The following is a 40,908-nucleotide window of genomic DNA, read 5'->3' as shown; positions in this document are numbered from 1 at the left end:
GGCCTGGACAGGGGTGGGGGCGGGGGCGGCCGTGGTGGCGGCCCAGATCGAGATGCCCGGAGGCGCGCTGGAGCGGGTCGTGGTGCCGTACCTGGTGCTCGGGGCCGGGGCGGTGGTGCTGTGGCGGCGCGGTGCCGTCCTGGCGGTGGTCGCGTTGCTCGCGGGGTACGCGGTTCCGGCCTCCGTCCGTGAGGTGGTCGCGCATGTCACGCCCGGGGAGAAGGAGCGCGAGCGGCTGATGCCCGATGGGGCGCTGGAGGCCGCGAGGTGGTTGCGGGATCACTCGTCGCCGGACGACGTGGTGGCCACCGACCTGCACTGCCGGCCTGTCGCGCGGCGCCGGTGCGACAGCAGACACTACTGGGTGTCGGGGTTCAGCGAGCGGCGGGTGCTCGTGGAGGGATGGGCCTACGCCGAGAGCACGCTGTCGCGGACCGAGCTGTTCGTGAGGTCGTACCTCAGGGTGCCGTTCGCGGATCCCGCCCGGCTGGCGGCGAACGACGCGGTGTTCGCGGCGCCGACGGCGCAGAACGTCCGGCATCTCGCCAGAAAATACGGCGTCAAGTGGCTTTTCACCGGAATTAATCCGGAGCTGGAGAAATTCGCCCGGCCACGATTCCGCAACGCGACCTCATCGGTTTACCAGCTCACCGCGAGGTAAAAGTATCGCCCGCTCCCGGAATGGCGAGGAGAAAGCCGCACGCGCCGCGCTGGACGTCCCCAGCAACATTTCCCTGGACGTACGGCCACAGGCAAAGGATCAGGGAATTCTATGGAAACGCGTGCCGCCATGGAGCCGACCCCCCGCGTCCTCGACACCGCGGCCCGGCTGGCGAGCCTCGACATCGTCATCCCTGTGCTCAACGAGGAACGCGCCCTGCCCGGCTGCGTACGCACGCTCGCCGGTTTCCTCGACGGCTTCCCGCTGCCGTGGCGCATCACGATCGTCGACAACGGCAGCACGGACGCCACGTGGCTGGTCGCGACCGCGCTGGCCAGGGAGTTCGACCGCGTGCTTGCCCGCAGGATCGACGTTCGCGGCCGGGGCGCGGCGCTGCGCGCGGCCTGGCGGGACAGCCCGGCCGACATCGTCGCGTACATGGACGTCGACCTGTCGACCGACCTCGACGCCCTGTTCCCGCTGGTCGCGGCGGTGGCCAGCGGTCATTCGGAGATCGCCGTCGGCACCCGTCTGGCACACAGCGCGCGCACCCGCCGCTCGCTGCGCCGCGAGGTGGTGTCGCGCGCCTACAACGCCCTGCTCAGGTATGGTTTCGGCGCCGGATTCAGCGACGCCCAGTGCGGCTTCAAAGCGGCCAGGACCGACGTGGTCAGGCCGCTCATGGACAAGATCGAGGATAACTCCTGGTTCTTCGACACCGAGTTGCTGCTGCTGGCCGAGCACAACGGGCTGCGCGTGCACGAGGTGCCGGTCGACTGGATCGAGGACGTGGACTCGCGCGTCCGCGTGGTCAGGACGGCCATCGACGATCTGAAGGGCCTGGCCAGGGTCGCCTGGTCGATGTCGACGGGCCGGGCCCGGGTCGAGGTGGCGAGGCCGGAGCCCACGCCGCGGCACCCGGACGCGGTCGTGGCCCGGCCGCGGGCGGTGACGCTGGCGAAATTCATCTCGTTCGCCGCGATAGGCGCGCTTTCCGTAATCCTTTACGCGCTCTTCTACCTCCCGCTCCGCGAATTCTGGTCACCGGCGACGGCGAATCTGGGCGCGCTGGTCCTCGCCGGAATCATCAACACCGAGGCGAATCGGCGATGGACGTTCGGCCGGGTACGGCGAACCACCATGCATTTCCGCGCGGCGGCCCTCTTCACGGCGAACTACGCGGTCACCACCATGGCCGTGCTCGCCGTGCCGCCGGCCGCCGGGCGGCTGGCCGAGGTGGGCGCGGTCGTCGCCACGTACTGCCTGCTCATCACGATCCGCTTCTCCGCACTGGACCGCTGGGTCTTCTCCCGCGCAAGGAACTGAGCTCATGGACACCACGGAAATCCGCCGCCTGATCGCGCTCGAGGACACCCATTGGTGGTACCGCGAGCGCCGGGCCATCCTGCGTGAAGAGCTGCGCGGCCTCGGCCGTCCCGGGCGGGCGCTGGACGTCGGCGCCGCCGGCGGCGGGAACACCAGGGTTCTGGTCGAGGAAGGCTGGGACGCGACGGCGACCGACGCCAGCGAGACGGCCGTCGAGCTGGCCAGGCAGCGCGGCCTCAAGGCCGTCCAGGCGGACGCACGGGCGCTGCCGTTCGAGCGGGACAGCGTCGATCTGGTGACCGCGTTCGACGTGCTGGAGCACATCCACGAGGACTACCTGGTCACCGAGGAGATCGCCAGGGTGCTGGCGCCGGGCGGGCACGCGTTGATCGCGGTGCCGTGCGACATGGAGCTGTGGTCGGCTCACGACGACGCCGTCGGCCACGTACGCAGATACGACCGCGACTCGCTGACCGCCGTCGTCGAGAAGGCGGGGCTGCGGGTCGAGCACATCTGGAGTTGGAACGTTCTCCTGCGGCCCCTCGTGGTCCGGCACCGCCGCCGCTCCAAGGGCAGCGACCTGGGCAAGATGCCTATCCTGGTCAACGCGGGCCTGTCGGCGGTGGTTCGCGCGGAGAGGTATCTGCCGGTCAAATCACGCAGGGGCGTGACCCTGTTCCTGCGGGCACGGCTACGGAAGTGAGCTCGGAACGTGACAGCGGGCCTGCTCACGGGCGGTCGGCGTTGGCCCTAGGCTGTCTTTTGTGGTGATTCATGCCTTACTCGCGGCCTCACTGGCGATGACCTCCTTGCCCGCGACCACCGTCGAAGCGAAGATCAACTGCGCCCGCGTGAAATGCCTGGCGCTGACCTTCGACGACGGCCCGGGCGCAACCACGCCCACCCTGCTGAAGACGCTGAAGAAGGCAGGGGCGAAGGCCACCTTCTTCGTGGTGGGCAAACGGGTGGAAGAGCGTCCCAAGATCGTCGCGCAGGCGATGGCTCAGGGGCACGCGATCGGCAACCACACCTACTCGCATGCCTCGCTCCCGACGCTTCTCGACGACGAGATCCTCGAGGAGCTCAAGACCACCCAGGACGCGATCCAGACCGCCACGGGGCAGCAGCCGAAGATATTCCGCCCGCCCTACGGTCACACCGATGACCGCGTGCTGGGACTGGCCGGCGAGACGGAACTCGCGCAGGTGCTGTGGACGGGCACGACGCTCGACTGGCAGCTGCGCGACGCCAAGAAGATCAAGGCGGCCGTGCTCAGGCTGGCCCAGCGCGACGGCGTGATCCTCATGCACGACACGGTCCCGGCGACCGTGCAGGCCATGCCCGGGATCGTCAAGGAGCTCAAGAAGCGCGGCTACCACCTCGTCACCGTGGCGACGCTGCTCAACGGCAAGGGGCCGAAGTCCGGAGTGAGCTACTTCTAGCGATCTCCGGCAGCTCGGAATTGGAACCATGAGGAGCGACACCTCAGCTGCGACCGTGACAAGGACCAGGCCGTGGGTCGCGCTCGCGACCTTCCTCATCGTCCAGGCAGTGCTCGGATGCTGGTGGGCGGCCTTCTACCCCGGCCTGTTCAGCCGCGATTCGGTCCTCTACCTCAGCCACACCGTCGTCGGCCCCTGGGTGAGCGATCACTCGGTGGTCTACGACGCGCTGGTGTGGCTGAGCTTCACCAAGACCGGCGACCTGGGCGCGGTCACGTTCGCGCAGACCACGGCCATGGCGGGGGCGCTGACGTACCTGGCGCAGTCGCTCAAGGCGCTCGGCGCCCCGCGCAAGCTCACCACCGCGGTGGTGGTGCTGATGCCGCTGGCACCGTCCGTGGGGGCGTTCTCGGTCACGTTGTGGAAGGACGTGCCGTTCACGATCTGCGCGGTGGCGATCGCGGGGGTGTGCGCGCGGTTCGCGGCCAGGCGCCGGGTCACCGGGCCCGGCCTGGTCGGGCTCGGGACTCTGATGCTGGCGCTCGGGCTGTTCCGTGCGAACGGCTTCCTCGTCGTCGGCGTGGCTGTCGTCGTGCTCGTGCTGATCGTCAAGACCATGCGGGTACGGCTGCTGCTCGTCGGCACGTTCGCGGCGGCGCTCCCACTCGTGCTGTCGAACCTGGTGTTCCCGCAGTTCGGCATCGCCGCCCCGTCGAAGACGTACGTGTACCACACGGCCTTCGGGGACATCGCGGTGGCGTTCAGGGACCGTCCTGAGCTGTTCAGCGAGCAGGACAGGGCGCTGATGGCGTCGGTGGCGCCGCTGACGCGATGGTGGTGGGGCGGCACCTGCTACACGATCAACCCGCTGATCTGGCGGAACGACTTCAGCTGGCAGCAGGCCGACGCGCACGCCACCGAGCTGCTGGACCTGTGGAAACGGCTGCTGGTCGCCGAGCCGCGCATGATCGTCGATGCCCGGCTCTGCCGGGGGGCGATCGCCTGGAAGCCGGTACAGGACGAGCTGATGACAGGCGGGGCGACGTACCGCTTCTCGCGCCGGCCCACCGCCGACACGTACGTCGGCCCCCGCAAGGTGCCCGACTTTCCCGGGCGGTGGGTGTATTCGCTGCGGCCACTGTCGCACGAGCTCAACCAGGTGGCCGATCCGTGGCTCACCTCGGCGCTGGCTCCCGAGTACGACTGGGTGTTGTGGCGAGGGGCGTCGTGGGCGTATCTGTCGTATCTGGCCGTCGGGCTGGCGGCGGTGGCGTTGCGAAACCGGTACGTGGTGGGGGTGGCGGCCGTGGTGGCCGGGCAGCAGCTCGCGGTGCTGGCCAACATCTCGGCGCAGGACTTCCGGTACATGGCCTCGCCCATCCTCATCGGGGCGCTGCTGGTGCCGCTGCTCTTGGGGGGCGTTGGGGTGCTCGTGCTGCGGCTGGTACGGCGGGCCCGGCGCCTGGTACGGCCGCCGCGCCCCGAGCCCGTACCTCCGCCTGCGCCTTTGCCGGAACCGGAACCGGAACCGGAACCGGAAGCCGAGCCGGAACTTGAGCCCGAAGCCGCGACCGAACCGATCAAGCGCGACACGCCGTAGCGCCGAGGCTTCCCGCACCATGCTCCCCCGGCACCGGAAGCTCGCCGGCGACACGGAACCGGTCGCGATCTCCGCGTGAAAGCAATGCGGCGCTCCGGGCAAGAAGGGGCGTTCGCCGTTCACTTGACCCAGCGGAGATGCCTGCATGACCGTTCCACCTGACGTGGTCGATCCGCCCGATCTCCGGGCCGGTTTCGAGCAGATCTTCAACGCGCACTTCGCCGAGATCCACCGGTACATCGCCAGGCGGCTGTCCGATGACGTCGCCGACGACCTGGCCGCCGAGGTGTTCCTGGCCGCGTACCGGGGCGGCTACGACGCCTCGCGCGGAGGGGTGCGGCCATGGCTGTACGGCATCGCCACGCACCTCGTCGCGCGCCACCGCCGTACCGAGATCCGCAGGTGGAAGGCGCTCGGCCGGGCGGCGGAGCGCCCGGAGCACAGCCACGAGGAGGCCGCGCTGACGCGGGTGGCCGCGGGCGAGCTGACCGGCAGGCTGGCGGGGGCGCTGGCCGGGCTCAACCGCGGGGACCGCGACGTCGTCCTGCTGAGCGCGCTGGGCGGCCTCAGCCACGCCGAGGTCGCCGCCGCGCTGAAGATCCCGGCGGGTACGGTCGCGTCCCGCCTCAACCGCGCCCGCAAGCAGCTCCGCAAGGCACTCGGCGACGTCAACCCCCTGGAGGAGAACCATGGATGAGCTGAGCCTCCTGGCGAGGTCGCTGCCAGACGCGCCGCGGCCCTCGGACGAGGTGGTCGAGAAGGCCCGCGCCCGGCTGTCGGCGGCCATGGACCAGCCGCCCGGACGGCGCCACGCCCGCCGAGGGTGGACGCGGGGCTATCGGGGGTGGACGCTGAGTGCCGCCGTGGCCACGGTCGTCGTCGTCACAGCCGTCGTCACGCTGGTGTCGAACCTGGCCGCCGTGCCGGTCCCGGTCGTCGTCCCCGCCGGCGGCAACGACGCCCTGCTCCGGCTCGCGGACGACGTCGCGCGACTGCCGGACGAAACCGGCGCATACTGGCGCAGGCCGCTGCTCAACAACGGGCTCATCCGGGTGCGGGCGGGGGACGAAACGTTCAACGTGCTGTACTCGGATCGGGTCGACCTCTGGCAGCCGCGCGATCCGCGGGAACCCGTGCAGGTGCGGCAGCGGCGGGAGTACACCCGCCCCGCCACTCCCGCCGACGAGCGCGCCTGGCGGGCCGCCGGCTCCCCGTCCGTCGTGCAGCGGGTGTGCACGCCGGGCACCCGTGCGAAGGACTGCAACCCGGTACGGCTGCGCGCCAAGCCGTCGGAGTGCGTGTACACGCGTGGGGCCGAGCCGGGCGGCGTGATCGGCGATCGGCGGCTGGGCAAGCTCACCCTCGCCGATCTCGCGGCTCTGCCCGGCGACGCCGCCCGGTTGCGGGAGCGGCTACGCACGCACTGGAAGTCCGATCGGGGTGGCCAGAGCTTCGAGCAGTTCCTGTCCAACTCGTCGGCCCTGCTGCAGATGCCCGTCAGGCCCGCGGTCAGAGCGGCCGCCCTGCGCCTCCTGGCCGGGCTGCCGACGACCAAGGTCGGTGGCTCGATCATCGACCCTCTGGGGCGAGCGGGCCTCGCGGTCACCTTCGTGAAGAGCGAGGGATTCTCCGCCCAGTTCGGTGCCGACGACGAGGTGGCCGAGCGGTTCACCGTCATTCTCGACCCGCGGACCGGTACCTTTCTGGCCGAGGTCTCGATCGCGGCCGAGAGCATCGAGGGGCTCGGCAAGGGCGCGTTCATGCATTACCAGGCATGGGCGCCCGAGGCCGGCTGGACCGGCGACCGGCCGGAGCGGCCACGCGGCTGCAAGCTCAGCGACCGCCCGATTCCCTGACACCGGCGTCGCCTCTCGCGCGGCGCGACATCCGCCCTGCTCAACGGGGCGCGGGCGTCGTTCATCAGGACGGCGTGGCCGTGATGGTGAGCGGGCGTCCACCAAATCGGGCCGTCTCCGCACGGCAAATCGGCTTGCACGTTTTGCGGTAGACGGCCGAACCCTTCCGCTTGTGGCCCCGTACCTCTCGAAGACCGGACTTTCCCGCACAGGTCACAAGACCGGAAGGAGCAACGGATGCGGAATCCGCTCGGGGGAATTCAATTCAGACCGAGGCGAGCAGCCATTTTTGCAGGCGGCAGCATCGCGCTCGTTCTGGCGGGCTCCCCATTGTCCGCGCAGGCCGGCACGACACCGGCGGCGGCCATCGTCTGCCCGGGCGTGGCCGACCAGCTCCCCGAGGTTCCGGCGAGCGCGCAGGCCGAAGTCGACCGCAACCTCGCACTCCTCGACACGCAGCTCAAGGAGGCCAACAACCGCCTGGCCACCTCAGCCGGACAAGGCGGCCCCAACTTCGTCCAGAACGCCATCCTCGGCCCCCTCGCCTCCAAACGAGGCGCCACCATCGACCGCATCGCCATAGCCATCGGCCGAACCGCCGAACGCCCCACCGGACTCGACTCGCTGTCCACCTGCACACTCGGCAGCGACACGGCGGCCGCCGAACTGTCGGCCGACGACTTCGTCGACATCCGGCAGGTCCCACGTACAGAGCAGCCGGAAGCCACGGCGAACGCCTCAACAGGCACGTTCGTCTCCCAATGCGGCACGAACAGTGAAGGCCGCGTCAACACCGACAACGTCATCATGGCGCCCGGCGTGTCCGATGGGGCCCAGCCCATGCTCGACTACGTGGGCAACATGTCCACCGACGCCTTCTCCACCAATGAGAGCCTCGCCGCAGCCGACACCAGCTGCCGCAACCAGGCTGACCAGTCGGCCTACTTCTGGCCTGTCCTGCGGGAACTCGGGGAGAAGGACGAGTCCGGTGCGGCTGAGGCCGCCGGCACACCTGTGCAGCCGTCGGCGGTGCGGATGGAGTACCGCGGCAACCCCACATCTCAGGTCACGGCGGCGCCGCGATACCTGAGGCTGTTCTCCGGCGACGCCAGGGCGGCGACCAACGGCGGAGCCAACGCCCAGGAGACATGGACCTGCACGGGCTTCACCGACCGGCTCACCGACAAGTATCCGATCTGTCCTTCGGGCAGCGAGCTGGTCCGCGTCCTCGACATGCCCAGCTGCTGGGACGGCGAGAACCTCGACAGCGCCGACCACCGTACGCACCTCGTCTTCCCCGATGAGGACGGCGCCTGCCCGAGCGGCACCCAGGCCGTGCCGCAACTGCGCATGACGCTGGTCTACAACGACGTGGCCAACACCCCGCCCGACGGTACGGACGTCCCCTTCGCGGTGGACGGATTCACCAGCGAGGGCAACGACCCGAGCACCGACCACGCCGGCTCCATCAACGTGATGTCGAAGCAGCTCATGAACAACGTCGTCAAGTGCATCAACAGCGGCAGGAGGTGCTGACGAGGAAACCACCCGACGGCCGGACCTCACCCTCATGGGGTGAGGTCCGGCCGTCGGGACGTAGCCTCGGGCAGGCCACAGGCGGGATAGTGATCTTCAGCGGCGGCGGCAGATCATCAACTCGGTCGTAGGGCTCTCCCGCAGCCAGCGGACAAGTCGCCGTTCGAGCGGAAACAGCAATGCTCCGGCCACGCCACCGGTCTGCTCGGTCAGGGTCACGGCCCGGAGGAGGCCGCCCCAGAGCTTGCGCCAGGCGGGGTTCGCGTCGACCTGGGCGTTCATCAGCACGAGCATCGGCACTCGTCGCATCACCTCGAACCCGGCCTCATCCAGCGCTCTGGTGATCCAGGTGAGCGTGTGGTTGGTCTGGTAGTCACCACGCTGTTCGCGCCCGTGCAGGAAGTTCTCCGACAATACGAAGAAGCCGCCCGGTCTCAACGTCCGATGGATCGACTGCAAGGCCGCTTTGTATTGAGCGTCGTCAGTGATGTGGAAGAGCATGTCCATGGCCGAGACGGCGTCGAACGAGCCCGGCTCCAAGACGTCCCCGGGCTCGGCAATGTCCAGCTGGTGGAACGGCACGCCGGGAAAGCGTTCGCGTAGCCGATTCACGGCCGCCTGCGTGAGGTCGCAGCCGACGACGGACTTGACGCCCAGCAGCTGCCAATGGCGGATGTAGAACCCGGTGCCGGAGCCGACGTCGAGGATGCGTGCGGTGGCTGGATCCAGAGGCAGTGTGGCGGCCTCTCGGCAGAAGACCTCGGATCGCACCCGATACATCCAGAGGTTGAAGGCCCGCCCCAGCGCTTTGTACCCGACGCCGCTCTCGGTCCAGTCGTCGCGCAGGCGGTTTTCCCAGAAACCTCTGAGTTCAGCTCTGGTCTTCATCGCCTAAGGGTGACAATTTACGGTCGGTCTGACAAGCCCACAGACCCATCTGACAGCCGCCGTGGGCTCGTGACAGCGCCCCATCCCACCATGATCACGTTCGTTGCTCGTCGCCCTGGCCTTCCTGAGCATCCCCCTGGTACGCCACCGCTACGGCTCCAGCGCGAAGGCGGCCGCGGAGGCGGAACTGCAGCCCTGGTCATCGCCTGATGGGCGTCACTCCCACTCGATGGTGCCCGGGGGCTTGCTCGTCACGTCCACGACGACGCGGTTGATCTCGCGGACCTCGTTCGTGATCCGGGTCGAGATGCGCGACAGCACGTCGTAGGGCACCCGCGCCCAGTCCGCCGTCATCGCGTCCTCCGAGGTCACCGGCCGCAGCACCACCGGATGGCCGTACGTGCGCCCATCCCCCTGCACCCCCACCGACCGCACGTCCGCCAGCAGCACCACCGGGCACTGCCAGATCTGGCGGTCGAGGCCGGCCCGCGACAGCTCCTCGCGGGCGATCGCGTCGGCCTCGCGGAGCAGGGCCAGGCGCTCTCGGGTCACCTCGCCGACGATGCGGATGCCGAGGCCGGGGCCGGGGAACGGCTGGCGCCAGACCATGGCGGCGGGCAGGCCGAGCTCCTCGCCCGCGCGCCGCACCTCGTCCTTGAAGAGCGCGCGGAGCGGCTCCACCAGCTTGAACTGGAGGTCCTCGGGCAGACCGCCGACGTTGTGGTGGGACTTGATGTTGGCGGTGCCGGTGCCGCCGCCCGACTCGACCACGTCGGGGTAGAGCGTGCCCTGGACCAGGAACTCCACCGGGCCGTCGGCCATGATGGCGCGCTGCTCGTCCTCGAAGACGCGGATGAACTCGCGGCCGATGATCTTGCGCTTCTCCTCCGGGTCGCTGACGCCGTCCAGCGCCTTCAGGAAGCGGTCGGAGGCGTCGACCACGCGGAGCTTCACGCCGGTGGCGGCCACGAAGTCGCGCTCGACCTGCTCGGCCTCGCCCTTGCGCAGCAGGCCGTGGTCGACGAAGACGCAGGTCAGCCGGTCGCCGATGGCGCGCTGGACGATGGCGGCGGCCACCGCGGAGTCGACGCCGCCGGACAGCGCGCAGATGGCCCGGCCCTCGCCGACCTGGCGGCGTACGGCCTCGACGGACTCTTCGACGATGTTGAGCATCGTCCACGTCGGGCGGCAGCCGGCCGCGTCGAGGAAGTGCTTGAGCACCGTCTGACCGTGCTCGGAGTGCAGGACCTCGGGGTGGAACTGCACCCCGTAGAGGCCACGCTCGACGTGCTCGAAAGCGGCGACCGGAGTCTCTCCCGTCGAGGCGGTCACCGTGAAGCCCTCGGGCGCGGCCGCGACGCTGTCGCCGTGCGACATCCAGACCTGCTGGGCGGCCGGCAGGCCGGCGAAGATGACGCCCTCGTCGAGCACCTCGAGCGCGGTGCCGCCGTATTCGGCCACGCCGGTGCGGGCCACCTCGCCGCCCAGCGCCTGGGCCATAGCCTGGAAGCCGTAGCAGATGCCGAACGTCGGTACGCCCGTCGCGAACAGCCCGGGCGGCACCGGCGGAGCGCCCTCGGCGTAGACCGAGGAAGGGCCGCCGGACAGGATGATCGCCTTCGGGTTCTTGGCCATCATCTCCTCGACGGGCATCGTCGAGGGGACGATTTCAGAGTAGACGTGGCACTCGCGCACCCGCCTGGCGATGAGCTGCGCGTACTGCGCGCCGAAGTCGACCACCAGAACCGTGTCGAATTCAGACACCGTGAGAACCCCCCCAAAGGCGAAATGCGGTGCTCTCAGTGTATCGGCCTTGGATATTACGCCTGGCCTGGCACGGGCACTCGTGCTAACACAGAACAATGGATCTTGTCTGGCCGGCGGCCGCGTGGGCTCTGTGGACCGCCGTGCTGGCCGCCGCCTTCAAGCTGTCCGGCCGGGAGAGGCCCACACGCACGCCTGAGTACGACGCGCCTCCGCCCGTGGTCGAGTTGCTGCGCGGCATGCGGGCGCAGGAGGTCTTCCATTCGGCGCTGTTCGAGCTGGCCGGGCGCGGATGGGTGACGATCGAGGGCGACCGCCTGTCGCCGGCACCGAGCGCAGGAGCTCGCGACGAGAGAGCGAGGGACGAGCCAACGAGGAGCGAAGCGGGCGCGACCATGAACAGGCATCGGCCGGAGCCGCTGCTGCCGTACGAGCGGTGGGTGCTGGAACGGGTGACCGCCCGCCTGGCGGGCGCCCCGTACGCGCCGGTCATCGCCCTCATGCCCGACGGCGCCGACCTCGAGAGCGAATTCGTCCCGCTCGTCCGGCAGTGTGCCATCGATCTCGGCCTGGCGCGGCGGCGCTGGCCCACCATGATCGTGCCGCTGCTCCTGGCCGCCGCGCTCGTCGTCCCCTGGTACGCCACCGTCTCCCGGGCCGGCGCGTCGTGGCCCGGGATCATCGCGACAGCGGTGTCATTCGTGGCGGGGGTGAGCCTGCTCATGGGCGGGCGTGGGTTCCTGCCGACCGCGCGCGGGCTGGAGGTCGCCGGGCCGGAGGCGGAGCCGCTGAACCCGCGGTACGAGTGGATCTTCACGGGCAGCGGCTGGCAGGGCGTGGAGATCGAGCCCGCCGGATCCTCAGTGCGAGGTCCCAAGCGCCAGGAGGTCGCCGGGCACGTCGTCAAGCGGTGGGTCGAGATCGAGTCGAGCGGCGAGGGCCGCTACCAGAAGTACTACATCGCGCTGCACGACGGCAGCTCGGAGAAGGCCACGGCGTTCCTCGTCGATCAGGGGCTCTACAAGGACGTGCTGCCGGGCGACCCCGTACGGCTGCTGGTCAAGCCGCGCAGCGGCAAGGTGGTCAGGGTCCTCGCCCACGAGCGTCACTGGTAAGACGGCAGGTTTCCGGTCAGCAGGGTCTCGGTCTGGAGGCGTAACCGGGCGGCGTACTTGGGATCGGTCAGCACCAGGAACCGCTCCTCGCGGATGGCCTCCACCACCAGGTCGGCGACCTCGGACGGCTCGATGCCGACCGCCGCCATCCTGCCGACGCGGTCGAGCGAGTCCACCTCGTCCTGGGTGGGGATGTTGACCAGCCCGGGAGGGCGTACGCGGGCCGAATCGGCGATCCGCGTCCTGACCGAGCCCGGGCAGAGCGCCGTCACGCGGAGCTTGGCACCGGCGGCGGCCAGGTCCTGGGCGAGCGCATGGGACGCGGCCAGGGCGGCGTGCTTGCTGACCGTGTACCCGCCCGATCCAGGCGCCGTGAACAGCCCCGCCACCGACACCGTGTTGACGATGTGTCCCTCGGTGTCCTGCTCGATCATGCGCGGCACGAACTCGTGAATGCCGTGCAGCACGCCCCACAGGTTCACGCCCAGCAGCCAGGCGAAGTCCTCGGGGTCGCGGGTCCACATGTGGCCGCCCTGGTAGACGCCGGCGTTGTTGCACAGCACATGCACGGCCCCGAACTCACCGAAGCAGCGGTTGGCCAGGTGCGCGACGGACGCCGCGTCCGACACGTCGGTGATCTGCGTGAGCACCTTGGCGTCCCTGGCCAGCGCGGCCGTCTCCGCGAGCCCTCCGTGGTCGACGTCGGCGAGCATCAACGTCATACCCTCGGCCGCGAACCGGACCGCCAGGGCACGGCCGATGCCGCTGGCGGCGCCGGTCACCACGGCGATCTTCCCGGAGAGCTCGCGCACGACGTACCTCCTCGATGATCGAAGCTACAGGATGGCGTCGATCAGTCCCAGAGGCGGCGAGCCGAGGTCGAACAGCGCCTTGTGGAAGCGCTGCAGGGTGAAGCCCGCGCCCCACTCCTTGCGCGCCCGTTCACGCAGGTCGAGGATGAGCAGCTTGCCCCACGTGTAGCGCCCGTACGTCGGGTCGAACGTCGCCCGCCGGGCCTCCGACAGCGCGGCCGGGCCCGCCAGGTGCGTGTCGGACTCGAAGCGCCGGGCGCCCTCCTCGACGGTCAGCTGCCCGGTGTGCACGCCGATCGCGCAGGCCAGCCGGGTGACGCGGATCAGCGCCTCCACCCACACGCCGATCTCGAAGCGCGGGTCGCCGGACTCGAACCCCTCCTCGACGCACAGCTCCTCGGCGTAGTGCGCCCACCCCTCGATGAACGCCATCGAATGCAGCAGCCGCCGCACGTCCGACGGCGCCTGCCGCAGCGCGCGACCGTGCGAGAAGTGCCCGGGCGCCACCTCGTGCACGTTGATCGCCGGCAGCGTCGTGTAACTGAAGACCTCCAGCCACTCCTCCTGATCCCGCTCGGGCCAGGACGGGTCGGGCGGCGTGATGTGGTACCAGGACGGGCCCTCGGGCTCGCCGGGCGAGTTCCACGACATCATGGCCATCGCCCAGCGGCGCGACTCGGGAGCCGGCCCGACCAGGCACTCCCCGTCGTGGTAGGGCACGAGGTCCTTCTCGCGGGTGAACGCGATGGCCTTCTCGGTGCCGATCCTGGCCGCCTCGATCACACCGTCCGCGTCCGGGTGGTCCCTGACGAGCTCCCGTACGACGTCCAGCGGCGACCCTGGGCGCCCCAGCTTGGCGCAGGACTCGGCGAGCAGCGTCATGAGCCGGTCGCGCTCGGCGTCGGCCCGCTCGGCCAGCCGGCCCAGGTCCACCGGCAGGCCCTCGGCCGTGCCCATGAGCTTGGCCAGCGCGTCGCCGCCGAGCGCGGCGTCGGGGTCGCCCTCGGCCGCGGCGCGTTCCACGTGAGCGACGAGCCTGCCGTGTGCCTCCAGCGCGGCCTCGTCCGTGATCCCGGCCGCCAACCCCTTGGCGGCGCCGATCAGGGACTTCGCGACGGGCGCGCTGAGCTGGTCGAGGGAGCTGATCGCGTGGTCCACGGCGGCCGGCCAGAGCGCGAGGTGGGCCGCCTTGGCCGCGGCGCGCTCCGCCTCGGGGGCGTAGTCGCGGTCGTAGCAGGCGAGCTCGAGATTGGAGAGGTGGACCAGCGGGTTCTTGCGGTGCAGCTGCAGCTCCCCGAACTCGGTACGCAGGCTCTCCTCGAACACCCGCAGGTGCTCGGCGTCATGCGGGTCTGCAGGCGCGGCCCCCTCGCCGAGCCGCGCCAGCCCGGCCCGCACGCCGTCGGGCGACAGGTCCTGAATCCGGCCGTCGTACTCATGCCTGCCACCGCTCTCGCGTGCCTCGGCCACGAGGAGGTCGATGACCGCCCGCAGCCTGGGGTCAAGTTCTGTCATGCCGCCGACGCTAGCGCACACCTGATTGATCGCCTATGCACTGATAAATCAGGTACATCCGGCAAACTGGGATGTGAGAATGATCAGTATGGCCCTCCGCGTCACGACCCTCGCCGAGCGCCCGGAGTTCGCGTCGTCGCTCTTTGCGATGGACCATACGTGGCACGAGTTCGTGTTCAACGATCCGATCGCCGACCTGTTCTACCCGATCGCGACCACGGCCTACGCCGACTACGTGCTGGTGGCCGACGACGACGCCGAGCCCGGCCGGCTGGTGGCGCGGGGCTGCATGATCCCGTACCGGGCGGGCGGGGCCGAGCTGCCCGACGACGGCTGGGACGGCGTGATCCGGCGGGGCTGGCTGGCCCGCGAGCGCGGCCTGCGGCCCGACGCCATCTCGGCCCTGGAGATCAGCATCCGCCGCGACGTGCAGGGGACGGGGCTGTCCTCGCTGATGCTGGCCGCCATGCGGGACCGCGCCGCCCGCCTCGGCTTCACCGAGCTCGTCGCCCCCGTCCGGCCCAACAGAAAACACCTCGAACCACACACCCCCATATCCGAGTACGCCTTCCGCACCCGCGACGACGGCCTGCCCTACGACCCGTGGCTGCGGGTGCACGTGCGGGCGGGCGGGAAGATCGTCAAGGTGGCGCCGCGGTCGATGGTGGTGGCGGGCACGCCGGCGGAGTGGCGGAAGTGGACCGAGCTGCCGTTCGACCGCACGGGCGCCGTCGAAGTGCCCGGCGCGCTCAGCCCGGTGCACTGCTACGTGGAGCAGGACCACGCCGTCTACGTGGAGCCGAACGTCTGGGTCAGCCACCCGCTGGACTAGACGACGCTACGGCGCCGCAGCTCGTCCACGTATTGCCGGACTTGCCCGATATCCAAGCCCTTGCCTGCCGTCCACCCGTCATCGTGATAGGTCGCCAGATGGCGGTCGGCGGCGTCGCCGATCAGGGAGACCACGGTGCCGGCCTCACCTCTGGCCCGCATGCGCTCGACGAGCTCCAGCGCCGCCCAGAGCGCGGTGCCCGACGAGCCGCCCACCGGCAGCCCGGTGATCTCCCTGATGTGCCTGGCCGCCGCCACGCTCGCCGCGTCCGGCACGGGGACGACCAGGTCGACGAGGTCGGCGCGGAACCCGGGCTCGATGCGCGGCCGCCCGATGCCTTCGATCCGCGAGGGCATGCCGGTCGCGTAGTCGGGGGTGTCGAGCGTCCAACCAGGGAAATACGCCGAGTTATCGGGATCCGCCACCGCAACCCGGCACCGCCATCCCCCGCCCTCCGTGCCCGAGGGGGAGCCGTCGCCCGAGGCCGGGTCGTCGGCCGTGCCGGAGGTGGGGGTGTCGGCGGTCCTGTGGGACTGTGACCACCGGCCCAGCGTGGCCGACGTCGCCCCCGTGCCGGCGCCCGTGACCACCCAGTGCGGCCGCACCTGCCCGAACAGCTCATCGGCCAGATCGTGCTCGGCAGCGCGCCCGAACTGGTCGAGGAAGTGCCCGTCGATCTCGCGGGCCGCGTCGTAGATCGCCGGCGGCGGCGTCACGAACCTGCACTCGCCGCCCAGCGCCTCAACCGCCCGCGCCCGCGCCTCGCTCCGCTCGCCCGGCATGACCACGGTGTACGGCAACCCGAGCCGCCGCGCGAACCACGCCTGCGCCACCGCGGCATTGCCGCCCGTCGCCTCCACCACGGTCGTGCCCTCGGTGACGAGCCCGTCGAGGATGGCCCGGCGGAACAGCGCCCTGGCATGCCGATGCCGCAGGCTCCCGGTCGGCTGCGCGGACTCGTCCTTCAGCAGCAGCCTGACCCCGGGCACGGGCACCGGGAAGTCGATCAGCGGGGTCGGCGACCCCGCCGCCAGCACATCCAACGCTCGCCCGTTCCAGCTCACCGCTCCACCCTGCCAGCCACAGGCCGGAAAGACCGCACGCGTTCGCCACAGGCGAGCAGCGCCTACTTGAGCCGGAGCCTGCGCATCGTCTTCAGCGTGCCGGCCAGCACGTCCGCCCACTTCTCGTACGTCAGGTCGAACGGCGGCTCGAACCCCAGCCAGCTCGCCTGCGCGGCCACGGTCTTGGCCTCGGTGTAGCGCAGCAGGCCCTCGGCGCCGTGCCTGCGGCCGAGGCCGGACGCCTTCATGCCGCCCATGGGGGCGTCGTAGGAGGCGTAGGCGGAGCCGTACCCCTCGTTGATGTTGACCGTGCCGGCCTTGACGCGGGCGGCCAGCGCCCGGCCGCGCGGGAGGCTGGAGGTCCAGATGGAGGCGTTGAGCCCGTAGATGGTGTCGTTGGCCAGCTCGACCGCCTCGTCGTCGGTGGCGAACGGGTAGAGCGCCACCACCGGCCCGAACGTCTCGTTGCGGCACAGCTCCATGTCTTCGGTGACGCCGGTGAGCACGGTCGGCTCGTAGAACAGCGGGCCGAGATCGGGCCTGGCCTTGCCGCCGGCCAGCAGCGTCGCGCCCTTGGCCACGGCGTCGTCCACGTACGCGCGGACCGCGTCGAGCTGGCGCCGCGAGGTGAGCGAGCCCATCTGGACCGACCAGTCGCGGCCGGCGCCGAGCTTGAGGTTCTTGACCTGCTTGACGAAGCGCCGGGCGAAGTCGTCGAAGACGGACGCGTGCACGTACAGGCGCTCGATCGACAGGCAGAGCTGGCCGGCGTTGGTGAAGCAGGCGCGCAGCGCGCCCTGTACGGCCACATCCAGGTCGGCGTCCTCCAGCACCACCATAGGGTTCTTGCCGCCCAGCTCCAGTGAGCAGCCGATGAGCCGCTTGGCCGCCTCCTCGGCGATCTTCCTGCCGCCGCGCGTCGAGCCGGTGAACGCCACGTAGTCGGCGTGGTCCAGCAGCGCGTCGCCGATGTCGGCGGGCTCGCCGAGCACGACCTGCCAGATCTCGCGCGGCATGCCCAGCTCGGCCAGCAGGTCGATGGTCCACAGCGTGGACATGGCGGTCTGCGTGTCCGGCTTGTGGACGATCGCGTTCCCGGCCAGCAGCGCGGGCACCGCGTCCGTGACGCCGAGCGAGAGCGGGTAGTTCCACGGGGAGATCAGCGCGACGACGCCCTTGGGCTGACGCAGCTCGGCCACGCGGGTCGCGACGGGAAAGACGCCCTTGCGGCCGCGCGGGGCGAGCAGCCCGGGCGCGCGGCGAGCGTAGTAGAGGCTGCAGCCCGCGACGTCGAGCACCTCCTCGAGGGCGTGCTTACGGGCCTTGCCGGTCTCGTCCTGGAGGAGGTCGAGAATCTCGTCTCTTCGGTCGAGAATCGCGTCGTGCAGCAGCAGGAACGGCCTGGCCCGCACCGCGGCGGGCTTGGCCGCCCACTCGATCTGGGCGGCCCTGGCCTTCTCGTACGCCCGCCGAACGTCCTCCACCCCCGATATGGGCAGCTCAGCAATGGTTTCGCCGGTGAAGGGGGCGACGATGTCCTGTGTCCTGCCGCTGGACGTCACGTGCATGCCAGAAGGATATTCCGTTTAACTACCGGCGGGTAGTTTTTGCGGATCCCCGCCATAGCGACAGAATCCCTTCATGGCATCCTTCGCTCCGCTACGTCCCGGAGATCCACAGCAACTGGGGGGCATGGATCTCCTCGGCAGGCTCGGCGAGGGCGGTCAGGGCGTCGTCTATCTCGCCAAAGACCACGCTGACGCGCGCGTCGCGGTCAAGTGGCTGCGGCCCGACCAGTCGGGCGACGCCATCGGCGTCGAGCGGTTCCTGCGCGAGGTCCAGGTGGCCCAGCAGGTGGCGCCGTTCTGCACCGCCGCCGTCCTGGGCACCGGGGTCGAGCAGGACCGGCCGTACATCATCAGCGAGTACATCGAGGGCCCCTCCTTACAGCGGGTCGTGCAGGAGGAGGGCCCGCGCATGGGAACCGTCCTGCACCGGCTGGCCATCGGCACGGCCACCGCGCTGGCCGCCATCCACCAGGCCGGGATCGTGCACCGCGACTTCAAGCCGGCCAACGTGATCATCGGCGCGGACGGGCCGCGGGTGATCGACTTCGGCATCGCGCGGGCGCTGAACGCCACCTCGACGATCAGCAGCATGGTCGTGGGGACGCCGTCGTACATGCCGCCCGAGCAGGTCATGGGGCACACCGTCGGGCCGGCCGCGGACATGTTCGCGTGGGGCAGCGCGATGGTGTTCGCCGCATCGGGCAAAGCGCCGTTCGGTAGCGACACGATGCCGGCGGTGATCAACCGGGTCCTCAACCAGCAACCCGACCTGGGCATGCTGGACGGGCAACTGCGTGACGTGGTGGCCGCCTGCCTGGCCAAGGACCCGTCCCAGCGGCCCACCGCCGAGCAGGTGATCATGCGCCTGCTGCAGCACCCGGCGCCGAACTCGGGCATGCTCGCGCAGGCCGCCGCCGAGGCGGCCCCGCAACAACCCTTCGCGCCGCCCACGGGCCCGCCCTCCGGCCCGGTCCCTCACTCCGGGCCTGTCGGCTATTCCGGGCCGGTCCCTCACTCCGGGCCTGTCGGCCATTCCGGGCCGGTCTCGCAATATCCGCAGCAGCCGCATCCCCAGCAACACCATCCCCAGCAGTCGCACCATCAACAGCCGCAGTGGCAGCAGCCACCGGCGCCGCCCTACGGCCAGCCCACCTACCGGAGCACGTACGGCCAGCCGAAGAAGAGCAAGGCCCCGCTCATGGCGGGCATCACGGTGGCGGTCGCGCTGCTGCTGCTCGCCGGCGTGTTCGTGGTCATCCAGCTCGGCAAGTCGCCGGTGGCCGGACCGGCTGCCTCAGCGACGCCCGAGCAGACGCTGCGCACCCCCAACTCCAGCCCGTCCCCGACCCAGGCGGCCGTGCCGAGGACCGGCGCCAAGAAGACGCTCCCCGGCGCCTCCGTCTCGCTGTACGAGAACCCGGCCGACCCCATCGTCCTGACCTCCTACGAGGTGTTCGACAAGAAGAAGGACGACTGGATCGACTACGCCAGGGGCTCGCTGCGCGGCTCCTTCACGAAATACTCCGCCAACTGGGAGTCGATGGTCTCGCCCGACGGCCGCTACCTCGCCAGCAGGGGCAGGAAATACAGCAACGACGACTTCGACTTCATCATCATCACCGACCAGGAGTCCGGCGACCGCACGACGATCAAGACCGTCAAGGAGCCGCTGATCAGCAGCATCAGGGCGTGGTCGAAGGACGGCTCGAAGATCCTGCTCAACATGGAGAAGAAGACCGGGAACGACAAGTGGGTCTACCTGGGCTTCGTCATCGTGGACGTGGCTGCGAAGGAGGCCACCACGGTCGACGTCTCCGACACCTCCATCCGCGAGACCGCCTTCGGCTTCGACGGGGACGACGAGGGCGCGGTCAACGTCTACGGCGACGAGAAGAACCGCGGCCTGCGCTTCTTCGACACCCAGGGCAAGGCCACGCGCTCGGCAGCGGGCATCGGCACCCTGTCGGCCGGCACGCAGGACATCTTCTCGCCCTCGGGCAAGACGTTCGTCACCAACTGCCCCAACGGCGGCGACGGCGACCACTGCATCTGGGACTCCGCCTCGGGCAAGCGCCTGCGCAAGTTCTCCTCCGACTGCGACAAGGTCCTCGGCTTCTACGACGACAAACACCTTTACTGCTGGGAGCAGGACAACGGCGTCAACGACGAGGTCCAGGTGCTCGACTTCTCCGGCAAGCTGCTGCGCAAGCTGCTGGAGGTGCCGGACGACGTGGATTTCAGCCCCGCCTTCACCGTCAATCCGCAACGGGGCTCCTGAACCATCCGGCCCGGCCAGCCGTGTTGAGGTCATGAAGACGCTGATCCGTACGGCCGTGACCGCCGCGGCGCTCGCGACGGTCACGGCCGCCTGCACCTCGTCCACGGGAGGGACACCGGCTGGTCCCCCGAAGGCGACTCCCCTCGGCGCGGTCCGCCTGGTCGCCTACAACGGTTGCGACGACATGCTGGCAGGCCTGCGCGAGCACGCCGCCACGAACGTCGGCCCATGGGGGTTCGGCGGCAACATGGCCATCATGCGGGCGGAGCAGGACACGGCGGCGGTCACCCCCAATGCCAAGGCGGACACCCCCGAACACTCCACCACCAACGTGCACGAGGCGGGTGTGGACGAGCCCGACCTGGTCAAGACCGACGGCAACCGGGTGATCACCGTCACGGACGGCACCCTGCGGGTCATCGACACCGCCACGCGGAAGGTCACCTCCTCGCTCAAGCTGACCGAGGGCGGCGAGCGCGTCTTCGCCCCCGCCGACCTGATGCTGTCCGGCGACCGCGCGCTGGTGCTGTTCCGCGGCTCCGGCGACGTGATGTACAAGTCCATCGCCCCGCTCGGCGACACCCGCTACGTGCTGGTCGACCTGGCCGGCGAGCCCAAGGTCCTGAGCACGGTCAAGCCCCAGGGCACGTACGTGGACGCCAGGATGGTCGGCTCCAAGGTCAGGATCGTCACCCGCAGCCAGCCGGAGATCACGTTCCCGCAGCCCAAGGACGACGCCTCGGAGGCCGAGCGGATCAAGCTGAACCAGGCGGCGGTGCGCAAGGCCCCGGTCGACGCCTGGCTGCCCAAGATCGAGATCGCGGACGCGTCCGGCGCCGTCAAGAAGGACGCGATCAAGTGCGAGCGGGTCAGCCACCCCGCCGACTACACCGGCACCTCGCTGCTGACCGTGCACACCCTCGACCTGGCGCAGGGCGTCGGCGCGGCGGGCACCGACCCGATCAGCCTCGCGGCCGACGGCGACATCGTGTACGGCACCGGCACCAGCCTGTACGTGGCCAGCAACCCGCGCTGGTGGTCGCCGATGCCGATGCCGGTCGAGGACACCCCGGACGCCGCCCCCGCCGAGGAGCCCACGCCGGACGAGCCCAAGCCGACCCCCACGACCCCGCCGGAGGAGACCGAGATCCACCGGTTCGACGTCGCCTCGCCAGGACCGCCCGCCTACGTGGCCTCGGGCAAGGTCAACGGCCGGCTGCTGAACCAGTACTCGATGTCCGAGTACGACGGCCACCTCCGCGTCGCCACCACACTCACCTCCACCGACGGCAGGTCCAGCTCCAGCACCGTCCACGTGCTCAAGGCCGACACCCTGGCCAAGAGCGGCGAGGTCGGCGGCCTCGGCGAGGGCGAGCGCATCTACTCGGTCAGGTTCATCGGCGCGGTCGGCTACTGCGTCACGTTCAAGCAGGTCGACCCGCTCTACACGCTCGACCTGCGCGACCCGGCGGCGCCCAAGGTAACCGGCGAGCTGAAGATCACCGGTTACTCGGCCTACCTGCACCCCGGCGGCGAGGGCAGGCTGATCGGCATCGGCCAGGAGGCCAGCGAGAAGGGCCGGACGCTCGGCACCCAGGTCTCGCTGTTCGACGTCAGCGACCCCGCCGGCCCGCGCCGGCTGTCGCAGCTGTTCCAGAAGGACTCGGGCTCGGAGGCCGAGTGGGACCCGCACGCGTTCCTGTACTGGCCGAAGACCGGCCTGTCGGTGATCCCGCTGACGCAGCAGAACGAGTCGGGCGCGCTGGTCCTCAAGATCGACGACTCGGGTGTGTCGAAGCTGGGCATGATCAAGCATCCGACGCAGGGGCAGCAGGGGGACTACCCGTACCAGCCCGGCATCCAGCGCTCCATGATCATCGGCGATTCGATCTGGACGATCTCACAGGAAGGCGTCCAGGTCAACGACGCCGCCACGCTCGCCTCACAATCCTGGATCCCGCTCCGTTAAGCAACCAAAGAGCGCCGGTTCGTGGCGAACCGGCGCTCTTTTTATGGACATTTGCCCACTGATGATGAAAACTTTACTGACACTGTAATGTCGGACCGGGCGGATGTGTCACGGCGCAGGGTCCCGGTCCATCCCTCGAGGAAGGGTTCCCGCTGCCATGCGATCACGCACCCCCCTGCTCGCATTGCTCGTCAGCGCGCTGGCGTTACTCACGACGCCGCTCCCGGTCTCAGCCGCCGCACCGGACGGCACCTACATCGTCCAGCTCAACCCGTCGATGCGCGCGCCCCGCGGCGCCGCCCAGGACCAGGTGGCCCAGCACGGAGGCGAGCTCGTCGGCGTCTACGAGCACGCCTTCAAGGGCTACACCGCCCGCCTGAGCGCGGCCGCCGCCGAGCAGCTCAGCAAGAACCCGAACGTGCTCAGCGTCGAGCCCGACGCCGAGGTCACCGCCTTCCCGCAGACCACCCCCACGGGCGTCCGGCGGATCTTCGGCCCCGACAACCCGAACCTGGACATCGACAGCACCGACGACGTGCGCATCGACGTGGACGTCGCCGTCGTCGACACCGGCGTGGACTACACCCACCCCGACCTGAATGTCGTGGCGCGCGCCAACTGCGTGAGCGGCGCCTGCACGAACAACTCCGGCACCGACGACAACGGCCACGGCTCGCACGTCGCGGGCACGGTCGGCGCGATCGACAACAGCGTCGGCCCGGTGGGCGTCGCGCCCGGCGCCCGCATCCACGGCGTGAAGGTCCTCAACGCGGCGGGCTCGGGCACCCTGTCCGGCATCGCCGCCGGTCTCAACTGGGTGGTGGCCCGCGCCTCCACCATCGAGGTCATCAACCTGAGCCTGGGCTGCAACGGCTGCTCGAGCAGCGCCATCAGCAGCGCGATCACGAACGCGGTCAACGCCGGCATCGTGGTCGTGGTGGCCGCGGGCAACAACCACGCGAACACCTCCACGTTCTTCCCCGCCAACCACCCCGACGTGGTCACCGTCTCGGCGATGACCGACAACGACGGCCTGCCCGGCGGCGCCGGCGGCAGCACGCTTTCGTGCCGCAGCGAGACCGACCAGGACGACACCTCGGCGTTCTTCTCCAACTACGGCGCGACCGTCGAGATCACCGCGCCGGGGACGTGCATCTACTCGACGTGGCGGAACGGCGGCTACAACACGATCAGCGGCACCTCGATGGCCAGCCCCCATGTGGCGGGCGCGGCCGCCATCCTCACCTCGGGCGCCGGCAAGCCGACGACCAGGGCGGGCTCGCTGGCCGTACGCAGCACGCTGATCGCCACCGGCAACAGCAACTGGACCGACGACTCGGGCGACGGCGTCAAGGAGCCGCTGCTCGACGTGCACGACGCCACGCAGTATCCACCCGCGCCTTGATCTGAGCGGCGGGCGGTCCGGCTACGGGCCGCCCGCCAGCTCGCGGGCGATGTCCAGGTGCCCGGCGTGCCGCATGTACTCCTCCAGGACGTGGAACATGGTCCACCCCAGCGTCGGCGGCTCCTCGGGCGGCCGGAACCGGCCAATCCGGGAGCCCACATCGGACAGCCGCGCCTTCGCCACAACCTGCCTGGACCGCTCGCACTGCGCCAGGTAGAACGCCTTGATCTCCTCGAACGACTCGGTGGCGACAAGCGCCCCCTCCTCGTCGCGATCGCCGTTCGGGTCCTCGAGCGGCTCGCCCGCGAAGTCCCACACGAACCAGCGCCGCTCCATGTACGCCAGGTGCTTGAGCAGCGCCAGCGGCGTCCACCCCGACGGCACGCGGCTCACCCCGGGCTCCGGGAACCCCTCCAGCACCCGCAGGATCTCCGCGCGGTAGTAGTCGAGGTATCCCTCCAGCAATTCGCGCGGGTCGGACAACTGCGTCGAAGGTTCACTCATGCGCTCTCCTCCGTCGGTCGCCTTAACGAAAAGTTCCCGTGTCTGATCGTTCGCTCGCTCATGCACGCTCCGGTACGACGACGGGGACGATCTCCGGCGCGCCGAGCCTGATCGCATCGGCCCCCTGGTCGGAGTCCTGCTCCTGGGAGCGGCGCTCGGCCTCCACGCGCTTGGTGAAGTATTCCACCTCCCTCTTGACCTGCTCGCCGTCCCAGTCGAGCGGCCCGGCCAGCAGCTCCGCGGCCTCCTGCGCCACGGCCAGGCCGCGGTGGAAGGTCTCGATGGAGATGTGCGTACGCCTGGTCAGCACGTCGTTGAGATGTCTGGCGCCCTCGTGGGTGGCGGCGTAGACGATCTCGGCCCGCAGGTAGTCGTCGGCCCCGGTCAGCGGCCTGGCCAGCGTCGGGTCGCGCTCGATCAGCGCCAGCACCTCGTCGATCAGCGAGCCGTACCGCTGGAGCAGGTGCTCGATCCTGGCCACGTGCAGCCCGGAGGTCCGGGCGAGCCGGTGCCTGGAGTTCCACAGCGCCTGGTAGCCCTCGGCGCCGACGAGCGGGATGCGGTCGGTGCACGAGCGCGGCACCCGCTGGTCGAGCCCGTGGGCCACGGCGTCCACGGCGTCCTGCGCCATGACCCGGTACGTCGTGTACTTCCCTCCCGCGATCATCACCAGCCCCGGCACCGGGTGCGCCACCACGTGCTCCCTGGACAGCTTGGAGGTCTCGTCGGACTCGCCCGACAGCAGCGGCCGCAGTCCCGCGTAGACGCCCTCGACGTCGTCGCGGGTCAGCGGCACCGACAGCACGGCGTTGACGTGGTCGAGCAGGTAGTCGATGTCGATCCGGGAGGCGGCGGGGTGGGACTTGTCGAGCGCCCACTCGGTGTCGGTGGTGCCGATGATCCAGTGGCGGCCCCACGGGATCACGAACAGCACGGACTTCTCGGTACGCAGGATGATCCCGGTCATTGAGTGGATCCGGTCGCGCGGCACGACCAGGTGGATGCCCTTGGAGGCGCGTACGTGGATCTGGCCGCGTCCGCCCACCAGCTCCTGGATGTCGTCGGTCCAGACGCCGGTGGCGTTGACCACCTGCCGGGCGCGTACTTCCAGCTCGTCGCCGCACTCCAGGTCGCGCACCCGCACGCCGGTGACCCGCTCTCCCTCCCGCAGGAACCCGACGACCTGCGACCTGGGGGCGACGTGCGCGCCGTAGGTGGCAGCGGTGCGGAGCATGGTCATCACGTAGCGGGCGTCGTCCACCTGGGCGTCCCAGTATTGGACGGCGCCGGTGAAGGCGGTCTTCTTCAGTGCCGGGGCCAGCCGCAGCGCCCGCGCCCTGGACAGGTGCCGATGCCCGGGGACGCCCCGGGTGAGCCCGGACGCGAAGGCGAGCGTGTCGTAGAGCGCCACGCCGGCGCCCACGTACGCCCGCTCCCAGCCGTAGTGGGTCGTCGGGAACAGGAAAGGCACCGGCCTGACCAGGTGCGGCGCGATGCGCTGCAGCAGCAGCGACCGCTCACGGAGCGCCTCGCGCACCAGCTCGAAGTTGAGCTGCTCCAGGTAGCGCAGGCCGCCGTGGACGAGCTTGGAGGAGCGGGAGGAGGTGCCGGAGGCGAAGTCCCTGGCCTCGACCAGGGCGACGTCGAGGCCGCGGGTCACGGCGTCGAGCGCTATGCCCGCTCCGACGACCCCGCCGCCGACCACGACCACGTCGAGCTCCCGCGCGGCCATGCTCTCCAGGGCCGCGGTGCGCTCCGCGGGCCCGAGCCGAGCCACGCCCTTACCCGACGCCATAACTCCCCCTGATCGGCTTTATCGCTGGCGTTTCATTACGTACCCAGGTAACTGCCATCAGGCGCGTACGACCTTGACGCCCGCGTCGCTGAGCTGCCCGGCGAGCGTGTCGGAGAGCTGGGAGTCGGTGACGAGCGTGTCGATCTGGGCGATGGGGCAGATCCGGGAGAACGCCCGCTTGCCGATCTTCGAGGAGTCGGCCACCACGACGACCTGCGCGGCGCGGCTGATCAGCAGGTGGTTGACGCTCGCCTCGCCCTCGTGGTGCGCCGACGCGCCCAGCTCGACGTCCAGCCCGTCGACACCCAGGAACGCCACGTCCAGCGTCACCTGCTCCAGCACGCCGGACGCCAGCGGCCCGATGAGCTCGTACGACTGCTGCCTGGCCACTCCGCCGGTCACCACGATCTTGACGTGCTGGCGGACGGTGAGCTCGGCGGCGATGTTGAGCGCGTTCGTGACGATCGTGAAGCCGCTCTCCAGCGTGGACATCGTGGCCAGGGTGCGCGCCAGCTCGGAGGTGGTGGTGCCGCCGTTGAGCCCCACCACGGCGCCCGGCGTGACCAGCTCTGCCGCCGCGGCCGCGATGCGGTGCTTCTCGTCGGCGTGCCTGGCCGTCTTGTAGCGCAGCGGCAGGTCGTAGCTCACGCTCTGCGCGACGGCGCCGCCCCGCGTGCGCATGAGCATCTGCTGCTGGGCCAGCTGGTCGAAGTCCCGCCGGATCGTCGCGGTGGAGACGTCGAGCGCCCGCGCGGCCTCCTCCACCGACAGCCTGCCCTCCTGGGCCAGCAGCTCGAGGATGGCGTTCCAGCGGTCGTAGCGGGACACGAATGCCTCCTAGCGGATGGGGTCAGCAGCAAGCGTGGCACACCGGCGATCCCGGAGCCACCACTGCACATTGATGCGCTCTCCTGGTATAAAAAGAGCAGAAACAATCAATCAGGGGGAGGCATGTGGTGACCACCCACACCGAGGCCGAGATCGCGTCCCAGCCGTCGTGCTGGCGGCGGGCCGTCGAGAGCGTTCCCGCCGGCGCGCTCCCTCGCGAGGGCGAGCGGGTGGCCGTCGTCGGCTGTGGCACGTCGTGGTTCATCGCGATGGCATACGCCGCCCTGCGCGAGCGGGCCGGGCACGGCGAGACCGACGCCTTCGCCGCCTCAGAGTTCCCCGCCGGGCGCCGCTACGACCGCGTGCTGGCGCTGACCCGCTCGGGCACCACCACCGAGGTGCTGGAGCTGCTGGCCAGAGCCACCACGAAGACCACGGCGATCACCGCCGACCCGAAGACGCCGATCATGACGGCCGCGGACGAGGTCGTCGTTCTGGACTACGCCGACGAGCGGTCGGTCGTGCAGACCAGGTTCGCCACCACGCAGCTCGCCCTGCTGCGCGCCAGCCTCGGCGAGGACCTCACCCAGGCGATCGCCGACGCCGAGGAGGCCGTGGCCGCGCCGCTGCCCGGCACGCTGGTCGAGGCCGAGCAGTTCAGTTTCCTGGGCATCGGCTGGTCGGTCGGCCTGGCGCAGGAGGCGGCGCTGAAGATGCGCGAGGCGTCGCGATCGTGGACGGAGGCGTATCCGGCGATGGAATACCGGCACGGCCCGATCAGCATCGCCGCGCCAGGGCGGGTGACGTGGATGCTCGGCACCGCCCCCGACGGCCTGCGCGCCCAGGTCGAGGAGACCGGCGGCAGGTTCGTCGAGACCGGGCTCGACCCGATGGCCGAGCTGATCCGCGCCCAGCGGGTGGCCGTCGCCCGGGCCTTCGCCCGTGAGCTGAACCCCGACGAGCCCATGCACCTCACGCGATCTGTGATTCTTTCCTCATGAGCGAGCGTAGCGAGCGACCAATCAGACACAGCCCGGTAAAGTTCATGCGGCCGACGAAGGAGGCCACATGAGCCTCACTCTCGCCGACGCCAGGATCGTGACTCCCGAGGGAGTGCACGAGGGGTGGCTGACCATCGAAGACGGCCGCATCACGCATGTCGGTCACGGATCCGCCCCCGGTCCAGGCCTGAGCGTGGGCGGGCGGCACGTCGTGCCCGGCTTCGTCGACATCCACAACCACGGCGGCGCGGGCGGCTCCTTCCCCACCGGCGAGCAGGATCAGGCCCGCGACGCGGTGGCGCTGCACCGGCGGCACGGCACCACGACCACCATGGCCAGCCTCGTCACCGACTCGCTCGACGGGCTGACCCGCGCCGCGGCCGCGCTGGCCGAGCTGTGCGACGAGGGGCTGCTGGCGGGCATCCACTTCGAGGGCCCGTACATCGCCAGGAGCCGTTGCGGCGCGCACGATCCCACGATGCTGCGCGAGCCGTCGCCGCAGGAGTTCGCGGGGCTGCTGAAGGCCGGGCGCGGGCACGTGCGCATGGTCACCATCGCGGCCGAGCTGCCCGGCGCGCTCGACACGATCCGCATGGCCGTGGCCGAGGGTGTGATCGCGGCCATCGGGCACAGCGACGCCGACTACGACCAGACGATCGCCGGTATCGAGGCGGGCGCGAGCGTGGCCACGCACCTCTACAACGCGATGCCGCCGCTCGGGCACCGCGCGCCCGGCCCGGTGGCGGCGCTGCTCGACGACGAGCGGGTGACGGTCGAGCTGATCAACGACGGCGTGCACGTGCACCCGGCCATGCTGCGGCTGGCGTACGAGGTGGCCGGGCCGGGCCGGACCGTGCTGATCACGGACGCGATGTCGGCCGCCGGGCTGGGCGACGGCGACTACGTGCTCGGCCCCATGCAGGTGCGCGTGGACGGCGGCGTGGCCCGGATCGTCGAGGGCGGCTCCATCGCCGGGTCCACGCTGACCATGGACGTCGCGTTCCGCCGCTCCGTGCGGGAGGTGGGCATGTCGCTGCCCGACGCGGTCCAGGTGGCCTCACTGACCCCCGCGCGGGTGCTGGGGCTGGCCGACCGGATCGGCTCGATCGCCGTCGGCAAGGCGGCCGACCTGGTGGTGCTCTCCGACGAGCTGGAGGTGGCCGGGGTGATGAAGGACGGCGGCTGGATCACGGAGCCGCGATGATCCTCACCGTGACGCTCAACCTGGCGCTCGACGTGACCTACGAGGTGCCTTCCGTCGACTGGGACGGGGTCAACCGGGTCGGCGCCGTGCACCGGCGCGCGGGCGGCAAGGGCGTCAACGTGGCCCGCGTGCTGGCCGCGCTCGGGCAGGAGGTGCTGGTCACCGGCCTGGCGGGCGGGCCGACCGGGCGGGCGATCGAGGAGGATCTGCGGGCTGCGAGGCTGCCGAGCGCGCTGTGCGGCATCGCCGCCGACTCCCGCGCGACCCTGGCGGTCTGCGAGACCGGCGGTCCCGCACCGCAGGAGACCCCCGGCCCCCGCGAGACGGCCGGAGGCCGGCGCACGGCGCTGTTCAACGAGCCAGGACCCGAGGTCACGCCCGCCGAGCTGGCGACCTTCGTACGCCACTACACGTCGCTGGCGGCCGTCGCCGACGTGGTGGTCATCTCGGGCAGCCTGCCGCGCGGCGTGCCCGCCGACATCTACGCCACGCTCGCGGACCTCGCCGGCGTGCCCGTCATCGTGGACGCCGACGGCGACCCGCTGCGCCACGCGCCCAAGGGCAGGCCCTCCGTCGTCAAGCCCAACGCGAAGGAGCTGGCCAGGGCCGTGCCCGGCGGCACCCCCGACGAGGGTGCGCGGGCGCTGCGCGATCAGGGCGCCGAGTCGGTCGTGGTCTCCATGGGCTCCGAGGGGCTGCTGGCCGTCACCGGAGAGGGGACGTTCCGGGCGCGGATGCCGTACACCGTCGAGGGCAACCCCACCGGGGCGGGCGACTCGCTCGTCGCGGGGCTGGCGCTGGGCCTGGTGGAGTCGGAGCCGTGGCCGGAGCGGCTGCGGCGGGCCGCGGCGCTGGGCGCGGCGGCCGTGGCCGCGCCGGTGGCCGGCGAGTTCGACCGCGACGTGTACGCCGACATCCATCCGCAGATCGTCATCACGTAAGGAGCACGTCATGCCGCTCGCCGCCATCGGCGACATCATCCGCCGGTCGCCCGCGGGGGTGGGCGCGTTCAACCTGATCCAGCTCGAGTACGCCACCGCCATCGTGGCCGGCGCCGAGGCGCTCGGGCTGCCGGTCGTGCTGCAGATCAGCGAGAACTGCGTGCGCTACCACGGCGCGCTGGAGCCGGTCGCGCTGGCCGCGCTCGCGGTCGCCAGGCGGGCCGAGGTGCCGGTCGCGGTCCACCTCGACCACGCCACCGACCGCGCGCTCGTGAAAGAGGCGGTGGAGCTGGGGCTGGGCTCGGTCATGTACGACGCCTCGGCGCTGCCCGACGAGGAGAACCTCCGGGCGACCGCCGAGGTGGCGGCCTGGTGCCACGAGCGCGGGGTGTGGGTGGAGGCGGAGCTGGGCGAGGTCGGCGGCAAGGACGGCGTGCACGCGCCCGGCGCCCGGACCAAGCCGCACGAGGCGGTCGACTACGTGACCAGGACCGGCGTGGACGCGCTGGCCGTGGCCGTGGGCACCTCGCACGCGATGACCACCAAGGACGCGGTCCTGGACCTGGACCTCATCGCCGAGCTGCGGGCCGCCGTGCCGGTGCCGCTGGTGCTGCACGGCTCGTCGGGGGTGCCCGACGACGTGCTGCGCGCGGCCGTGCGGAACGGCATGAAAAAGATCAACATCGCGACGCACCTGAACAAGGCGTTCACCGCCGCGGTACGCGACTACCTGGCCCACGACCAGCGCGTCGTCGACTCCCGCAAGTACGTGAACGCCGGCCGCGACGCGGTGGCGCGGGAGGTCACGCACCTGCTCGGCGTGCTCACGGGCTGAGCTCTTTGCGCATCGTCACGGCGGACCTGCCCTGGACCCCCACCCGGCCGGTCTCGACGTAGCCGAGTGAGGCGTACAGAGCGATGTTGGAGGCCATCTTGACGTTCGTGTAGAGGCGCAGCGCGGGCAGCCCCAGCCGGCGGGCCTCCTCCTCGGCGTACGCCAGCAGCCCGCGCCCGATGCCCTTGCCGTGGCTCCCGGGGTGCACCGCGACGTTGTCCACCAGCAGGACGCCGTCCTCCGGCACGAGCACGACGAGCCCCTGGAGGTCGTCGGTGACGTGCACCCGGCCGGCCTCGATGAGCGCGGCGTAGTCGGCGTCCATGGGCACCGGTCGCATGCCGACGATCTCGATCCACGGCTCGTAGGCGTCGTGGACCAGCCGCTCCACGGCGGCCCTGTCTTCGGCGCGGGCGAGTCTCATGCGCCCAATGTTGCCAGCGCCCGCTCCACCTGTCGCCTGAAGGTGCCCGGCGGATTGCGCGGGCTCTCGTGCGACAGCAGGAACAGCCAGACGAGCGCGTGGACCTTACGGCACTCGCGCATCCGCCGCTTCTCCTGCGGGCTCAGCTCGAACCGATGCGCGATCTCCACCTCGCCGTCCACCCACATCGACACGTGCTCTGCCAGCTCCGCCACCTCGAACGCCAGGTCGCTGCGGCCGGAGTCCTCGAAGTCGACGATGCGGACGCGGGTGCCGTCCCACAGGAAGTTCGCCAGGTTGCCGTCGCCGGCCCCGAACACCGGCGTCACCCCGGCCTCGCCCGGCGTCCAGCTCTCCAGCCACCGCAGGCCCTCCTTCACGGCCCGGTCCGACAGCGGGTCCCGGGGCTGCCAGGCCGCGCACCGCAGGCGTATCCAGTCGCAGACGGCCTCGCGCTGCCACGGGCGTACCGGGATGCTCCCGAGGACCGGGTGCGGCACCGCCGAGTGCAGCTCGGCAAGGGCCGCGACCAGCGCCGCCACATGTACGTCCCGCGCGAACAGCCCGCGCAGCGGCACCCCGTCGATCCTGGTCATCGACACCACGCCGGCCTCGAACGCGATCGGCTCCGGCGCCAGCCCGGGGGCGTGCTCGGCCAGCAGGCGCAGCGCCCGCCATTCGCGCTCGGCCGCGCCGGGCTTGGTGTCCACGTACCGCTTGATGACGACGTCGCCGTCAAAGGCCAGCTCATGCGTGTGCTGAAGATCGGCCACTCTTGAATGCTATGGCAAGAGGCTTTCGACAAGGCCAGCCACCAGCTTGTGGATCTCCCCGGCGGTGCACTGCATCCGTTAGGGCGAACCACCAGCGGCCTCAAGCCTGCGCCGCAGGAAGTCGCGCTCCACCTCGTTGCCCGCCCGGGCGATCGCCGCCTCGTACGCCTCCGCCGCCTCCGCGTGCCGCCCCAGCCGCCGCAGCAGATCGGCGCGTACCGCATGGAACAGGTGATAGCCCTCCACCTCAAGCCCATCGACCAGCGACAACGCCTTCTCCGGCCCTTCCACCTCGGCCACCACCACCGCCCGGTGCAACGCCACCACCGGGCTCGGATCGAACGTCAGCAGCAGATCGTACAGCTCCACGATCTGCCCCCAGTCCGTGTCCGCGGCGCTCGGGGCGTCGCCGTGCACCGCGTTGATGGCGGCCTGGATCTGGTAGACGCCGGGCCGGCCGGCTCGCAGGCACCGCCGCACGATGGCCTGCCCCTCCTCGATCAGCCCGCGATCCCACAACCCCCGATCCTGCTCGGCCAGCGGCACCAGCTCGCCCGCCGGCCCCGTACGGGCGGCCCGCCGCGACTCGATGAGCAGCATGAGCGCGAGCAACCCCATGACCTCGGGCTCATCGGGCATCAGCGCGGCCAGCAGCCGCCCGAGCCTGATGGCCTCCGCGCAGAGCTCCTCGCGGACGAGCCGGTCGCCCGAGCTGGCCGTGTACCCCTCATTGAAGATCAGATAGACCACGGCCAGCACGGCCCGCAGCCGGCCGGGCAGATCGGCCTCCTCCGGCACCCGGTACGGGATCTTCGCGTCGCGGATCTTGCCCTTGGCCCTGACCAGCCGCTGCGCCATGGTCGCCTCGGGCACCAGGAACGCGCGGGCGATCTCGGCCGTGGTCAGCCCGCCGACCAACCTCAGCGTCAGGGCGACCTGTGAATGGGCGGCGAGCGCGGGATGGCAACAGGTGAAGATCAGCCGGAGCCGGTCGTCCCGTACCGGCCCCTCCTCCAGCGGCTCGTCGCCGGCGTGCAGCAGCGCGGCCTGGGCGTGCTTGTCCTGCCGCGCCGACTCCCTGCGCAGCCGGTCGATGGCCCGGTTCCGCGCCGTGGTGATGATCCACCCCGCCGGGCTCGGCGGCGCCCCGTCCTCCGGCCACCGCCGCACCGCGACCGTGAACGCCTCCTGCACCGCCTCCTCGGCGACGTCGATGTCCCCGAAGACCCGCACCAGCACAGCGACCGCCCGCCCGTACTCCTCCCGGAACACGCGCTCGACCTCGACGGCATCACCCTGCATGGAACGACCTACTGCGGGTTCCCAGCCCTGCGCGCCATCGCCTCGACGGTGTTCTTGGCCATCAGGAGGGAGGCACCGGTCCTGTCCCGGTAGATCTTGATGGCCGCGATCATCTTCTTCTTCTCCAGCGCCTGGTAGAACTCCGGCGGCAGGAACGGCCCGTCGTCGTCCACGAGTGCGGGATCGATGCCGAGATGCCGCTGAAGCTTCGCGACCTGCTTCTCTAGCCGGGCGATTCTCTCCTCGACGGATTCCATAGCCGAAACACTACGACATCACCCGATCTTCGCGTCCGGACCGAGCAGCACGCGCACGAGCATCCGGCCGAACTCCTCCGGCCGCTCGGTGTAACGGGGCCTTCGCCACGCACCTCGTAGTACAGCCGTGCCCCCGGCACTCGCAGCGTTCCCGTTCTCATCTTCCCCGCTCCTCGTCGTTCGCTCGCGGCCAGTTCTGGAGCAGCACGTGCAGCGCGTCGATGGCCCGATCCCAGGACGTGTTCACGTCCCTGGGATGCGCGAAACTCCCCGTGGCCTCAAGGCTGGTGTATCCGTGGAAGGTGCTGCGCAGCAGCCGCACCGCGTCGGTCAGGTCGGGCTCCTCCAGGTCGTAGCCGCGCAACATCCCGTACGTCAGCTCGCCGGTGCGCCGGAACATCGTGGTGTCGGTTACCTGGGCCAGGTCGAGCTTGCTCTGCGTGGCCGCGTAACGCCCGGGATGCCGCAGCGCGTACTCGCGGTAGGCGCCGGCGAACGCGGCCAGCGCGTCCTTCCCCGAACGCCCCGCCACGGCCACGCCGATGAGATCGACCATCTCCCCGGCGGCCAGGATGGCCACCCGGGTACGCAGGTCCTGGAGATTCCTCACATGCGAGTACAGGCTCGCGTCCTTGACCCCGAACCTCCGCGCCAGCGCGGACACGGTGACGTTGTCGAACCCGACCTCGTCGGCGAGTTCGGCCGCGGCCCGGGTAACCCGCTCAGCCGTCAACCCCGCACGCGCAGCCATCCGCCATCTCCCGCTTCCTAGATTCCCTAGGTTGTACCCTAGGGCTTACAGGAAAGGCAAAATACGGGATAAAAACAACGTTCTGCAGTATCTTGAGTACAGTGAGTGAGGAGATCTCATACGATGACGGGAGCTGATCGTGAGGGAGGAGTCACAAGAAGTGACCGCCACTGTCGTTACCCTGCAGGAAAAGCACCGCATCATCCTGCCCGACTCGCCATATCAGATGTGGGTTGAGGGTGAACTCCACGACTATCTCCACATCCCGGACGACGGCACCCGAGTCGAAATCATCGATGGAGAGATCGTCGTGTCCCCCGCCCCCCGGTTTGACCACAGCCTCATCGGTATGGAGATCACCGAGATCATCCTTCGCGCACGCATTACAGACCCGTCCTACCGGTGGCGATGCCTCTCCGGCGCCGGGCTGGACTTCGTCGCCGATGAGAACGCTTACATCCCGGATCTCATTGTGATGGACGCCGAGGTCATACAGGAGGCCCGGAAGTTCGGCCTCCGGTATCTGGTCACCGACCAGGCTGAAATGGTCGTCGAAGTGACATCTCCCTCTAACGCACACCAAGACCGACCCCCGACCGCCAAGCGAGCAGGCAAGGGCAAGTGGTGTGGATACGCCCGTGCCGAGATCTCCTACTACCTGCTCATCGACCTCGACCCGGCCGTCTCGAGGATCACCCTCTACTCGATCCCCGACCAGGCCTCCAGCGCCTACCTCCACAAGGAGAGCTGGAGCCTTGGCGAGACGATCACCTTGCCCGACCCGATCGGCGTCGAGATTCCCACGGACGACTGGAAGCCTTGGGATTGAGCCGCTGGCTCAGGCCATGACCACGATCCCCCGGCTGGCGCCGCCGGCCTGATCCGCCGAAGTTCAGGCCACGTCCGACAGACAACGGCCCGCCGCCCCAACGGGCAGCGGGCCGCCAGAAAAACCGCGTCAGCGCTGGATCGGCGCGACGACGACCTCCACCCGCTGGAACTCCTTGATGTCGGAGTATCCGGTGGAGGCCATGGTCCGCTTCAGCGCGCCCATCAGGTTCATGGACCCGTCCGCCACGCTGGACGGCCCGTGCAGGATCTGCGCCAGCGTCCCCACGGTCCCGAACTCGACGCGCCGCCCCCTGGGCAGGTCAGGATGGTGTGCCTCCGACCCCCAGTGGAACCCGTGCCCGGGCGCCTCGGCCGCGCGGGCCAGCGGCGAGCCCACCATCACGGCGTCGGCCCCGCAGGCGATCGCCTTGGCGATGTCTCCCGAGGTGCCCATGCCGCCGTCGGCGATCACGTGGACGTAGCGGCCGCCCGACTCGTCCATGTAGTCACGGCGCGCCGCCGCGACGTCCGAGATCGCGGTGGCCATCGGCACCGCCACCCCGAGCACGTTACGCGTCGTGTGCGAGGCCCCGCCGCCGAACCCGACCAGCACCCCGGCCGCGCCCGTGCGCATGAGGTGCAGAGACGCCGTGTACGTGGCGCAGCCGCCCACGATGACCGGCACGTCCAGCTCGTAGATGAACTGCTTGAGGTTGAGCGGCTCGGCCCGCCCCGACACGTGCTCAGCGGACACGGTCGTGCCGCGGATGACGAAGATGTCGACGCCCGCGTCGATCACGGCCTTGTGGTATTGGACGGTGCGCTGCGGCGACAGCCGCACGGCCGTCGTCACCCCGGAGGCCCGGATCTCCTCGATCCGCCGCCCGATCAGGTCCTCCTTGATCGGCGCCGCGTAGATCTCCTGGAGCCGCTTCGTGGCCGCCGTCATGTCGAGGGCGGCGCACTCCTCCAGCAGCGGCAACGGGTCTTCGTACCGCGTCCAGAGCCCCTCGAGGTCGAGCGGGGCCAGGCCGCCGAGCCGCCCGATCTCGATCGCGGTGGCGGGCGACACCACGCTGTCCATGGGCGCGACGACCACGGGCAGCTCGAACCGGTAGGCGTCGATCTGCCAGGCGATCGAGACCTCCTCCGGGTCACGCGTGCGCCGCGAGGGCACCAGACCGATCTCGTCGAGCGCGTACGCTCGCCGCCCGGTCTTCCCCCGGCCGATCTCCACCTGCTGAGTCATCAACTTACCTTCTGTGATAGTTCGGGGCTTCCACGGTCATCACGATGTCGTGGGGGTGGCTCTCCTTGAGACCCGCCGACGTGATCGGCATGAGCTCGCAGTCGGTGTGCATCTGATCGATCGTGCGGCACCCGGCGTACCACATGCCCTGGCGGAGCCCGCCGACGAGCTGGTGCGCGACGGCCGCGACCGGGCCCCGGTAGGGGACCTGCCCCTCGATGCCCTCGGGGATGAACTTGTCCTCGCCATCGACCCCGGCCTGGGCGTAGCGGTCCTTGCTGAAGGAGGTGCCGCCGCGCTCGCGGTTGCGCACCGCGCCCAGCGACCCCATGCCCCGGTAGGACTTGAACTGCTTGCCGTTGATGAAGATCAGCTCACCGGGCGACTCCTCGCACCCGGCGAGCAGCGAGCCGAGCATGACCGTGTTCGCACCGGCCGCGATGGCCTTGACGATGTCGCCGGAGTATTGCAGCCCGCCGTCGCCGATCACCGGGACCCCGGCGGGAGCGCACGCCTTGGACGCCTCGTGGATGGCCGTCACCTGCGGCGCGCCGACTCCGGCGACCACCCGGGTGGTGCAGATGGAGCCGGGCCCGACCCCCACCTTGACGGCGTCCGCGCCCGCGTCGACCAGCATCTGCGCGCCCGCCCTGGTCGCGATGTTGCCGCCGATGACCTCGACCTTGCTGTTGGCCTTGACCTTGGCGATCATGTCGGCCAGCCCCTTGGAGTGCCCGTGGGCCACGTCCACGACCACCACGTCGACCCCGGCCTCGATCAGCGCCTTGGCCCGCAGCTCGGCGTCGCCGCCGACCCCCACGGCCGCGCCCACCAGCAGGCGGCCGTCGGCGTCCTTGGTGGACAGCGGATATTGCTCGCTCTTGGTGAAGTCCTTGACCGTGATCAGGCCGCGCAGCCTGCCCTCGGAGTCGACCAGGGGCAGCTTCTCGATCTTGTTCTGCCTGAGCAGGGCGAACGCCTCGTCGCGCGACACCCCCACCGGGGCGGTGACGAGCGGCATCTTGGTCATGACCTGGCGTACGGGTCGCGACTGGTCGGTCTCGAAGCGCATGTCACGATTTGTCACGATGCCGACCAGCGTGCCCGACACGTCCGTCACGGGCACACCCGAGATCCGGTACGTCGCGCACAGCCGCTCCACGTCGGCCAGCGTGTCGTCCGGGCTGCAGGTGACCGGGTTGGTCACCATCCCCGCCTCGGACCGTTTGACCAGGTCTACTTGCTGGGCCTGCTCTTCGACCGACAGGTTGCGATGGAGGATGCCGATGCCGCCCTGCCTGGCCATGGCCACCGCCATGCGCGCCTCGGTGACCGTGTCCATGGCCGCAGAGACCAGCGGGATGGACAGCGAGACGCCCTTCGACAGGCGGGACCTGGTGTCCGCCTCCCCTGGCTGGAGGTCTGAATAAGCCGGCACCAGCAGCACGTCATCGAAGGTTAGACCCATCTCCGTGAACTTTGACATGCTGCGGCCCCCTCTGCCGTTGCTGTAATTCAGCCAAGTCTAGGGCCTGCCTCCAAAACCCGTTTTCATGGCCTCACCCCGTGAGACGGGCTCGGTCGCCAGATGCCGCCGCTCCTCCGGGCGACCGCGCCCCCTCGCCCTGATGCCGGGAGGACGATGACCCCCACGGTCCGTCGTACTCCCGGCATCAAAAGTGCCGGGGGACGGGACGGTCGGTGATCCGTCCCATCCCCCGGCCACCGGCATCCGGGCGTGGCTGCGCAACGCACCCACCGAACCCCCCTCCGCGTCCTGATGGGCGGCGCGACCGCACCCTTGAAGGATGCCGACGCTAAGTAAATCCTGCGTTACTGAACGGAACAACGCAATGTGAAAACGTGCAATTGCACGAAGTTGCACCGTGCCAACGGCGAGTCGGAGCAAGAAGCGGACACGGGCGTATTGCGGCGTTATTCTCGCGGCACGCCCGTGTACCCCCTACGGAGCCGCACACAATGCGCAACGAGTCCTGCACCGCGTCAGACCCCTTCGAGACGCTGGGCCTCGACCCGGCCCACAGCGCGCTCTACACGGCGATCCTGCGCCTGCACAGAGCGACGCGAACCGATCTCGCCCAGGCCATGGACGGGCCCGTCGAGAAGGTCGGCCGCCAGCTCGACGACCTGGTCAAGCTGGGAGTGGTCGACGAACAGTCAGGGGAATACCTGGCCAGGCATCCGGCCGCCGCCCTCGGCAGGGTGATCGCCGAGCGCCTCGACCGGCTGGCCGAGGAGAGCCGCATGATCGACTCGGCGTTCGGCTCGATCCGCAACCTGATCCGCGACTACGACGCCGGGCGCGACTACCAGAGCGGCCCCTTCACGGTGGAGCTGGTGAGCGGCGCGGACGTGCTGTACGAGAGCGTGGTGGGCATCGCCGTGCAGTCCCTGTCGTCGCCGATGGACTTACTCACCGCGATCCCGGACGAGCGCACCATGACCGACTTTGTTCGCAAATTTGCGGACCCATGGATAGACGCCCAGAAACGTTCCCTGCTCACCGTCCACGCCGTCATCCCGGTCGACACCCTCGCCCTGCCCGGTGTTCGCGACCGGCTGACCAGCCTCATCGAGACCGGCGGCCGGGTACGCACCCTGCACCGGGTGCCGAGCTGGTTCATGACCGCGGGATCGGAGGTCGCCGGCCTGCCCCCCTTCTGGGGCGGCAGCCTGCCCGACCACGCCTACAACTTCTACCTCGTACGCACCCCGCTCGTCGTCGGCATGCTCCGCGCGCTCTTCAACGAGCTCTGGGCCAGGGCCGTACCCCTCCCCTGGGGCCGCCGAGGCGAGGGGATGGTCCAGGTCCTGCGCCTGGCCGCGCAGGGAATGTGCGACGACTCGATCGCCCGCCAGCTCGGCGTGTCGGTCAGGACGGTACGCGCCAGATTCGCCGACGCCATGGCCGAGCTGGGCACTCAATCACGCTTCCACGCAGGTGTGGAGGCCACCAGGCGCGGATGGCTGAGCTAATACTCACCGCTGGGGCCGCATCGGTCATATGGTGGGAAGGTGCTGGAAGACGTCCCCCGCGACCCGTTCGCGGACGACCCGAACGACCCTTCCTCTGCGATGGGCGCACTCGACGACGCCGAGCCACTGACCGCGGCCGAGCGTGACGAGGCCATCACCGACCTCGCCGACGTCGAGGTCTTCCGCTCCCTGCTCGAACCGCAGGGGGTGCTGGGTCTCGTGCTCGACTGCCCGGAATGCGGCGAGCAGCACTTCTTCGACTGGGAGCTGCTGCGCGGCAACCTACGACAGATGATCGAGAAAGGCCAGCCCCAAGTCCACGAGCCGGCCTTCCACCCGGACCCCGCCGACTACGTCAGCTGGGAGTACGCCAGAGGCTACGTCGACGGCGTCATCGACACGGAGGAACGCCGCTGACCAACCTCACCGAACACGGACGAGCCCGCCCGACCACCGTCGCCGTGCTCATCACGAACCGCGGAGAGGCAGGACCGGCCACCGTCACGATCATCGATCGCGGAGAAACGCGATCGACCGACACCACCGATCACCAAGGAATGCCGCAGACCGTCGAAATCGACGACATCCTTCACCAAAGCGGCCAGGAATCGCACGGCCGGATCGCCCCAGCCGCCTGGATCGCCAGGAGCTGCCGAATCAGGCAGCCCCTCTCCACGACCGAGCACGTCGAACAACGCGTCGGTCTCCTCCTCCGGAGTCAAGCCGACTCCAGCTCCGCCATCTGCCGCAACCTGGCCAACGCCCGATGCTGGGCGACGCGGACCGCACCTGGTGACATGCCGAGTACATTACCGGTCTCCTCGGCCGACAGCCCCGACACCACTCGCAACAGCAGCAACTCCCGCTGATTCTCGGGCAGCCGAGCAAGCAGCCTGCGCGCGTGCTCGACCTCGATGTAGCGGACCACGGTCTCCTCAGGCCCAGGCCCGTCGTCCGGACCGTCGGGCAGATCCTGCGTCGGTACGGCGGACCGCACCGAACTCCGCAGCGCATCTGCCACCTTGTGCGAGGCGATCCCGAAGACGAAGGACGCGAATGGCCGCCCCATGTCCCGGTATCGCGGCAACGCGGACAACACCGCGATGCACACCTCTTGGGCAACGTCATCGGCAATGTGATATTGCCCAGTAACCCTGCCCAGCCTGGCGCGGCAATACCGCACCACCATCGGACGCAACTCACCGAGCAGAGATTCGATCGCACTGCGATCTCCCTGCACGGCGAGGCTCGTCAGTTCCCTAAGGTCGGAGTCATCCGTCCGTACCGGAAGTCTCGACGCGAGCCTTACCCCAATTTTGGCGTCGGCGACGCTTCCCTCGCTCACGATAGGCATGATGCCCGCACTGATCCGGCCTGTCGTCATGGCGAACGGCTACGGATTGGTCACATTGAAGCGACGATAACGAACAGTAATCGCGCGACCACACTAAGCCTTAAAAGCTGACATACTGTTTCACTTCATAACCCGGAATGCACAACATTTGTCAGATCCCAGACGCTTATCCCCCACTTCCGGTTTACTCCAATTATCCACCTTTTCCACCCACTTCCCCCCATGTCGCCC

The 40,908-nt window shown here is 70.0% G+C and carries 38 protein-coding genes; 20 read left to right on the top strand and 18 right to left on the bottom strand.

Annotated elements, in window-relative coordinates:
• The 8 genes from EJK15_RS71230 to EJK15_RS39530 all read left to right on the top strand — a co-directional run.
• Window positions 1–661, top strand: a 661-nt coding sequence (locus EJK15_RS71230; RefSeq protein ID WP_206061381.1) for a hypothetical protein, incomplete at its 5' end; no start/stop codon positions are given.
• Window positions 662–772: 111 nt separating this feature from the next.
• Window positions 773–1,987, top strand: coding sequence for a glycosyltransferase (locus EJK15_RS39560; protein ID WP_138715603.1), 1,215 nt, complete (start codon window positions 773–775; stop codon window positions 1,985–1,987).
• Between the two features lie 4 nt (window positions 1,988–1,991).
• Entirely contained in the window at window positions 1,992–2,690 is a 699-nt protein-coding gene (locus tag EJK15_RS39555) for a class I SAM-dependent methyltransferase (protein ID WP_138715602.1), read from the top strand.
• A gap of 97 nt (window positions 2,691–2,787) precedes the next feature.
• Window positions 2,788–3,429 (top strand): polysaccharide deacetylase family protein, encoded by a 642-nt coding sequence (locus EJK15_RS39550; protein WP_171074794.1) that lies wholly within the window; start codon window positions 2,788–2,790, stop codon window positions 3,427–3,429.
• A gap of 55 nt (window positions 3,430–3,484) precedes the next feature.
• Window positions 3,485–5,029, top strand: coding sequence for a hypothetical protein (locus tag EJK15_RS73200; RefSeq protein ID WP_138715600.1), 1,545 nt, complete (start codon window positions 3,485–3,487; stop codon window positions 5,027–5,029).
• Between the two features lie 145 nt (window positions 5,030–5,174).
• Window positions 5,175–5,726 carry an RNA polymerase sigma factor gene (locus EJK15_RS39540; protein WP_138715599.1) on the top strand — a complete coding sequence of 184 codons (552 nt, stop codon included), beginning with the start codon at window positions 5,175–5,177 and terminating at the stop codon, window positions 5,724–5,726.
• Window positions 5,719–6,885: a CU044_5270 family protein gene (locus EJK15_RS39535; protein WP_138715598.1), complete on the top strand. Its 1,167-nt coding sequence runs from the start codon at window positions 5,719–5,721 to the stop codon at window positions 6,883–6,885. Before EJK15_RS39540 ends, EJK15_RS39535 begins: the two co-directional genes overlap by 8 nt.
• Before the next feature lie 330 nt (window positions 6,886–7,215).
• Window positions 7,216–8,421, top strand: coding sequence for a DUF1996 domain-containing protein (locus EJK15_RS39530; RefSeq protein ID WP_240777501.1), 1,206 nt, complete (start codon window positions 7,216–7,218; stop codon window positions 8,419–8,421).
• A gap of 96 nt (window positions 8,422–8,517) precedes the next feature.
• Here EJK15_RS39530 and EJK15_RS39525 read toward each other — a convergent pair whose 3' ends face one another.
• Together EJK15_RS39525 and guaA are read right to left on the bottom strand one after the other, a co-directional pair.
• Complete coding sequence (locus EJK15_RS39525) at window positions 8,518–9,309, bottom strand: class I SAM-dependent DNA methyltransferase (RefSeq protein WP_138715596.1); 792 nt, start codon at window positions 9,307–9,309, stop codon at window positions 8,518–8,520.
• A gap of 216 nt (window positions 9,310–9,525) precedes the next feature.
• Complete coding sequence (guaA, locus tag EJK15_RS39515; RefSeq protein WP_138715594.1) at window positions 9,526–11,073, bottom strand: glutamine-hydrolyzing GMP synthase; 1,548 nt, start codon at window positions 11,071–11,073, stop codon at window positions 9,526–9,528.
• Between the two features lie 98 nt (window positions 11,074–11,171).
• Here guaA and EJK15_RS39510 point away from each other — a divergent pair, with 98 nt between their 5' ends.
• On the top strand, window positions 11,172–12,188 hold the full coding sequence (locus EJK15_RS39510; RefSeq protein WP_138715593.1) for a DUF2207 domain-containing protein: 1,017 nt from the start codon (window positions 11,172–11,174) through the stop codon (window positions 12,186–12,188).
• On the opposite strand, the gene EJK15_RS39505 is transcribed toward EJK15_RS39510, so the two are convergent.
• Window positions 12,179–13,000, bottom strand: coding sequence for an SDR family NAD(P)-dependent oxidoreductase (locus EJK15_RS39505; RefSeq protein ID WP_138715592.1), 822 nt, complete (start codon window positions 12,998–13,000; stop codon window positions 12,179–12,181). The genes EJK15_RS39510 and EJK15_RS39505 overlap by 10 nt on opposite strands.
• Window positions 13,001–13,024: 24 nt before the next feature.
• Window positions 13,025–14,515, bottom strand: coding sequence for a DUF885 family protein (locus EJK15_RS39500; RefSeq protein ID WP_138715591.1), 1,491 nt, complete (start codon window positions 14,513–14,515; stop codon window positions 13,025–13,027).
• Window positions 14,516–14,603: 88 nt separating this feature from the next.
• Between EJK15_RS39500 and EJK15_RS39495 the strand changes: the two genes are divergently transcribed.
• Window positions 14,604–15,347, top strand: a complete 744-nt coding sequence (locus EJK15_RS39495) for an N-acetyltransferase (RefSeq protein WP_171074793.1) — start codon at window positions 14,604–14,606, stop codon at window positions 15,345–15,347.
• On the opposite strand, the gene EJK15_RS39490 is transcribed toward EJK15_RS39495, so the two are convergent.
• A complete protein-coding gene (locus EJK15_RS39490; RefSeq protein ID WP_138715589.1) occupies window positions 15,344–16,411 on the bottom strand; it encodes a PLP-dependent cysteine synthase family protein in 1,068 nt (355 codons plus the stop codon). The two genes, EJK15_RS39495 and EJK15_RS39490, sit on opposite strands and share 4 nt — an antisense overlap.
• 62 nt (window positions 16,412–16,473) lie before the next feature.
• Window positions 16,474–17,979 (bottom strand): succinic semialdehyde dehydrogenase, encoded by a 1,506-nt coding sequence (locus EJK15_RS39485; RefSeq protein WP_138715588.1) that lies wholly within the window; start codon window positions 17,977–17,979, stop codon window positions 16,474–16,476.
• A gap of 73 nt (window positions 17,980–18,052) precedes the next feature.
• On the opposite strand from EJK15_RS39485, the gene EJK15_RS39480 reads away from it, so the two are divergent.
• From EJK15_RS39480 to EJK15_RS39470, 3 genes are all read left to right on the top strand, one after another.
• Complete coding sequence (locus EJK15_RS39480) at window positions 18,053–20,257, top strand: protein kinase domain-containing protein (protein WP_138715587.1); 2,205 nt, start codon at window positions 18,053–18,055, stop codon at window positions 20,255–20,257.
• A gap of 31 nt (window positions 20,258–20,288) precedes the next feature.
• Entirely contained in the window at window positions 20,289–22,226 is a 1,938-nt protein-coding gene (locus tag EJK15_RS39475; protein WP_138715586.1) for a beta-propeller domain-containing protein, read from the top strand.
• Between the two features lie 157 nt (window positions 22,227–22,383).
• Window positions 22,384–23,631 (top strand): S8 family serine peptidase, encoded by a 1,248-nt coding sequence (locus tag EJK15_RS39470; RefSeq protein WP_138715585.1) that lies wholly within the window; start codon window positions 22,384–22,386, stop codon window positions 23,629–23,631.
• Between the two features lie 21 nt (window positions 23,632–23,652).
• Here the strand turns inward: EJK15_RS39470 and EJK15_RS39465 are convergent, their stop codons facing one another.
• The 3 genes from EJK15_RS39465 to EJK15_RS39455 are packed head-to-tail and all read right to left on the bottom strand — an operon-like array spanning window position 23,653 to window position 26,758.
• A complete protein-coding gene (locus EJK15_RS39465) occupies window positions 23,653–24,135 on the bottom strand; it encodes a DinB family protein (RefSeq protein ID WP_138715584.1) in 483 nt (160 codons plus the stop codon).
• A gap of 58 nt (window positions 24,136–24,193) precedes the next feature.
• Complete coding sequence (locus tag EJK15_RS39460; RefSeq protein WP_138715583.1) at window positions 24,194–25,930, bottom strand: glycerol-3-phosphate dehydrogenase/oxidase; 1,737 nt, start codon at window positions 25,928–25,930, stop codon at window positions 24,194–24,196.
• A 57-nt stretch (window positions 25,931–25,987) separates the two neighbouring features.
• Window positions 25,988–26,758, bottom strand: a complete 771-nt coding sequence (locus EJK15_RS39455; RefSeq protein WP_138715582.1) for a DeoR/GlpR family DNA-binding transcription regulator — start codon at window positions 26,756–26,758, stop codon at window positions 25,988–25,990.
• A gap of 128 nt (window positions 26,759–26,886) precedes the next feature.
• On the opposite strand from EJK15_RS39455, the gene EJK15_RS39450 reads away from it, so the two are divergent.
• The 4 genes from EJK15_RS39450 to EJK15_RS39435 all read left to right on the top strand — a co-directional run bounded on the left by EJK15_RS39450 (window position 26,887) and on the right by EJK15_RS39435 (window position 30,739).
• Window positions 26,887–27,759 carry an SIS domain-containing protein gene (locus EJK15_RS39450; protein WP_138715581.1) on the top strand — a complete coding sequence of 291 codons (873 nt, stop codon included), beginning with the start codon at window positions 26,887–26,889 and terminating at the stop codon, window positions 27,757–27,759.
• 67 nt (window positions 27,760–27,826) lie between these two features.
• The gene (gene nagA / locus EJK15_RS39445; RefSeq protein ID WP_138715580.1) at window positions 27,827–28,963 is read left to right on the top strand and encodes an N-acetylglucosamine-6-phosphate deacetylase; all 1,137 of its coding nucleotides are present in this window, start codon (window positions 27,827–27,829) and stop codon (window positions 28,961–28,963) included.
• Complete coding sequence (locus EJK15_RS39440) at window positions 28,960–29,904, top strand: 1-phosphofructokinase family hexose kinase (protein WP_138715579.1); 945 nt, start codon at window positions 28,960–28,962, stop codon at window positions 29,902–29,904. The genes nagA and EJK15_RS39440 overlap by 4 nt, the downstream gene beginning before the upstream one ends.
• 10 nt (window positions 29,905–29,914) lie before the next feature.
• Window positions 29,915–30,739, top strand: coding sequence for a class II fructose-bisphosphate aldolase (locus EJK15_RS39435; protein WP_138715578.1), 825 nt, complete (start codon window positions 29,915–29,917; stop codon window positions 30,737–30,739).
• On the opposite strand, the gene EJK15_RS39430 is transcribed toward EJK15_RS39435, so the two are convergent.
• The 5 genes from EJK15_RS39430 to EJK15_RS39410 form a co-directional block, all read right to left on the bottom strand.
• On the bottom strand, window positions 30,729–31,163 hold the full coding sequence (locus EJK15_RS39430; protein WP_138715577.1) for a GNAT family N-acetyltransferase: 435 nt from the start codon (window positions 31,161–31,163) through the stop codon (window positions 30,729–30,731). The genes EJK15_RS39435 and EJK15_RS39430 overlap by 11 nt on opposite strands.
• Window positions 31,160–31,936: a phosphotransferase family protein gene (locus tag EJK15_RS39425; RefSeq protein WP_138715576.1), complete on the bottom strand. Its 777-nt coding sequence runs from the start codon at window positions 31,934–31,936 to the stop codon at window positions 31,160–31,162. Before EJK15_RS39425 ends, EJK15_RS39430 begins: the two co-directional genes overlap by 4 nt.
• Before the next feature lie 78 nt (window positions 31,937–32,014).
• The gene (locus EJK15_RS39420) at window positions 32,015–33,238 is read right to left on the bottom strand and encodes an RNA polymerase sigma factor (protein WP_138715575.1); all 1,224 of its coding nucleotides are present in this window, start codon (window positions 33,236–33,238) and stop codon (window positions 32,015–32,017) included.
• Between the two features lie 8 nt (window positions 33,239–33,246).
• On the bottom strand, window positions 33,247–33,495 hold the full coding sequence (locus EJK15_RS39415) for a hypothetical protein (RefSeq protein ID WP_138715574.1): 249 nt from the start codon (window positions 33,493–33,495) through the stop codon (window positions 33,247–33,249).
• Window positions 33,496–33,652: 157 nt separating this feature from the next.
• A complete protein-coding gene (locus EJK15_RS39410) occupies window positions 33,653–34,246 on the bottom strand; it encodes a TetR/AcrR family transcriptional regulator (protein WP_138715573.1) in 594 nt (197 codons plus the stop codon).
• Between the two features lie 160 nt (window positions 34,247–34,406).
• Here EJK15_RS39410 and EJK15_RS39405 point away from each other — a divergent pair, with 160 nt between their 5' ends.
• Window positions 34,407–35,075, top strand: coding sequence for a Uma2 family endonuclease (locus tag EJK15_RS39405; RefSeq protein WP_138715572.1), 669 nt, complete (start codon window positions 34,407–34,409; stop codon window positions 35,073–35,075).
• A 129-nt stretch (window positions 35,076–35,204) separates the two neighbouring features.
• Here the strand turns inward: EJK15_RS39405 and EJK15_RS39400 are convergent, their stop codons facing one another.
• Entirely contained in the window at window positions 35,205–36,326 is a 1,122-nt protein-coding gene (locus tag EJK15_RS39400) for a GuaB3 family IMP dehydrogenase-related protein (RefSeq protein ID WP_171074792.1), read from the bottom strand.
• A gap of 4 nt (window positions 36,327–36,330) precedes the next feature.
• Window positions 36,331–37,812 (bottom strand): IMP dehydrogenase, encoded by a 1,482-nt coding sequence (gene guaB / locus EJK15_RS39395; protein WP_138715571.1) that lies wholly within the window; start codon window positions 37,810–37,812, stop codon window positions 36,331–36,333.
• 494 nt (window positions 37,813–38,306) lie between these two features.
• Here guaB and EJK15_RS39390 point away from each other — a divergent pair, with 494 nt between their 5' ends.
• Together EJK15_RS39390 and EJK15_RS39385 are read left to right on the top strand one after the other, a co-directional pair.
• A complete protein-coding gene (locus tag EJK15_RS39390; RefSeq protein ID WP_138715570.1) occupies window positions 38,307–39,323 on the top strand; it encodes a helix-turn-helix transcriptional regulator in 1,017 nt (338 codons plus the stop codon).
• 39 nt (window positions 39,324–39,362) lie between these two features.
• Window positions 39,363–39,740, top strand: coding sequence for a DUF5319 domain-containing protein (locus EJK15_RS39385; RefSeq protein WP_090930411.1), 378 nt, complete (start codon window positions 39,363–39,365; stop codon window positions 39,738–39,740).
• Here EJK15_RS39385 and EJK15_RS39380 read toward each other — a convergent pair.
• Together EJK15_RS39380 and EJK15_RS39375 are read right to left on the bottom strand one after the other, a co-directional pair.
• Complete coding sequence (locus EJK15_RS39380; RefSeq protein ID WP_138715569.1) at window positions 39,701–40,045, bottom strand: hypothetical protein; 345 nt, start codon at window positions 40,043–40,045, stop codon at window positions 39,701–39,703. The genes EJK15_RS39385 and EJK15_RS39380 overlap by 40 nt on opposite strands.
• Window positions 40,042–40,677 (bottom strand): sigma-70 family RNA polymerase sigma factor, encoded by a 636-nt coding sequence (locus tag EJK15_RS39375; protein ID WP_138715604.1) that lies wholly within the window; start codon window positions 40,675–40,677, stop codon window positions 40,042–40,044. Before EJK15_RS39375 ends, EJK15_RS39380 begins: the two co-directional genes overlap by 4 nt.
• Window positions 40,678–40,908: the final 231 nt, after the last annotated feature.

Source organism: Nonomuraea basaltis (assembly GCF_005893125.1).
Lineage (GTDB): Bacteria > Actinomycetota > Actinomycetes > Streptosporangiales > Streptosporangiaceae > Nonomuraea > Nonomuraea basaltis.
Note: the sequence above shows the minus strand (reverse complement) of the source record. Positions and strands in the feature narration are given on the sequence as shown.

Coding starts and splice junctions, on each gene's coding strand:
- EJK15_RS39560 (WP_138715603.1), top strand. CDS start 773: ATGGAAACGCGTGCCGCCATGGAGCCGACCCCCCGCGTCCTCGACACC.
- EJK15_RS39555 (WP_138715602.1), top strand. CDS start 1,992: ATGGACACCACGGAAATCCGCCGCCTGATCGCGCTCGAGGACACCCAT.
- EJK15_RS39550 (WP_171074794.1), top strand. CDS start 2,788: ATGACCTCCTTGCCCGCGACCACCGTCGAAGCGAAGATCAACTGCGCC.
- EJK15_RS39540 (WP_138715599.1), top strand. CDS start 5,175: ATGACCGTTCCACCTGACGTGGTCGATCCGCCCGATCTCCGGGCCGGT.
- EJK15_RS39535 (WP_138715598.1), top strand. CDS start 5,719: ATGGATGAGCTGAGCCTCCTGGCGAGGTCGCTGCCAGACGCGCCGCGG.
- EJK15_RS39525 (WP_138715596.1), bottom strand. CDS start 9,309: ATGAAGACCAGAGCTGAACTCAGAGGTTTCTGGGAAAACCGCCTGCGC.
- EJK15_RS39510 (WP_138715593.1), top strand. CDS start 11,172: ATGGATCTTGTCTGGCCGGCGGCCGCGTGGGCTCTGTGGACCGCCGTG.
- EJK15_RS39500 (WP_138715591.1), bottom strand. CDS start 14,515: ATGACAGAACTTGACCCCAGGCTGCGGGCGGTCATCGACCTCCTCGTG.
- EJK15_RS39495 (WP_171074793.1), top strand. CDS start 14,604: ATGGCCCTCCGCGTCACGACCCTCGCCGAGCGCCCGGAGTTCGCGTCG.
- EJK15_RS39485 (WP_138715588.1), bottom strand. CDS start 17,979: ATGCACGTGACGTCCAGCGGCAGGACACAGGACATCGTCGCCCCCTTC.
- EJK15_RS39480 (WP_138715587.1), top strand. CDS start 18,053: ATGGCATCCTTCGCTCCGCTACGTCCCGGAGATCCACAGCAACTGGGG.
- EJK15_RS39475 (WP_138715586.1), top strand. CDS start 20,289: ATGAAGACGCTGATCCGTACGGCCGTGACCGCCGCGGCGCTCGCGACG.
- EJK15_RS39470 (WP_138715585.1), top strand. CDS start 22,384: ATGCGATCACGCACCCCCCTGCTCGCATTGCTCGTCAGCGCGCTGGCG.
- EJK15_RS39465 (WP_138715584.1), bottom strand. CDS start 24,135: ATGAGTGAACCTTCGACGCAGTTGTCCGACCCGCGCGAATTGCTGGAG.
- EJK15_RS39460 (WP_138715583.1), bottom strand. CDS start 25,930: ATGGCGTCGGGTAAGGGCGTGGCTCGGCTCGGGCCCGCGGAGCGCACC.
- nagA (WP_138715580.1), top strand. CDS start 27,827: ATGAGCCTCACTCTCGCCGACGCCAGGATCGTGACTCCCGAGGGAGTG.
- EJK15_RS39440 (WP_138715579.1), top strand. CDS start 28,960: ATGATCCTCACCGTGACGCTCAACCTGGCGCTCGACGTGACCTACGAG.
- EJK15_RS39435 (WP_138715578.1), top strand. CDS start 29,915: ATGCCGCTCGCCGCCATCGGCGACATCATCCGCCGGTCGCCCGCGGGG.
- EJK15_RS39430 (WP_138715577.1), bottom strand. CDS start 31,163: ATGAGACTCGCCCGCGCCGAAGACAGGGCCGCCGTGGAGCGGCTGGTC.
- EJK15_RS39420 (WP_138715575.1), bottom strand. CDS start 33,238: ATGCAGGGTGATGCCGTCGAGGTCGAGCGCGTGTTCCGGGAGGAGTAC.
- EJK15_RS39415 (WP_138715574.1), bottom strand. CDS start 33,495: ATGGAATCCGTCGAGGAGAGAATCGCCCGGCTAGAGAAGCAGGTCGCG.
- EJK15_RS39410 (WP_138715573.1), bottom strand. CDS start 34,246: ATGGCTGCGCGTGCGGGGTTGACGGCTGAGCGGGTTACCCGGGCCGCG.
- EJK15_RS39400 (WP_171074792.1), bottom strand. CDS start 36,326: ATGACTCAGCAGGTGGAGATCGGCCGGGGGAAGACCGGGCGGCGAGCG.
- guaB (WP_138715571.1), bottom strand. CDS start 37,812: ATGTCAAAGTTCACGGAGATGGGTCTAACCTTCGATGACGTGCTGCTG.
- EJK15_RS39390 (WP_138715570.1), top strand. CDS start 38,307: ATGCGCAACGAGTCCTGCACCGCGTCAGACCCCTTCGAGACGCTGGGC.
- EJK15_RS39375 (WP_138715604.1), bottom strand. CDS start 40,677: ATGCCTATCGTGAGCGAGGGAAGCGTCGCCGACGCCAAAATTGGGGTA.